This window comes from Bradyrhizobium sp. CCBAU 25338, from assembly GCF_028128965.1.
In the GTDB taxonomy this organism is placed as follows: Bacteria; Pseudomonadota; Alphaproteobacteria; order Rhizobiales; family Xanthobacteraceae; genus Bradyrhizobium; species Bradyrhizobium liaoningense.
Genome location: NZ_LFKY01000042.1, coordinates 56,760 through 113,520, shown reverse-complemented (window position 1 = coordinate 113,520; position 56,761 = coordinate 56,760). Strand labels below are relative to the sequence as shown.

At 64.7% G+C, this 56,761-nt stretch carries 51 protein-coding genes (1 of these 51 running past the window's edge); 22 read left to right on the top strand and 29 right to left on the bottom strand.

The annotated features are described in order from the left end of the window. The 3 genes from ACM42_RS30245 to ACM42_RS30235 form a co-directional block, all read right to left on the bottom strand. On the bottom strand, window positions 1–605 hold the 5' portion of the coding sequence (locus tag ACM42_RS30245; RefSeq protein WP_271531266.1) for a hypothetical protein. It extends 148 nt beyond the left edge of the window; 605 of the gene's 753 nt are visible here — the first part of the coding sequence; the start codon lies at window positions 603–605; its stop codon lies off the left edge, out of view. Window positions 606–607: 2 nt separating this feature from the next. Beyond that, a complete protein-coding gene (locus tag ACM42_RS30240) occupies window positions 608–1,399 on the bottom strand; it encodes an enoyl-CoA hydratase (RefSeq protein ID WP_271531265.1) in 792 nt (263 codons plus the stop codon). A gap of 137 nt (window positions 1,400–1,536) precedes the next feature. Then, window positions 1,537–2,742: an ABC transporter substrate-binding protein gene (locus tag ACM42_RS30235; protein ID WP_035694624.1), complete on the bottom strand. Its 1,206-nt coding sequence runs from the start codon at window positions 2,740–2,742 to the stop codon at window positions 1,537–1,539. 279 nt (window positions 2,743–3,021) lie between these two features. Here ACM42_RS30235 and ACM42_RS30230 point away from each other — a divergent pair, with 279 nt between their 5' ends. Further along, a complete protein-coding gene (locus ACM42_RS30230) occupies window positions 3,022–3,792 on the top strand; it encodes a thermonuclease family protein (protein ID WP_442868956.1) in 771 nt (256 codons plus the stop codon). A 138-nt stretch (window positions 3,793–3,930) separates the two neighbouring features. Further along, window positions 3,931–5,322, top strand: coding sequence for a M48 family metalloprotease (locus tag ACM42_RS30225; RefSeq protein ID WP_271531264.1), 1,392 nt, complete (start codon window positions 3,931–3,933; stop codon window positions 5,320–5,322). 200 nt (window positions 5,323–5,522) lie between these two features. Here the strand turns inward: ACM42_RS30225 and ACM42_RS30220 are convergent, their stop codons facing one another. Further along, entirely contained in the window at window positions 5,523–6,851 is a 1,329-nt protein-coding gene (locus tag ACM42_RS30220) for an MFS transporter (RefSeq protein WP_271532238.1), read from the bottom strand. 181 nt (window positions 6,852–7,032) lie between these two features. Between ACM42_RS30220 and cyoA the strand changes: the two genes are divergently transcribed. From cyoA to ACM42_RS30185, 7 genes are read left to right on the top strand one after another with little or no spacing between them, the layout of a single operon-like run. After that, window positions 7,033–8,193, top strand: a complete 1,161-nt coding sequence (gene cyoA / locus ACM42_RS30215; RefSeq protein WP_271531263.1) for a ubiquinol oxidase subunit II — start codon at window positions 7,033–7,035, stop codon at window positions 8,191–8,193. 12 nt (window positions 8,194–8,205) lie between these two features. Beyond that, window positions 8,206–10,203 (top strand): cytochrome o ubiquinol oxidase subunit I, encoded by a 1,998-nt coding sequence (gene cyoB / locus ACM42_RS30210; RefSeq protein WP_271531262.1) that lies wholly within the window; start codon window positions 8,206–8,208, stop codon window positions 10,201–10,203. Next, the gene (gene cyoC, locus ACM42_RS30205; protein ID WP_271531261.1) at window positions 10,204–10,833 is read left to right on the top strand and encodes a cytochrome o ubiquinol oxidase subunit III; all 630 of its coding nucleotides are present in this window, start codon (window positions 10,204–10,206) and stop codon (window positions 10,831–10,833) included. After that, on the top strand, window positions 10,830–11,210 hold the full coding sequence (gene cyoD / locus ACM42_RS30200; RefSeq protein WP_271531260.1) for a cytochrome o ubiquinol oxidase subunit IV: 381 nt from the start codon (window positions 10,830–10,832) through the stop codon (window positions 11,208–11,210). The genes cyoC and cyoD overlap by 4 nt, the downstream gene beginning before the upstream one ends. A 13-nt stretch (window positions 11,211–11,223) precedes the next feature. Next, window positions 11,224–12,075: an SURF1 family protein gene (locus ACM42_RS30195; RefSeq protein WP_271531259.1), complete on the top strand. Its 852-nt coding sequence runs from the start codon at window positions 11,224–11,226 to the stop codon at window positions 12,073–12,075. Then, window positions 12,047–13,450: an ATP-binding protein gene (locus ACM42_RS30190; RefSeq protein WP_271531258.1), complete on the top strand. Its 1,404-nt coding sequence runs from the start codon at window positions 12,047–12,049 to the stop codon at window positions 13,448–13,450. Before ACM42_RS30195 ends, ACM42_RS30190 begins: the two co-directional genes overlap by 29 nt. Beyond that, a complete protein-coding gene (locus ACM42_RS30185) occupies window positions 13,440–13,973 on the top strand; it encodes a response regulator transcription factor (RefSeq protein ID WP_271531257.1) in 534 nt (177 codons plus the stop codon). The genes ACM42_RS30190 and ACM42_RS30185 overlap by 11 nt, the downstream gene beginning before the upstream one ends. 39 nt (window positions 13,974–14,012) lie before the next feature. Here ACM42_RS30185 and ACM42_RS30180 read toward each other — a convergent pair whose 3' ends face one another. From ACM42_RS30180 to ACM42_RS30160, 5 genes are all read right to left on the bottom strand, one after another. Next, window positions 14,013–14,252, bottom strand: a complete 240-nt coding sequence (locus tag ACM42_RS30180) for a hypothetical protein (RefSeq protein ID WP_271531256.1) — start codon at window positions 14,250–14,252, stop codon at window positions 14,013–14,015. 233 nt (window positions 14,253–14,485) lie between these two features. Next, a complete protein-coding gene (locus tag ACM42_RS30175; protein WP_271531255.1) occupies window positions 14,486–15,310 on the bottom strand; it encodes a CarD family transcriptional regulator in 825 nt (274 codons plus the stop codon). 344 nt (window positions 15,311–15,654) lie between these two features. Beyond that, complete coding sequence (gene fdxA, locus ACM42_RS30170; protein ID WP_018643465.1) at window positions 15,655–15,993, bottom strand: ferredoxin FdxA; 339 nt, start codon at window positions 15,991–15,993, stop codon at window positions 15,655–15,657. Between the two features lie 131 nt (window positions 15,994–16,124). Further along, window positions 16,125–16,376, bottom strand: coding sequence for an RNA-binding S4 domain-containing protein (locus tag ACM42_RS30165; RefSeq protein WP_271532236.1), 252 nt, complete (start codon window positions 16,374–16,376; stop codon window positions 16,125–16,127). Between the two features lie 22 nt (window positions 16,377–16,398). Beyond that, on the bottom strand, window positions 16,399–19,827 hold the full coding sequence (locus tag ACM42_RS30160; protein WP_271531254.1) for a helicase-related protein: 3,429 nt from the start codon (window positions 19,825–19,827) through the stop codon (window positions 16,399–16,401). Window positions 19,828–19,860: 33 nt separating this feature from the next. Between ACM42_RS30160 and ACM42_RS30155 the strand changes: the two genes are divergently transcribed. After that, window positions 19,861–20,172 (top strand): hypothetical protein, encoded by a 312-nt coding sequence (locus ACM42_RS30155; protein ID WP_271531253.1) that lies wholly within the window; start codon window positions 19,861–19,863, stop codon window positions 20,170–20,172. Between the two features lie 525 nt (window positions 20,173–20,697). Here the strand turns inward: ACM42_RS30155 and ACM42_RS30150 are convergent. After that, complete coding sequence (locus ACM42_RS30150) at window positions 20,698–21,507, bottom strand: DUF3108 domain-containing protein (protein ID WP_442868963.1); 810 nt, start codon at window positions 21,505–21,507, stop codon at window positions 20,698–20,700. A gap of 615 nt (window positions 21,508–22,122) precedes the next feature. Here ACM42_RS30150 and rpmB point away from each other — a divergent pair. Next, complete coding sequence (gene rpmB, locus ACM42_RS30145) at window positions 22,123–22,434, top strand: 50S ribosomal protein L28 (protein WP_271531252.1); 312 nt, start codon at window positions 22,123–22,125, stop codon at window positions 22,432–22,434. Window positions 22,435–22,580: 146 nt separating this feature from the next. Here rpmB and ACM42_RS38770 read toward each other — a convergent pair whose 3' ends face one another. Both ACM42_RS38770 and ACM42_RS30140 read right to left on the bottom strand, forming a co-directional pair. After that, window positions 22,581–23,012: an ASCH domain-containing protein gene (locus ACM42_RS38770; protein ID WP_442868955.1), complete on the bottom strand. Its 432-nt coding sequence runs from the start codon at window positions 23,010–23,012 to the stop codon at window positions 22,581–22,583. Next, window positions 23,005–25,155 (bottom strand): GNAT family N-acetyltransferase, encoded by a 2,151-nt coding sequence (locus tag ACM42_RS30140; protein WP_271531251.1) that lies wholly within the window; start codon window positions 25,153–25,155, stop codon window positions 23,005–23,007. The genes ACM42_RS38770 and ACM42_RS30140 overlap by 8 nt, the downstream gene beginning before the upstream one ends. A gap of 167 nt (window positions 25,156–25,322) precedes the next feature. Here ACM42_RS30140 and ACM42_RS30135 point away from each other — a divergent pair, with 167 nt between their 5' ends. The 3 genes from ACM42_RS30135 to ACM42_RS30125 all read left to right on the top strand — a co-directional run bounded on the left by ACM42_RS30135 (window position 25,323) and on the right by ACM42_RS30125 (window position 29,357). Next, window positions 25,323–26,690, top strand: coding sequence for a DUF2235 domain-containing protein (locus tag ACM42_RS30135; protein ID WP_271531250.1), 1,368 nt, complete (start codon window positions 25,323–25,325; stop codon window positions 26,688–26,690). 370 nt (window positions 26,691–27,060) lie between these two features. Next, a complete protein-coding gene (locus ACM42_RS30130) occupies window positions 27,061–28,674 on the top strand; it encodes a DUF1254 domain-containing protein (protein ID WP_271531249.1) in 1,614 nt (537 codons plus the stop codon). 437 nt (window positions 28,675–29,111) lie between these two features. Further along, window positions 29,112–29,357: a PilZ domain-containing protein gene (locus tag ACM42_RS30125; RefSeq protein WP_271531248.1), complete on the top strand. Its 246-nt coding sequence runs from the start codon at window positions 29,112–29,114 to the stop codon at window positions 29,355–29,357. 246 nt (window positions 29,358–29,603) lie between these two features. Here the strand turns inward: ACM42_RS30125 and ACM42_RS30120 are convergent, their stop codons facing one another. The 5 genes from ACM42_RS30120 to cobS form a co-directional block, all read right to left on the bottom strand. Continuing rightward, entirely contained in the window at window positions 29,604–30,011 is a 408-nt protein-coding gene (locus ACM42_RS30120; RefSeq protein ID WP_271531247.1) for a hypothetical protein, read from the bottom strand. A gap of 260 nt (window positions 30,012–30,271) precedes the next feature. Further along, window positions 30,272–31,384: an NADH:flavin oxidoreductase/NADH oxidase gene (locus ACM42_RS30115; protein WP_271531246.1), complete on the bottom strand. Its 1,113-nt coding sequence runs from the start codon at window positions 31,382–31,384 to the stop codon at window positions 30,272–30,274. Window positions 31,385–31,681: 297 nt separating this feature from the next. Further along, window positions 31,682–32,767 carry an esterase-like activity of phytase family protein gene (locus tag ACM42_RS30110; protein ID WP_271531245.1) on the bottom strand — a complete coding sequence of 362 codons (1,086 nt, stop codon included), beginning with the start codon at window positions 32,765–32,767 and terminating at the stop codon, window positions 31,682–31,684. Beyond that, on the bottom strand, window positions 32,764–34,668 hold the full coding sequence (gene cobT, locus ACM42_RS30105; RefSeq protein WP_271531244.1) for a cobaltochelatase subunit CobT: 1,905 nt from the start codon (window positions 34,666–34,668) through the stop codon (window positions 32,764–32,766). The genes ACM42_RS30110 and cobT overlap by 4 nt, the downstream gene beginning before the upstream one ends. A gap of 138 nt (window positions 34,669–34,806) precedes the next feature. Next, complete coding sequence (cobS, locus tag ACM42_RS30100) at window positions 34,807–35,805, bottom strand: cobaltochelatase subunit CobS (protein ID WP_028177486.1); 999 nt, start codon at window positions 35,803–35,805, stop codon at window positions 34,807–34,809. A 297-nt stretch (window positions 35,806–36,102) separates the two neighbouring features. Here cobS and ACM42_RS30095 point away from each other — a divergent pair, with 297 nt between their 5' ends. Continuing rightward, on the top strand, window positions 36,103–36,765 hold the full coding sequence (locus tag ACM42_RS30095; protein ID WP_271531243.1) for a DedA family protein: 663 nt from the start codon (window positions 36,103–36,105) through the stop codon (window positions 36,763–36,765). A gap of 171 nt (window positions 36,766–36,936) precedes the next feature. On the opposite strand, the gene ACM42_RS30090 is transcribed toward ACM42_RS30095, so the two are convergent. Continuing rightward, window positions 36,937–38,151, bottom strand: coding sequence for a citrate synthase family protein (locus ACM42_RS30090; protein WP_271531242.1), 1,215 nt, complete (start codon window positions 38,149–38,151; stop codon window positions 36,937–36,939). A gap of 73 nt (window positions 38,152–38,224) precedes the next feature. On the opposite strand from ACM42_RS30090, the gene ACM42_RS30085 reads away from it, so the two are divergent. Both ACM42_RS30085 and ACM42_RS30080 read left to right on the top strand, forming a co-directional pair. After that, a complete protein-coding gene (locus tag ACM42_RS30085) occupies window positions 38,225–39,319 on the top strand; it encodes a citrate synthase/methylcitrate synthase (protein ID WP_271531241.1) in 1,095 nt (364 codons plus the stop codon). 161 nt (window positions 39,320–39,480) lie between these two features. Then, a complete protein-coding gene (locus tag ACM42_RS30080) occupies window positions 39,481–39,717 on the top strand; it encodes a hypothetical protein (protein ID WP_035669511.1) in 237 nt (78 codons plus the stop codon). Between the two features lie 56 nt (window positions 39,718–39,773). Here ACM42_RS30080 and ACM42_RS30075 read toward each other — a convergent pair whose 3' ends face one another. Continuing rightward, the gene (locus ACM42_RS30075) at window positions 39,774–40,409 is read right to left on the bottom strand and encodes a J domain-containing protein (RefSeq protein WP_028177479.1); all 636 of its coding nucleotides are present in this window, start codon (window positions 40,407–40,409) and stop codon (window positions 39,774–39,776) included. Between the two features lie 104 nt (window positions 40,410–40,513). Here ACM42_RS30075 and ACM42_RS30070 point away from each other — a divergent pair, with 104 nt between their 5' ends. Next, window positions 40,514–40,783: a BolA family protein gene (locus ACM42_RS30070; protein WP_442868962.1), complete on the top strand. Its 270-nt coding sequence runs from the start codon at window positions 40,514–40,516 to the stop codon at window positions 40,781–40,783. 187 nt (window positions 40,784–40,970) lie between these two features. Here ACM42_RS30070 and ACM42_RS30065 read toward each other — a convergent pair whose 3' ends face one another. The 3 genes from ACM42_RS30065 to ACM42_RS30055 form a co-directional block, all read right to left on the bottom strand. Continuing rightward, a complete protein-coding gene (locus ACM42_RS30065; protein WP_028177477.1) occupies window positions 40,971–42,323 on the bottom strand; it encodes a hemolysin family protein in 1,353 nt (450 codons plus the stop codon). A gap of 67 nt (window positions 42,324–42,390) precedes the next feature. Continuing rightward, the gene (gene aroB / locus ACM42_RS30060) at window positions 42,391–43,533 is read right to left on the bottom strand and encodes a 3-dehydroquinate synthase (protein WP_271531239.1); all 1,143 of its coding nucleotides are present in this window, start codon (window positions 43,531–43,533) and stop codon (window positions 42,391–42,393) included. After that, window positions 43,530–44,156 carry a shikimate kinase gene (locus tag ACM42_RS30055; protein ID WP_271531238.1) on the bottom strand — a complete coding sequence of 209 codons (627 nt, stop codon included), beginning with the start codon at window positions 44,154–44,156 and terminating at the stop codon, window positions 43,530–43,532. Before ACM42_RS30055 ends, aroB begins: the two co-directional genes overlap by 4 nt. Before the next feature lie 147 nt (window positions 44,157–44,303). Between ACM42_RS30055 and ACM42_RS30050 the strand changes: the two genes are divergently transcribed. The 4 genes from ACM42_RS30050 (at window position 44,304) to ACM42_RS30035 (ending at window position 48,760) form a co-directional block, all read left to right on the top strand. Then, a complete protein-coding gene (locus ACM42_RS30050; RefSeq protein ID WP_035669499.1) occupies window positions 44,304–44,450 on the top strand; it encodes a hypothetical protein in 147 nt (48 codons plus the stop codon). 17 nt (window positions 44,451–44,467) lie between these two features. Then, window positions 44,468–45,430 (top strand): site-specific tyrosine recombinase XerD, encoded by a 963-nt coding sequence (gene xerD, locus ACM42_RS30045; RefSeq protein ID WP_271531237.1) that lies wholly within the window; start codon window positions 44,468–44,470, stop codon window positions 45,428–45,430. A 325-nt stretch (window positions 45,431–45,755) separates the two neighbouring features. After that, entirely contained in the window at window positions 45,756–46,718 is a 963-nt protein-coding gene (locus ACM42_RS30040; RefSeq protein ID WP_124162736.1) for an acetyl-CoA carboxylase carboxyltransferase subunit alpha, read from the top strand. Between the two features lie 509 nt (window positions 46,719–47,227). Beyond that, a complete protein-coding gene (locus ACM42_RS30035) occupies window positions 47,228–48,760 on the top strand; it encodes a L,D-transpeptidase family protein (RefSeq protein WP_271531236.1) in 1,533 nt (510 codons plus the stop codon). A gap of 115 nt (window positions 48,761–48,875) precedes the next feature. Here ACM42_RS30035 and ACM42_RS30030 read toward each other — a convergent pair whose 3' ends face one another. From ACM42_RS30030 to ACM42_RS30000, 7 genes are all read right to left on the bottom strand, one after another. Then, window positions 48,876–49,571, bottom strand: coding sequence for a branched-chain amino acid ABC transporter ATP-binding protein (locus ACM42_RS30030; protein WP_028177471.1), 696 nt, complete (start codon window positions 49,569–49,571; stop codon window positions 48,876–48,878). Beyond that, window positions 49,564–50,298, bottom strand: coding sequence for an ABC transporter ATP-binding protein (locus ACM42_RS30025; RefSeq protein WP_271531235.1), 735 nt, complete (start codon window positions 50,296–50,298; stop codon window positions 49,564–49,566). The genes ACM42_RS30030 and ACM42_RS30025 overlap by 8 nt, the downstream gene beginning before the upstream one ends. Beyond that, window positions 50,285–51,361, bottom strand: coding sequence for a branched-chain amino acid ABC transporter permease (locus ACM42_RS30020; protein ID WP_271531234.1), 1,077 nt, complete (start codon window positions 51,359–51,361; stop codon window positions 50,285–50,287). Before ACM42_RS30020 ends, ACM42_RS30025 begins: the two co-directional genes overlap by 14 nt. A gap of 260 nt (window positions 51,362–51,621) precedes the next feature. After that, complete coding sequence (locus ACM42_RS30015; RefSeq protein ID WP_271531233.1) at window positions 51,622–52,839, bottom strand: substrate-binding protein; 1,218 nt, start codon at window positions 52,837–52,839, stop codon at window positions 51,622–51,624. A 4-nt stretch (window positions 52,840–52,843) separates the two neighbouring features. Then, window positions 52,844–53,701 carry a branched-chain amino acid ABC transporter permease gene (locus ACM42_RS30010; RefSeq protein ID WP_271531232.1) on the bottom strand — a complete coding sequence of 286 codons (858 nt, stop codon included), beginning with the start codon at window positions 53,699–53,701 and terminating at the stop codon, window positions 52,844–52,846. A 138-nt stretch (window positions 53,702–53,839) separates the two neighbouring features. After that, window positions 53,840–55,354 (bottom strand): amidase, encoded by a 1,515-nt coding sequence (locus ACM42_RS30005; protein ID WP_271531231.1) that lies wholly within the window; start codon window positions 55,352–55,354, stop codon window positions 53,840–53,842. 165 nt (window positions 55,355–55,519) lie between these two features. Continuing rightward, window positions 55,520–56,704: a substrate-binding domain-containing protein gene (locus ACM42_RS30000; protein ID WP_271531230.1), complete on the bottom strand. Its 1,185-nt coding sequence runs from the start codon at window positions 56,702–56,704 to the stop codon at window positions 55,520–55,522. Window positions 56,705–56,761 lie beyond the last annotated feature (57 nt).

The following is a 56,761-nucleotide window of genomic DNA, read 5'->3' as shown; positions in this document are numbered from 1 at the left end:
AAGCGGAAGGTTGCGTTCGGCAACTTCAGTTCGGCATCGCCGCTCGGCGCAATACCGATGATCTTTCCCCAATGCTGCGCCAGCCCCACCGGGTCCGGGCTCTGCATCTCCACGATTGTGAGCGCCTGCGTCACATCCTTGCGGATGAATTTTTGCCAGTCGGGTCCCGCCGGCGGATAGGGGCCCAGAATGTCGTCGCTGCCTTCAGTGTGGTTGAACTCGATGAAGGCGGCGCGGCAGTCGCGCGGGTGGAGCTGCACGCCGTGATAGGGCGCATGGTCGATGACGTTGGCGGTGCGCACGCCGAGCGCGTTGGCGTTGCGGCCGCGCTCGTCCGGATCGTTGCAGCAGAAGATCGCCATGTAGCCGCCGCGGCCGCCGGTCTTCGCGATGAAGCGGCCGGCCGTGGTGCCCTCCTTGAACGGCGCAACCACCTCCAGCAGAATCGTATCGACCGGGAGCAGCGCGTTCTCCAGGCCATATTTGGCGACATTGCCGTCGCGATAGCAGACGGAAAGGCCCATGATCTCCGCGATGTCCGAGATCACGGGCGCGAGCTGCGGCGCGACCAGACAGATCTGCCGCAGCCGCATATAGGGCGCCATCGTCATGCGCCCCTGAAGGTCGGCTTGCGCTTCTCGACGAAGGCCTTGGCGGCCTCCTTGTGATCCTCGGTGTCGCCGCAGCGGGTGTGATGGATTGCCTCGCCGTCAAAGCAGTCTTCCAACGGCAAGTGCTCGGCATTGTTGATGTTGCGCTTGATGAAGCCGAGCGCGATCGACGGGCCCTGCGCCAGCGACAGCGCGAGCTCGTGGGCGGCGGCATCGATCTCGGCGTCCGGCACGACCCTGGTCACCATGCCGATCGCATGCGCTTCCCTGGCCGTGAGCACCGGAGACATCAGATAGAGCTCCCGCGCCCGCGCGCTGCCGAGCAGTTGGGTCAGGAAATAGGTCCCGCCGTAATCGCCGGAGAATCCGACCTTGGCGAAGGCGGTGGTGATCTTGCAGGATTCGGAGGCGATGCGCAGGTCGCAGGACAGCGCCATCGACAGGCCCGCGCCGGCCGCGGCGCCATCGAGCTGCGCCACCACGGGCTTCGGCATCTGATGCAGGATGCGCGAGACCTCCATGCCGCGGCGCAGATTCGCAAGCTTCTGCTCGAACGGCAGCGGTGCGCGGCCTGCCGCCATCGACTTGACGTCGCCGCCGACGCAGAAGGAGCCGCCGGCCCCCTTGAACAGCACCGCCCGCACCTCGGGATCGTCAGCCGCGCGCCGCGCCGCTTCGACCAGCCCGGCGACCATGTCAGGGTTGAGCGCGTTCTTCCGCTCCGGGCGGTTCATCGTGATGGTGAGCAGCCCGCCTTCGAGCTTTTGCAGGACCATGTCGTTGCTCACAGGGCGTCTCCCTTGTTGTTTGTTGTGTCGTTCCGGGGCGCGATGAAGTCGCGAGCCCGGAATCCATTCTTCGATCGTCGCTGCCGCCCGATGGATCCCGGGTTCTCGCTACGCGAGCCCCGGGATGACGCTTCGCGTCACTTCTTCACCAGCGGGCAGCGCGACTGCTCGAGCGGCTGGAACGCCTCCGCACCGGGCACTGTGGCGAGCAGCTTGTAGTCGTCCCAGCGGCCCTTGGACTCCGACGGCTTCTTCACCTCGAACAGATACATGTCGTGGATCATGCGGCCGTCCTCGCGGATCTTGCCATTCTTGGCGAAGAAGTCGTTGATCGGCGTCTCCTTCATCACCTTGATCACCGCCGCGGCGTCGGTCGTGCCGGCCGCCTTCACGGCCTTCAGGTAGTGTGTGACGGAGGAATAGACACCGGCCTGCGCCGAGGTCGGCACCCGCTTGGTGCGCTCCATGAAGCGCTTCGAGAAGGCGCGCGTGTCGTCGTTGAGGTCCCAGTAGAACGCCTCGGCCAGCAACAGGCCCTGCGCGGTCTCGAGCCCGATCGAATCGATATCGGAGACGAAGGCGAGCAGCGGCGAGACCTTCTGCCCGCCCTTGGTGATGCCGAACTCGGCCGCCTGCTTGATCGCGTTGACGGTGTCGCCGCCGGCATTGGCGAGCCCGATGACCTTGGCTTTGGAAGCCTGGGCCTGCAGCAGGAACGAGGAGAAATCCGACGTGTTGAGCGGATGGCGCACGCTGCCGAGCACCTTTCCGCCGGTCTTCGTCACGACGCTGCCGGTGTCCTTCTCCAGGTCCTGGCCGAAGGCGTAGTCGGCGGTGAGGAAGAACCAGGTGTCGAGACCGGACTTCACAGCCGCAAGGCCGGTCACGTTGGCCTGGCCGTAGGTGTCGAACACGTAGTGCACGGTGTAGGGACCGCAGGCCTCGTTGGTGAGACGGATCGAGCCCGGGCCGTTGAACATGATAATCTTGTTGCGCGCTTTCGCGATCTCACCGGCGGCTAGCGCGGTCGCGGAGGCCGCGACGTCGTAGATCATCTCGACGCCCTGGTTGTCGAGCATGTCGCGGGCGATGTTGGCGGAGAGATCTGCCTTGTTGAGATGGTCGGCCGCCAGCACCTGGATCTTGCGCCCCAGCACCTCGCCACCGAAATCCTCGACGGCCATTTTGGCCGCAGTCTCGCTGCCGGGACCGGTGATGTCGGCATACAGGCTCGACATGTCGAGGATGCCGCCGATCTTCAGCGGCGGCTTGTCCTGGGCCTGCGCCGCGCTTGCACTCAATGCAAAAGCGGCAGCAAAAATGCTAGGCAAAAGTCTCTTCATCGAAAACGATCTCCCTTTATCGCGCCGTACTCTGATGGCGGCTTGGTTATTGCTCTTGGCTATAGCTGTTCGCTATCGCTATTGCCGCAATCCTGCCGCATGCGCAACAGCGCAGCACGCACGCGGGTGTTGAGAGCACACGATTGCCGCGCGCGTTTTCCGCAAAGCGGAATGGTGAGATGCGGAAATGCGCCTCCGCGCCGTCCTTGCGAGGAAGACTCTTCGCGGCTCACGACGCTTGAGTTATGATCCGCCCGCAACGCAACCTCTCCGGGTCACGTGACGCGACTGCTTCATCTCATCGTCGCATGTCTTCTCGTCGCGAGAAGCACCGCGCTCGCCAATCCGTGCCAGTTCGAATCCCAGGACGAAGGCCGCGTTGCCGCGATCGTCGATGCGCGCAGCGTGCGTCTCGACGACGGCCGCGAAATTCGCCTTAGCGGGATCGAGCCGACAGCGGCGACGAAGCAGGCGCTGGCATCGCTGCTCTCCGGCCGCGACGTGACGCTGCGAAGCGCTGACGACACGCCCGATCGCTACGGCCGCCAGGGCGCGCTGGTCTTCGTCGGCGGAAGCGACACCCCGGTGCAGGCGACGCTGCTCGCCCGGGGCGACGCCATGGTCTCCGCCGAAATCGCGGACAAGGACTGCGCGGCCTCCCTGATGGCGTCAGAAGCCGCGGCACGGCGCCAAAAAATGGGCAGCTGGGCTGACCCGTCGGCCATAAAAAACGCGGAAAGTCCGGACGATATTTTGGCCGAGATCGGGCGTTTTACGGTGGTCGAGGGTAAAGTCCTGTCGGTCCGGCAAGCTGGGGCAACGACCTACCTCAACTTCGGACGGAACTGGACACGTGGCTTTGCCGTGACTATTTCAAAGCGCACGCTGCCGGCGTTCGAAGGCGCCGGTATCAGCCTTAAGTCCTTGGAGAATCGGCGTATTCGAGTTCGGGGCTGGGTTGAGGGGAGTACGGGGCCGCGCATCGAGGTGCGCCTCGTGGGGCAGGTCGAGTTGCTGGGCGCAAACGAGCCGACAGGGGTAAGGCCTTAAGATCAGGCCAGGCACGGGTTAAGCGACGTGGATGGGGTGCTAGAACGGCACGTACGGAGTGAACGCCGCCGCCTGCGGGCGGCGCCGGCCGCGCTGTGCCTTGTTCTGGGCACGGCTGCTCTCGCCGGTTGTGGCGATATGGGCCGGTTCCAGACCGCGGCGGCCCCGGCGACCGTCGTGCTGCCGAAGCCGAAGCCCGCCGTGGCACAAACCCCCGCCACCGAGAAGGAGCACGAGCGCATCCTGGCGAGCTATGGCGGCACCTATGACGATCCCAGGCTCGAGGCGCTGGTCAGCAAGACCGTCGACCGGCTGGTGGCGGCCTCCGACCGTCCCGACCAGGGCTACAAGGTCACCATCCTCAATTCCGGCGCGGTGAACGCGTTCGCGCTGCCGAACGGCCAGCTCTACGTCACGCGCGGCCTGCTCGCGCTCGCCAGCGACACCTCCGAATTGTCTTCCGTGCTCAGCCACGAGATGGCGCATGTGCTGTCCAAGCACGCCGCGATGCGCGAGGACCAGGCCCGCCAGGCCGCGATCGTCACCCGCGTCGTCACCGACATGAGCAACGATCCCGATCTCACCGCGCTCGCGCTGGCCAAGACCAAGCTCACCATGGCGAGTTTCTCGCGCAAGCAGGAGATCGAGGCCGACGGCATCGGGGTCGGCATTTCCGCCAAGGCACATTTCGATCCCTATGGCGCGGCGCGCTTCCTCTCGGCGATGGAGCGCAATGCCGAGTTGAAGGCCGGCAAGAGCTCGCTCGATCCGCGCGCGCAGGATTTCACCTCGTCACACCCGGCAACCCCGGAGCGCGTGCAGAACGCGCAGAATATCGCGCGGCAATACACGGCGCCGGAGGGCGCCGAGCGCGACCGCGAAAGCTATCTCTCCGCGATCGACAACCTCGTCTATGGCGAAGATCCCAGCGAAGGTTTCGTCCGCGGCCGACGTTTCCTGCATCCGAAGCTCGGCTTCACCTTCCAGGCGCCGGACAATTTCACGCTCGACAACACCGCGCAGGCCGTGATCGGCGTGCGCGAGGGCGGCGCGCAGGCGATGCGCTTCGACGTGGTGCGCGTGCCGGCCGAACAGTCGCTCGGCGACTATCTGAATTCGGGCTGGATGGAGGGCGTCGAGAAGGCGTCGACCGAGGATATCACGATCAACGGTTTTCCGGCGGCGTCCGCCACCGCCAAGGGCGATCAGTGGCAGTTCAAGGTCTATGCGCTGCGCTTCGGCAGCGACGTCTATCGCTTCATCTTCGCGACACGGCAGAAATCGACCGAGAGTGAGCGCAACGCGCGCGAGACCGTCAACTCGTTCCGCCGCCTCACACTCGACGAGATCCAGGCCGCGCGGCCGCTGCGCATCAAGGTCATCACCGTGCAGCCCGGCGACACCGTGGAATCGCTCTCCCACCGCATGGCCGGCGTCGATCATCCCGCCGAGCGCTTCCGCGTGCTGAACGGCCTCGATCGCACCGCGCAGGTGAAGGTGCGCGATCGCGTGAAGATCGTGGCGGATTGACGTGCGCCAAGCGTACGTCATCCCGCGGCGCGCTTGAGCAGCGAACCCGCGATCTGGAGCCACAAGCTTCGCTGCCGTAGGGTGGGCAAAGCGTCAGCGTGCCCACCAGCTCTCTATCGCAATCGCTGAAAGATGGTGGGCACGGCGCGATGCGCCTTTGCCCACCCTAAGACACCTATGATGCGGCGACCGCTTGGACCTTAACGCCCGGCGTCCATGTCGCCCGCCTCGCGCTGGCCGCTGAGCCAGAGCGCGAGCAGCGTCCAGAACGCGCCCGAGAGCAGATACGCACCCGAAGCGATGACGCCGAGATTGGTGGCGAGCAGCAGCGCCACCAGCGGGGCAAAGCCGGCGCCGAACAGCCAGGCCATGTCCGAGGTCAATGCCGAAGCCGTGTAACGGTACGTCTGCCGGAAGTTCGAGGCGATCGCGCCGGAGGACTGGCCGAAGGAGAGGCCGAGCAGGATGAAGCCGATCACCATGTAGATAGTTTCGCCGAACGCGCCGGCATCGAGCAATTGCGGCGCGAAGCCGCTGTAGATCGCGATCGCGATCGCCGATCCCATCAGCAGCGATTTGCGGCCGACGCGGTCGGCGATGATGCCGGAGATCACGATCGCGGCAACGCCGAACACGGCGGCGACGATCTCGATGATCAGGAAGCGCACCGGGCTCTCGCGGGTGAACAGGAACACCCAGGACAACGGAAACACCGTGACCATGTGGAACAGCGCGAAACTCGCCAGCGGCGCGAACGCACCGAGCATGATGTTCTGGCCTTCGCGCGCGACAGTCTCGGAGATGCGCGAGGGCTGCAATTCGCGGGTCTCGAACAGCGTGGCGTATTCTTCCGTCGTCACCATGCGCAGGCGCGCGAACAGCGCCACGACGTTGATGGCGAAGGCGACGAAGAACGGATAGCGCCAGCCCCAGTCGAAGAAATCATCCGCGGAAAGATTGCCGGCGAAATAGGCGAACAGCGCGCTCGCCACGATCAGCCCGAGCGGGGCGCCGAGCTGCGGCACCATCGCGTACCAGCCGCGCTGGGAGGGCGGGGCGTTCAGCGCCAGCAGCGAAGCCATGCCGTCCCAGGCGCCGCCCCAGGCCAGACCCTGCGCGATGCGCGCCAGCGCCAGCAGCCAGATCGCGGCGACGCCGATCTCCTGATAGCCGGGCAGGAACGCTAGCGCGACGGTGGCGGTGCCGAGCAGGAACAGCGCCGAGATCAGCTTCGCCGTCTTGCCGTACGCCCGGTCAATCGTCATGAAAATGACGGTGCCGATGGGCCGGGCCATGAAGGCCAGCGCGAAGATCATGAAGGAATAAAGGGTGCCGGTCAGTTCGCTCGCGAACGGAAACACCAGGCGCGGGAACACGATCACCGAGGCGATCGCGAAGACGAAGAAGTCGAAGAATTCCGAGGTGCGGCCGATGATGACGCCGATGGCGATCTCGCCGGGACTGGCCTGGTCGTGGCCGTGCTCGCCCGTGTGGAGGTCTGCCATTGCGGGGGTCTGTGCCGTCGCCATTCGTGCGCCCTTAACGTCCTGAAAACCAAAGCCGACCGCCCGGCTGAAGGCCAGGCAATCCGGCTCTGTCTGTCCCAACATTCCGCACTGCAACATTGGACAAATTGTCCAATGTCCGGATTGTTGCGTCGCAGCTACCCGTTGCCCCCGCAAAGGAAACTCATTCTCAAAGGCTCGGCCCGTGTCTCGTCTCAAGATCCTGGCGCTACTACCCCTGGCAGTTGCGCTCAGCGGCTGCAACTACGTCGTGCTGGCGCCAGCCGGCGACATCGCTGCCCAGCAGCGCGACCTCGTCATCATCTCCACCGTCCTGATGCTCCTGATCGTCCTGCCCGTGATGGCGCTGACGGCGCTGTTCGCCTGGCGCTACCGCCAGTCCAACACGGCCGCCCGCTACGAGCCGGAATGGGACCACTCGACCAAGCTCGAGCTGGTGATCTGGTCGGCGCCGCTGCTGATCATCGTCTGCCTGGGCGCGCTGACCTGGATGGGCACGCACCTGCTCGATCCGTACCGCACACTGGGCCGCATTCATGCCGACCGCGCCGTGGACCAGTCCAAGGCCCCGCTCGAGGTCGATGTCGTCGCGCTCGACTGGAAGTGGCTCTTCATCTATCCGGGCTACGGCGTTGCGACCGTCAACGAGTTGGCCGCGCCCGTCGATCGTCCGATCAACTTCCGCATCACCGCCTCCTCGGTGATGAACTCGTTCTACATCCCCGCGCTCGCCGGCCAGATCTACGCAATGCCCGGCATGGAGACCAAGCTCCACGCCGTCGTCAACCACCCCGGCACCTACAAGGGGTTCTCGGCGAATTACAGCGGCGCCGGCTTCTCCGGCATGCACTTCAACTTCAAGGGCCTCGACGACAAGGGCTTCGACGCCTGGATCGCCAGCGCCAAGTCGGCCGGCGGCTCGCTCGGCCGCGCCGAATATCTCCAGCTCGAAAAGCCCAGCCAGAACGAGCCGGTGCGCCGTTGGGGCACCGTCGATGCCGATCTCTACCGCCTGATCCTCAACATGTGCGTCGAGACCGGCAAGATGTGCCAGAGCGAGATGATGGCGATCGACGCCAAGGGCGGCGCCGGCCATCAGGGCCTGAACAACACGCTGCCGCTGGCCTACGACAAATACGCCCGCCGCGGCACCGCGTTTGGTCCGGAGCCGAGCTTCGTCGCCGGCACCTGCACGCCGGATGCGCCGCAGGGCAAGACCACCGCCTCGATCACGGCCCCGACCGACACCATGCCGCTCATCGGCGCCGGCCTGAAGCGGCCGTCGTTCACGCCGCTCAAGTCCTCGTCCTTCTTCCTCGGACAGCGTCCGAAGTCAGACTCCTAGTAGAGATCCAGCATGTCTCCTGATTTTCTCAAGCTCATCTTCGGCCGGCTCACCTTCGAGTCACTGCCGCTGCACGAGCCGATCGTCGTCGGCACTTTCGTGGTGGTCGCGCTCGGCGGCGCCGCGCTGCTCGGCGGCCTCACCTATTTCCGTCTCTGGGGCTATCTCTGGCGCGAGTGGTTCACCACGGTGGACCACAAGCGCATCGGCATCATGTACATGATCCTCGGCATCGTGATGCTGCTGCGCGGCTTCGCCGACGCGCTGATGATGCGCGGCCAGCAGATGCTCGCCTTTGGCGGCTCCGAAGGCTATCTCAACGCCCATCACTACGACCAGGTCTTCACCGCCCACGGCGTGATCATGATCTTCTTCGTTGCGATGCCGCTGGTCACGGGCCTGATGAACTATGTCGTGCCGCTCCAGATCGGCGCCCGCGACGTGTCGTTCCCGTTCCTGAACAATTTCAGCTTCTGGATGACGGTCGGCGGCGCGGTGCTGGTGATGGCCTCGCTGTTCATCGGCGAATTCGCCCGCACCGGCTGGCTGGCTTATCCGCCGCTCTCGAACATCGGCTACAGTCCCGATGTCGGCGTGGACTATTACATCTGGGCGCTACAGGTCGCCGGCGTCGGAACGACGCTATCCGGCATCAATCTGATCTGTACCATCGTCAAGCTGCGGTGCCCCGGCATGACGATGATGAAGATGCCGGTGTTCACCTGGACCTCGCTCTGCACCAACGTCCTGATCGTCGCCTCCTTCCCCGTCCTGACCGTCGTGCTCGCGCTGCTCTCGCTCGACCGCTACGTCGGAACCAACTTCTTCACGAACGATTTCGGCGGCAGCCCGATGATGTACGTGAACCTGATCTGGATCTGGGGCCACCCCGAGGTCTACATCCTGGTTCTCCCCGCCTTCGGCATCTTCTCCGAGGTCACCTCGACCTTCTCGGGCAAGCGGCTGTTCGGCTACACCTCGATGGTCTACGCCACGGTCGTCATCACCATCCTGTCGTACCTGGTGTGGTTGCACCATTTCTTCACGATGGGTTCGGGCGCCAGCGTCAACTCGTTCTTCGGCATCACCACGATGATCATCTCGATCCCGACGGGCGCGAAGATGTTCAACTGGCTGTTCACGATGTATCGCGGCCGTATCCGCTACGAGCTGCCGATGATGTGGACCATCGCCTTCATGCTGACCTTCGTGATCGGCGGCATGACCGGCGTTCTGCTCGCGGTGCCGCCGGCCGACTTCGTCCTGCACAACAGCCTGTTCCTGATCGCGCACTTCCACAACGTGATCATCGGCGGCGTGGTGTTCGGCGCGTTCGCCGGTATCAACTACTGGTTCCCGAAGGCGTTCGGCTTCAAGCTCGATCCGTTCTGGGGCAAGATGTCGTTCTGGTTCTGGGTCACCGGCTTCTACCTCGCCTTCATGCCGCTCTACGTGCTGGGCCTGATGGGCGTGACCCGCCGCCTGCGCGTGTTCGAAGATCCCTCGCTTCAGATCTGGTTCGTCATCGCCGCGATCGGTGCCCTCTTCATCTTCATCGGCATCCTCTCCATGCTGATGCAATTCGCGGTCAGCCTGCTCAAGCGTGAGCAGCTCAAGGACGTCACCGGCGATCCCTGGGACGCGCGTACGCTGGAATGGGCGACCTCCTCGCCCCCGCCGGACTACAACTTCGCCTTCACCCCCGTCGTTCACGACAACGACGCGTGGTGGGACATGAAGAAGCGCGGCTATCAGCGTCCGCTCACCGGGTTCAGGCCGATCCACATGCCGAGCAGCACCGGCACCGGCATCATCCTCGCCGGCTTGGCCACCGCGATGGGTTTCGGCCTGATCTGGTACATGTGGTGGCTGGCGGCTGCGAGCTTCATCGCGATGCTCGCCGTCGGGATCGGCCATACCTTCAACTATCACCGCGACTTCGATATTCCGGCTGAGGACATCATCCGGACGGAGGACGCGCGCACCAAACTGCTCGCCGGAGCCAAGTAAATGACTGTCGCTGTCAATCCCTCGCAAACCGGCGAGCCGGTCTTCTATCTCGCCGACGAACATCCGCATCCGGAAGGCTGGAGCACCGCGCTCGGCTTCTGGATCTACCTGATGAGCGACTGTCTCATCTTCGCGATCCTGTTCGCCACCTACGGCGTGCTCGGCGGCAATTACGCCGCCGGGCCCGCGCCGAAGGACCTGTTCGACCTGAAACTGGTCGCGGTGAACACGTCGATGCTGCTGCTGTCGTCGATCACCTATGGCTTTGCCATGCTGACGATGCAGCAGAACAAGATCGGCCAGACCCAGATGTGGCTGGCGATCACCGGCCTGTTCGGCGCCGCGTTCATCGGCATCGAGCTCACCGAGTTCGCCCACATGATCCACGAGGGCGCCACACCGCAGCGCAGCGCCTTCCTGTCGGCCTTCTTCACCCTGGTCGGCACCCACGGCCTGCACGTCTCGTGCGGCCTGATCTGGCTGGTGACGCTGATGGTGCAGGTCCAAAGATTCGGTCTGATCGAGGCCAACCGCCGCCGCCTGATGTGCCTGTCGATGTTCTGGCATTTCCTCGACGTGGTCTGGATCGGCGTCTTCACCTTCGTCTATCTCCTGGGAGTTCTGCGATGAACACCGATACCCACGCCGCCCATGCGGACCATCATCACCACGGCGACGGCCACGCCCACGGCACGTTCTCGACCTATCTGCTCGGCTTCGTGCTCTCGGTGGTGCTCACCGCGATCCCGTTCTGGCTGGTGATGAGCGGGGCGCTTCCGAGCAAGCAGATCACCGCGCTCGTCATCATGGCGTTCGCGGTCGTTCAGATCGTCGTGCACATGATCTATTTCCTGCACATGAACACGACTTCCGAGAACGGCTGGAGCATGATGGCGCTGATCTTCACCATCGTGATGGTGGTGATCGCGCTGTCCGGTTCGCTGTGGGTGATGAGCCACCTGAACAGCAACATGATGCCGGTGCACCAGATGACGGGAATGAACTGAGCGAGGCTCTGAAGTGAGCAAGACCCGGACCGGGACGAGCAAGCCAGGGGGGACGCGCAGCGAGGCTGTGCGCGCCCCTTCCTTGTGGCTCACGGCCCTCTTGCTCATCGCCTTTGCGATTCTCGTCGCGCTCGGAGTTTGGCAGATCGAACGCCGGGCCTGGAAGCTGGCGCTGATCGACCGCGTCGAGCAGCGCGTTCATGCCCCGGCGCAGCCGGTTCCCTCGCCGGCGTCATGGCCCACCATCAACGCCGCGAACGACGAATACAGGCACATCAGCGTCAGCGGCCGCTTCCTGCACGACCGCGAGACTCTGGTTCAGGCCGTCACGGAGGAAGGCCCGGGCTATTGGGTGCTGACGCCGCTGAAGCGCAGCGACGGCACGCTGGTGCTGATCAATCGAGGCTTCGTGCCGTCCGAGCGGCGCGACGCGTCGACGCGCACGGGCGGCAATCCCGACGGTCAGGTCGAGATCACCGGCCTGCTCCGCATGACGGAACCGAAGGGCGGATTTCTCCGGGACAACGCGCCCCAGCACAACCGCTGGTATTCACGGGACGTCGCCGCGATTGCGGCGGCACGGGGCCTTCACGACGTCGCGCCCTTCTTCGTCGATGCCGACGCCGGATCACAAATCGCCGGCGGTCCGATCGGCGGATTGACCGTGATCCGCTTTCCCAATAACCACCTGGTCTACGCGCTGACGTGGTTTGCCCTGGCTTTCATGCTGGCCGGTAAACTCTTCGTCACATTCGGCGGCGGGCTGTTCCGCCGCAAGCGCTTCGTCCACGAAAGGGCCGGCGGCTCGGATGCCGTCGCCCGCAGGACGGGATCAGATGCTGGAACGATCGTCGAGCCGACCTGACGACGGGAAAACGCTTTCCCAGACGCTTGCGCGTGACGGGCTCGCCGTCACGCTGCAGTCGCAGGCCGATGCGCGCAGCGAGCTGATCGGCACCGCTCCGACCGACGACGAGACCAACCGCAAGAACATGGCGCTGTTGATCCAGCTGCGCTGGACCGCGGTGGTCGGCCAGATCGTGACCATCGGCGCCGTGCATTTTGGTCTCGGCATCCCGCTGCCATTGGAGCGGATGGGCGCGGTCATCGGCGCGCTGGTGCTGCTCAACGTGTCCAGCCTGGTCTGGGTGCACCATCGCGCCGCGATCACCAATAACGAGCTCCTGGTCGCCTTGATGCTGGACGTCGCCGCGCTGACCGCGCAGCTCTATCTCTCGGGCGGCGCCACCAATCCCTTCACCTCGCTGTTCCTGCTCCAGGTGACGCTGGGCGCGGTGCTGCTCGATGCCCGCTCGACCTGGTCGCTGGTCGCACTGAGCTGCGCGAGCTTTGTCTGGCTGACATTGGCCCACCGGCCGCTCGACCTGCCGCCCAATCCGCTGAGCGAGACCTACACCCTCACCGTAACAGGCATGCTGCTCGGCTTCGTGCTCAACGCCGTGCTGCTGGTGGTGTTCGTCACCCGCATCAACAGGAATTTGCGCGAGCGCGATGCGCATCTGGCGGCGCTGCGTCAGCATGCCGCCGAGCAGGACCACATCGTGCGCATGGGCCTGCTCGCCTCCGGCGCGGCACATGAGCTCGGCACGCCGCTGGCCTCGCTCTCGGTGATCCTCAGCGACTGGCGTCGCATGCCGGATCTCGCCGCCGATCCGGAGCTCGCCGAGGATCTTGCGGAGATGGAGACCTCGCTGCAACGCTGCAAATCAATCGTGACGGGTATCCTGGTGTCGGCCGGCGAAGCGCGCGGCGAAGGCTCCTCGCCGACGACGGTGACGGCCTTCGTCACGGCACTGGTCGAAGAGTGGCGCAACGCGCGCTCGGCCCGCACGCTGTACTTTGTCAACACGTTCGGCGAGGACGTCGCGATCGTCTCCGACGTGGCGTTGAAGCAGGTGATCTTCAACGTGCTCGACAATGCCTATGAGGTCTCGCGCGACTGGGTCGAGCTCGTGGCCGAGCGCGAGGGCGACAATCTCGTGCTGTCGATCAGCGACCGCGGCCCGGGCTTTGCGCCGGAGATGCTGGCGCAGCTCGGAAAGCCCTACCAGACGAGCAAGGGGCGCGCCGGCGGCGGGCTCGGCCTGTTCCTGGTGGTGAACGTCGTGCGCAAACTAGGAGGCACCGTGACCGCCGAGAACCACAGGAAGCGCGGCGCCACGGTGCGCCTGACGTTGCCGCTGGCAACGCTCGCGATCGGAGGGAATTTTGACGCCTGACCGCTCGCTCATCATCGTCGAGGACGATGCCGGCTTCGCGCGCACGCTGAAGCGCTCGTTCGAGCGCCGCGGCTACGAGGTCGTGCTCGCCGCCTCGATCGAGGAGGTGCGCCAGGTGCTGGAGCAGCGCTCCTTCGGCCACGCCGTGGTCGACCTCAAGCTCGGCGGCGCCTCGGGCCTCGCCTGCGTCGAGCTCTTGCACACGCACGATCCGGACATGCTGATCGTGGTGTTGACCGGCTTTGCCAGCATCTCCACCGCCGTCGAGGCGATCAAGCTGGGCGCATGCCACTATCTGGCAAAGCCGTCGAACACCGACGACATCGAGGCCGCCTTCAACAAGGCCGAGGGCAACGCCGAGGTCGCGCTCGACGCCCGGCCCACCTCGATCAAGACGCTGGAATGGGAGCGCATCCACCAGACCCTGATCGAGACGGAGTTCAACATCTCGGAAGCGGCACGACGGCTGGGCATGCACCGGCGGACGCTGGCAAGGAAGCTCGAGAAGCGGCCGGTGAGGTAGGCGTCGAGCGACGCTGCCGGGGCGGCAACGCGATCACGATCAGCGACCTCCGGGAAGATACTCTCTCTTGCAGATCGCGATGTTCTTGTCGCGGCCCGGATAGTTGGATCCGAACGCACCCACATATTTGAGGCAGTCCATGTACTTTCGATTGCCCATCCAGCTGTAGTCCGGGCCAAACGCTCCTGCGGCGGCGGGCGAGTATGAGGCCGAGCCGGCCAGCAAGCCGATTCCGACGATGGCTGCGAAAGCGGACATAGCGAAACGAGGAAACTTCATCACCCTTCTCCCTTGGCATCTGCAGCCGGGACATCCGGCGCGTGGGCCACACTCTGGCGGAGAGCGGGACGAGGGTCAGTGTCTGGCGTCACACACCGCGACGGGACGACGACGGTGCAGCTCGGGTTGAGGAAAGGAGCTGCGGCGCAGCCGGTCGCCCGACGGAGCTCCGTGACAAGCAAAAAGCCCGGCCGAACGGCCGGGCTTTTGATCTCTTGCGTTCGACGCGGGGCTTACGCCGCCTCGTCGGCGACGGTGGTGTCGTCGCCATCGGTGTCGTCGGTCTCGCCCTCGGCATCCGTGTCGGCTTCGCCGTCGGCGGCTTCTGCCTTGGCACTGGTGCGGCGCGGGCTCTTGGCGAGCTGGGCTTCGATCTCCTTGACCGCTTCGGTCTCGGTCGAGTGCTGCACCACCGCGATCTCGCGGGAGAGCCGGTCGAGCGCCGCTTCATAGAGCTGGCGTTCGCTGTAGGACTGCTCCGGCTGCGACTCCGAGCGATAGAGGTCGCGCACGACTTCCGCGATCGCAACGATGTCGCCCGAATTGATCTTCGCTTCGTATTCCTGGGCGCGGCGCGACCACATGGTGCGCTTGACGCGGGCGCGGCCCTTGAGCGTCTCCAGCGCCTTCTTGACCAGCGCCGGATCGGACAGCTTGCGCATGCCGACATTGGCGACCTTGGCGGTCGGCACGCGCAGCGTCATCTTGTCCTTGATGAAGTTGATGACGAACAGCTCGAGCTTCGCACCGGCGATCTCCTGCTCCTCGATCGCCAGGATCTGGCCGACGCCGTGAGCGGGATAGACGACGAACTCGTTGGCCTTGAAGCCCTGACGCTGGGTCACGACCTTCTTTTCCTCGACCTTCGGCGCAGCAGCGGGCTTGGCAGCCGGCTTCGCCGCCGCGGGAGCCTTGGCAGGCGCAGCAGCAACAGGGGCCTTCGTCGCGGGCTTGGCAGCGGGAGCCTTGGCAGTTACCGGCTTTGCAGTCACAGGCTTGGCAGCAGCAGGCTTGGCGGCGGTCGCTTTCGCGGCCGGTTTGGCAGTCTTGTTAGGCATTGCGCTTCTTTTGTTCTTCGAGGACTTTGCAGCCGGCGCCTTCGTCGCGGTCCGACCCTTGGATGCGCTACGGCTGGCCGCGGCGACTTTTTTGGCCTCCTTATTGGAAGCCCTCGCTGAAGTACTCTTTTTACGCGTTTTCTGTGACACAGCCTGCGCGCGGAAACTGCCACGCCCCTGTTCGACATTTGGTTTCACGGGAACCCAGAGGGGCCAAACGGGCTGACGGGGTTCGGCTTAATGTGCCCAATATAGCACATTTCCCGCAAAAATCAATGATTTAGGGGTCTTCAGGGCTGGTTTTCGGCGGCAACGCCGCTATTAGGGTTAAGTTTGGGCCCGAATTAGTCGCCCGAGCCCGGGTTTGGAGAAAAATATTTCTCGAACTTGCCTTCCATGCCGTCGAATTCCTTGGCGTCGGCGGGCGATTCTTTCTTCTGGGTGATGTTGGGCCAGCTCTTGGCGTAGTCGGCATTGACCTGGAGCCACTTTTCCAGGCCCGGTTCCGTGTCCGGCTTGATGGCGTCGGCGGGGCATTCCGGCTCGCACACGCCGCAATCGATGCACTCGTCGGGGTGGATGACGAGCATGTTGTCACCCTCGTAGAAGCAGTCGACCGGGCAGACCTCGACGCAGTCGGTGTACTTGCACTTAATGCAGTTTTCAGTGACGACGTAAGTCATCCAACGCTCCGAAAAGCTCTTTTAAAAGTCGCGGCTTGCGTAGCGCGGATGGCCCGGCGCCGCAAGATCGGGAAGGCCAATCATGACGGCTTTGCGCGTTTGATCGACCAAGAAGTGAGTACAAGGCGCAATTAATTGCGTGTCCCGAGTTCCTCATAGAGCACCCGTGCCGAGGCAGCATCGCCGCGGCGTTCGTTGAAGCCCGTCACCTTCAGGACGCGCACCGTGCGATCGAGTGCGATGGTGAGCACGTCGCCGGCCTTGATCGCATGCCCCGGCGATGTCTCGCGTATGCCGTTGACGCGGACGTGGCCGGTGACGACGAGCTCAGCCGCGGAGGTGCGCGCCTTCACCACCCGCGCGTGCCACAGCCATTTGTCGATGCGCTGCCGTTCAGTCGTAGGGTCACTCCTTCCGACCGGACAGCTGCTCCTTCAGCGCGGCAAGCTTGGCGAAGGGCGAATTCGGATCGGCCGGACGATCGCGCTCACGCGGGCTTGCGCTCGAGGCGTAGGGACGCAGCGACGGCCCACCCTGGCGGTCGCGGCCCTTGTCGCGGTCGCGGCCACGGTTGTCGCGGCCCTTGTCGCGGTCGCCGCCGAACTTGCCCTTGTTGTCGCGGTTGCGATCCTTGTCGCGATCCTTGCCCTCGAAACGGCGATTCCTGTCGTCGCGCCCATCGGGACGCGGCGCGCCCTCTCCGCCACCTTCTCGGCCCTTGCGGAAATCCTTGGCCCCATCGCGGCGATGACCGCCATGACGATGGCGCTCGCCCGGCTTTGCGCCTTCGGCCGCTTCGCCTGGCGCAGCCGCGGCGCCTTCGGCACCGGCCTGCGGACGCGGCTGGTGATGACGCTGGTGGCGATGGCGCTCGTGGCGCGGCTTGCGGTCCTCGTGACGGCCAGCCGGGCGCCAGACCTCGACCAGCTCGGGCTCTGCCGGCGCGACTGCCGCTTCAGGCGCGGCGGGCGCGGCAGCGTCGGGCGATGCCGCGGCTTCGGTCGCGGCCGTCTCGGCGGCAGCGGCTTCGAGGCCGGCAGCCTCGGGGGACGTCGCAGCCTCTTCTGCTGGCGGCGCAATGCCGGGGGCATCTTCGGGCGTGACGGGGGTCTCGGGAGACGCTTCGAGCACCGGCTCCTCACGGGCGGGCTCGTCGTGCGGCTCCATGCCGGGCGCGTCTTCGACCGTGACGGTCTGGTCAGCGGCTTCGGTGGAGGCGGTCGACTCCGCCGGCAGGCCGGCAACGGCCTCCGCCGCGGTCTCGATCGAGGTCTCCGCGCTGCCCTCAGCGGGCGGCGTCTCGGCCGCAACCGTTTCGGCCGCAACCGTCTCGGCAACGACAGGCTTTGGCGGCAGCGGCGGACGCTTCTCCATGCGATAGCCGAGCGCGCGCAGCACGGAGGCGAAGTCTTCGCCGGCCGAACCCGTGAGCGAGGTCATCGCCTGCGTGACCACGAAGCTGCGGCCGTCGAACGCGCCGGCGGGCTTTTCGCCGGGCGAGTTCTCGCGCCACGCCAGCGCCGGGCGGATCAGATCGGCCAGCCGCTCCAGGATGTCGACGCGCACGGCGCGTTCGCCAGCCTGCTTGTAGCCGAGCACGCGATAGGCATCGCGCGGCAGCTGCTTGTCGACCGGGAACGAGGTGCGGCCCGACGAGGCCAGATGCTGCGCGCCCGAGAGCGCGGAGAGATCGACATTGTCCTGCTTCAGGGCCCAGAGCAGCGCAGCGAGCGCGCGCGCGGCGGGCTTGAGCAGGCCCGGGAAATAGATGTGGTAGGCGCCGAAGCGGACGCCGTATTTCCGCAGCACGGCGCGCGAGGACTGGTCGAGATCCTTCAGCTCGTTCGCGATCCTGGGACGCTCGAGCACGCCGAGCGCCTCGACCAGCTGATAGGCGATGCCGCGGGCAATGCCGGTGACGTCCTCGGCCTTCGACAGCTCGAACATCGGCCCGAGCAGTTTTTCGATGTGCGTCTTGACCCAGAGCTCGAGCCGCGCCTGCACCTTGTCGCGGGGGCCGCCGGTCAGGCGCTCGTCGGAGATGATGCGGATGCGCGGATGCAGTGCGTCGTCTGCGGCAGACAGCCGCGCCACGGCATCGCCGGTCCAGCGGATGATGCCTTCCGAGGTCAGCACGAACTGCTCGTCCGGCGCGTTGCCGAGCTTCTCGGCGCGCGCGTTGATCTCGCCGGCGAGCACCGCTTGCGCTGCGGCCTGCAAGGCTTTCGCATCGGAGCCTGCTTCCGCCGCATCCGGTGCAAAGGTGAAGCCGTCGAGGCGGCCGATGACATGGCCTTCGACGATGACTTCGCCGGTCTTGCCGATTTCAGTATTCAAGCTCGTGTTCTCCCGCAGGCGGCGCATCAATACACTGGTCCGGCGATCAACGAAACGCTCAGTCAAGCGTTCATGGAGCGCATCCGATAATTTATTTTCCACCTCCCGCGCGATCCCCTGCCAGCGTTCGGGGTCTCTCAGCCAGTCCGGGCGGTTGGCGACGAAGGTCCAGGTGCGGATCTGGGCGATTCGGGCCGACAACGTGTCGATGTCGCCGTCGGTGCGGTCGGCCTGGGTGACCTGGGACTCGAACCAGGAATCGGGAATGCAGCCCTTCCGCATCAGGAAGCCGTACAGCGTCGTCACCAGCTCGGCATGGGCGGCCGGCGACAGTTTTCTGTAGTCCGGGACCTGGCAGGCTTCCCAGAGCCGTTCCACGGCGGCCTTGCCATGCGCGATATCGCGCACCTCGCCGTCGCGGGCGGCGTGGTCGAGCACGCGCATGTCCTCGGCGATCGGCGCGCGCGTCAGCGCCTCGTGGCCGGGGGCGAGGTTCAGCGACACCTGGAGTGCGCCGAGCGAGGAGAAGTCCAGCTTGGAATTGCGCCATTGCAGCACCTTCACGGCATCGAAGGTGTGGTTCTGCAGCGCGTTGACGAGCTCGGGCTCGAACGGCGCGCAGCGGCCCGTGGTGCCGAAGGTGCCGTTGCGGGTGGCGCGGCCGGCGCGGCCGGCGATCTGCGCGAATTCGGACGGCGTCAGGCGGCGGAACTGGTAGCCGTCGAACTTGCGGTCGGAGGCGAAAGCGACGTGGTCGACGTCGAGATTGAGGCCCATGCCGACGGCGTCGGTGGCGACGAGATAGTCGACGTCGCCGTTCTGGAACATCGCCACCTGCGCGTTGCGGGTGCGGGGCGACAGCGATCCCAGCACCACCGCGGCGCCACCGTGCTGGCGGCGGATCAGCTCGGCGATGGCGTAGACTTCATCCGCCGAGAACGCGACGATGGCGGTGCGGCGCGGCTGGCGGGTGATCTTGCGGTCGCCGGCGAATTCGAGCTGCGACAGGCGCGGACGCGTGATCATGGACACGCCGGGCAGCAGCCGCTCGATGATCGGGCGCATGGTGGCGGCGCCGAGCAGCAGCGTCTCGTCGCGGCCGCGGCGGTTGAGCAGCCGATCGGTGAAGACGTGGCCGCGTTCGAGATCGGCGGCGATCTGGACCTCGTCGACGGCGAGGAAGGAGACGTCGAGGTCGCGCGGCATCGCCTCGACGGTGGACACCCAATAGCGCGGGTTCTTCGGCTTGATCTTCTCCTCGCCTGTGACCAGCGCGACGCTGGCTTCACCGGCCCTGTCGGCGATCTTGTTGTAGACCTCGCGCGCGAGCAGGCGCAGCGGCAGGCCGATCATGCCCGAGGGATGCGCGAGCATCCGCTCGATGGCGAGATGGGTCTTGCCGGTGTTGGTCGGCCCGAGCACCGCGGTGACGCCCGCGCCGGGCACGCGATCGGAAGGTGCGCGCTCGGAGGCGAAGGGGGAGGAGGAAAAAGCCATGTCTGGGGGATTAGGTAATGGCGATTTGGGCGAATGTCAGTGCTGCATGAGGCGGGCCGGGGGCCGGGTGTCGGCCATGTCTGCGAACGCTGCGCTGGCGCCCAGCACTCCGCCGTCATGCCCCGGCTCGACCGGGGCATCCAGCACGCCGCGGCCTCTCCGCTCAACCACAGCCGCCTCGGCGTACTGGATCGCCCGGTCAAGCCGGGGCATGACACCGAGCGTGTGAAAGCGCCCTCCCCAATTCCCGCGCAACTGTTTCACTTTGCGACGCTTTTCCCGTTCGCCTTAAGCTTCGGAACGACTCTAGAACGAATCGCGGCCGAATCGCTGACTCCCCGTTGAGTCCCGTTCCGTTCTCGCAACATGTCGCGGGACTCGTGCTGGTTGTGCACTAGATGGAGGTTCGGGCCGCCGCACAAGCGGCGTTCGGCGGGCGGATTCGTTAAAGCTGGGGACGGCGCGGAGTCGAATCAGAATCGGGGAGGAGTCAAATGGATTCCCGTTGTCTCGCTCTGCCGTCATGCCCGGGCTCGTCCCGGGCATCCACGTTCTCGGCCCGGCGCAGCAAGGACGTGGATGGCCGGGACAAGCCCGGCCATGACGCAGGTGCTGGGGGGCCGGACGCTTTTTTTCGCGAAAACAACCCCATGCACAGTAGGGAAGTCATTGATTTTACGAAGATTCTCTTACCCTCCCCTGGAGGGGGAGGGTCGATCGCGCGCAGCGCGAGCGGGGTGGGGTGATCTCTCCACACGAACAGTGCCCGTGGGGAGAGATCACCCCACCCCGTCGCACATGTCGCTGCGCTCCCTGTGCGCCGACCCTCCCCCTCCAGGGGAGGGTAAACGCGGACCGCCGCTACGGCATTTACTGCGTCTTGGCCACGCGCGGCGGCTGGGCGGAGGTGATGAAGCTGGTGGCTTCCAGCATGGCCGGCCCCAGCGGTGTCGGCACTTTCAGCCAGAACGGGACCAGGATGCGCGTGCCGGCGACGGGGGCGAAGGCGATCTCGATGTTGCGCTGGGCGGCGAGGTATTTGATCACGGGACGATCGGGGATGTAGCCGGCGACAGGCACGAAATAGAGCGAGCACACGACGACCGGGCCCTTGTACCCCTTCTCCGCCTTCACGGTCTCCATGCGCTTGAAATCGAGCTTGAGGTCGTAGCGCATGCGGCCGTCGAACACCGGCGCGCCGTTGTGGCAGGCCTCCGGCGAAACCGGATCGCCGCTGCCGGGCACGCGCAACAGCGAGGCCGTCATGGGGTCCCAGACGCCGCGGCGATGCGCCTCGGTGACGACGATGCGGTCGGGATCGACCGGCGGCTCGGGGAGGATCGCAAAATCCTTCACATTGCCCTTGTCGAGGGTGATGCGGATCTCTTCGGTCTTCTTCTGGGTGGTGGTGGAAGCCTGGTAGCCGGTCGCCACCAGCGCGCCGTTGACGACGCGGCCCTGTGAGGCGCCGGTGCCCGAGCCGCCCGTGAAGGACTTCAGCAGCCCCGTGGTGCCGCCCGCGGCCGCCGCCGAAAACACGTCGTCCTGGATATCGATGTTCCAGGCGCCCTTGCCGACGGGAATGCCCGCCAGCGAGGCCTCATATTGCGCCTCGAGCTTGCCTTGCGCCGCGGCCGGCACCGCGCCCCACGCCAGGGCCAGCGCGCAAAGCGCCATCAGCCAGCCGGCCAGGCGCGGACGGGCTGAGCGCAGCTTTTGCGCAAAAGGAGGCGTTGCAAGCACGAAACAATCCGATCGGGGGCGCGATGCGCTGTTACTTAAACCAAAAACCGCGGCAAACAATGTGTCCGGACGTATCCGCCCCGGAACTCCCCTTGATATTTCGGCGGCGAATACGCCCTTTATGTGATGGTAAGACGCGCTAAACACTGCCGTTTTGGTGATCGGGAGGTAACCCTCTCTCCCCATATTCCACTGTCATGCCCCGGCTCGCCGTCTTCGCTAAAGCTTCGCCGGCCGAGCACCGCTGTGGGCCCGGCGGAGCCTTGCGGAGACGGGACCGGGGCATCCAGTACGCCGCGGCCCCTCGCCTCCAGCCGCGCCGCCTCGGCGTACTGGATCGCCCGCCCCCGTGCGCAATTGCGCACTAGGGCGGGCGATGACACCTCGCGTGGGGCAAAGCGCGGGGCCACGAATCGGCGCCCAAAAACTTGACGTCCCGCCCCTTCCCCCCTATACGTCCGCCCGCTCCCTGCAAGGACAAGAGAATTTGCCCCCGTGGCGCCCCGAATGGCGGCCGCAGATCGTTGGGGGTTCAGGATAAGGATTTTTGCCATGTCTCGCCGCTGCGAACTGACGGCCAAGGGCCCCCTCGTCGGCCACAAGGTCAGCCACTCCAACATCAAGACCAAGCGCCGCTTCCTGCCGAACCTCGTCAACGTGACGTTCATCTCGGAAGCGCTCGGCCGCAACGTGCGCCTGCGCGTCTCCACCAACGCCGTCAAGAGCGTCGACCACAATGGCGGCCTCGACCCCTTCCTGCTCAAGGCCAACGCCGACAATCTGTCACCGCGCGCCCTCGAGCTGAAGCGCGCCATCCAGAAGAAGGTCGGCCCGACGCCGGCGCCGGAGAAGAAGGCGAGCTGAGATTTTAGAGTTAGGCTGGGGGCTAGGTTGCGTCGCGTGGCGTAGGCTTAGCCAAGTAGAGTTTGCGTTGCGGCCGGATCGGAAGATCCGGCCGTTTTTGTTTGCGGGGGACTGAGTATATGAAACCGCAACCCAAGTTCGCATATTCAGGATTTCGCGAGTTTCTCTAAGACCTCTGCCTCCTTGGCAGTCAGACGGACAAGAACTTGCGGTGGGTGAAAGCCCGCGCGAACTCTTCTCAGTTCCCCGAGAGCTATAGGCTGAACTTGCTTTACTGCCGCCAGCAGAATCGCAACTCCTTCCGTTGCTCCGGCGAAATACTCCGTGAAAGCGGCATAATCTACGCCGGTTTGGGTTCGATGCTTTTGCCAAATCGTCCGCGGATGAGCACGGCTAACACCTGCGATGGTTGCCATGCCAACAACCGCAGCTGTTGGACGGGTTGCGTAAATCCACAAACGAGTGCCCTGGCCTAGCGACGGTATGCGGCGCCTTAACTCGATAGTTTTCGACCCGTCGAGGATCGCAGTCGCATACTCGGGATGGATCGAAATGATTGCGTCACTTGCATCAGTCACTTGACCATCCAAGATCCAAAATCTTTCCTAGCAACATGCTCGGCAAGGCAGTCGAGGTCTGCAGATTGGACGCGCCCTCAGCTCCGACGGTCCGGAGCGCTTCGAGTGTTACAAGATTCGGGAATCTTATCAAATTGTCGAAGGAGGTCGCCAAAACCTCAGACGACGTGGTTAGAGCATCCAAATCTTCTATCACTGCTCGTCGAAAGAGTTCGCCTGAAACTTGTTCTTTAGGCAAGATCGTAGTGTCCACGATGCGAGCAGCCGCAACTATTGCTGCACGCCCGCCGGTGCGCTTGGACTCGTAGAAAAGAATCGGCATTCCTGGGCGCATGAGGTGCGACGTTCTCGGACTATTGAAGTATATGCGGAGCCCGAGAAATGCTGCCGATGGCCTGCCGAACAAAGCAAGCTGTTCAGCCGTACCCAATAGATCATCGGCGAACGATTTTGCGATCGGCACAATCACCCCGTCACGACCCGGCCAAGCAATTACTGTAGGACTCAGGGCGGATTCGAGCGCAGGCAGCTTCACCGTCAGGAAGGCGCCATCTGGGGCTTGAATCTCAACAGCTGTTGTCTCGTGCGGGAGATTGTCTGGGAGCGAAAGCCCAGTTCTGCGCCTCATCTGACGCGCAAGTGGCGCCCACGTGTTAGCCGTAAGCGGGCGACCTAGCGCCACCTTGATCAGAGCACCTGGATCGGAGACCGGCAGAAATCCCCTTAGCTTAGCGGCCTGATTTACTGCCGTTTGTCCGGCAATCCTCCGGAGCTCTATCGTTACTGGTCCCGCCTGGGTCGCTTCTCGTATCGACTCATCTAGCAAGTGTTCAGCAAAGGTCTCGGACGAAATATGATCCGTCCGGACATGGACAAGCATCTTGGCGGCGGCGTCGATGGTCGCCGGAGCCAAATAGAGACTGACTCCCACGATCTCCTCGCCCTCAAGCACCGCACGAACTCCAATTCTCCGAGCAGTCGACCTCGTTGGCAGAAATTGCTCAATAACATTCGTGCTCAAAGATTGAGAGACTAGATACGCTCGAGCGTCAGAAGCTGTTGCAGACTTTGTTTCACATTGCGTCCCCCGAAGAACACCTCTCTCAAGCTTAATATCCTCTACCGGCAGCAACTCGACGAACTCGTCCAAGCTAGCAACGTCGAGACCAGCAAGTTCAAGCAGAGTCTCTCGTGCGTTGAGAAGATGGGTATCGCTTGTAATGTAGCCCGATGCTCGCGCTATCGCGGCCTCCGCCAAATGACGAGCATCACTCAATGCCTGCTTGGAGTTCGCTTGCGACAGGCCTGCTTCTTCGAAAACAGCCTTGTGAACGATTGCAGCAAGTCGATCTACTTCTAGCTTCGGCGCGGACGGGATTCGAGGCAACTGCCGAGCAAGCTGGAGAGTACTATCTACGGACTCTCCATGAGATGTCCGCTCTAACTCCACAATAAATTCCGGAGCCACAGCAAGCCGCACGCGATGAGCCAAAGCAGCACCAAACAGGCGATTGGCGACAGCAGAGCGAGTGCGTTGCTTTATGAGATCGAATAGAACATTGAGGTCAATCGCGTACAACGGGGCTTCAAAAGCGCCGGGAGACCGAAGTTTTAGGTTCGCGGCTAGTTCGTCTCCGTTCGCCGGAGGAGCCATCAACGAGAATAAGCTCGCGGTATCCAACTCTTTCGACCGCAGCACTATAGTACGCTGCCGTGCGGCACCTCCATCTCGAACTCGTCTGGCGACAAAACCCTTCCTCTCGTAGAACGCTTGCGCTACGTCTAAGTCAGAAGCAACTGCAGCGGTAACGTTTAAGTAGCCGCGGTTCTCAAGATGAGACACGAGCGCGTTTACAAGCGCCGATGCGATGCCATTGCGCCTATGAGACGGCGCAACTGCAACCTGCTGCACTCGCGCATTAGGAAACACTCCACTGAACAAAATAAAGCCAGCGACCTCGATTGAATCCGCACACCTCGCGAACATTGCGAACAGCCGTCGCTGCGCAATCGCATCCCGGTAGGCGGCCTCTGGCAAAAATCCTAGCGCCTCCTTCTCCCGATCAGCCAGAGAACGGATGCTAGAAACATGCTCCAATAAGAGCCGCGGATCAGTTTCTATTCGAAGTGAGGTGCCACTCATCAAGGAACGCGCTGAATAAGATAAGGTCTTGAACAACAAATGATTTGGCTAGCTTGCCCACCTTACGAAACTAAATCGTCCGCCAACATTACACGTTCGTCTAACGCGTGCTTTATAATATAACTGCAACTAGACTGTACCGGTAGCATCACCCGGAGGCGCGTTCAATGGAGCCGGCGCACGACACCGACCGCAAACCCGAGCCAAAGCACCTCGTCATCTGCTGTGACGGCACCGGCAACGAGATCAGCGAGAACATCTCCAACGTCCTGAAGCTCTATCGCTGCCTGCGCAAGACCGACAAAACGTCGCCGCGGCAGATGGTTTACTACGATCCCGGGGTCGGCACGGTGACGGAGCCTTCGACGTGGCATCGCTTCAAGGCCAACGTCAACATGGTGCTGGGGCTCGCCACCGGCTACGGGCTCGATGACAACGTGCTCAGCGCCTATTGCTTCCTGGTTCAGCATTATGCACGCGGCGACAGGATCTACCTGTTCGGCTTCTCGCGCGGGGCTTACACGGTTCGGGTGCTGGCGGGGCTCATTCATAAGATCGGCCTGATCTCGCCGGAGCAGGCGAACCTCGGCGGCAGCGGCCTCGTCGCCTACAAGCAATATTCCGGCACGGGGCGCGGCAACGCGATCGAAGACGTCGAGGGCATCGCGACCGACGAGAGCGGGCCGCTGCCGAAGGACACATTCGACCTCGCCGCGCAGTTCGCGCGCATCACCTCGACGCGCTGGCCGACCATCCACTTCATCGGCGTCTGGGACACGGTGGCGAGCGTGATCGTGCCGCGGCGCGACAATTTCTTCTTCCTGTTCAGCCTGGAGGAGCTCGCCTTCACGCTGCGCAACCCCAGCGTCAGGATCTTCCGGCAGGCGATCGCGATCGACGAGCGGCGCTGCATGTTCCGCCTGAAGCAATACCGGCAGCCGCAGGACTATTGGAGCAACCGCTACGTTCCCGACGAGAAGAAGGTGCCGCAGGACATTCTGCAGGTGTGGTTCGCCGGCGTGCATTGCGACGTCGGCGGCGGCTATCCGGAAGTCGAGAGCGGCGAGTCGAAATACCCGCTGATCTGGATGATCGAGGAAGCCGCGAAGGCCGGGCTGAACTTCAACCCGCGCACGGTGAACCAGCTCGCCTGGGGCGTCCAGCGCAAGAACTCGCCGTTCCACTATGTCGCGCCGGCCTACACCGGCAAGACGGGCGAGTTGCACGATTCGATGACGCCGGCCTGGCGGGTGCTGGAGTATTTGCCGAAGAGCGCGACGTACAAGGAATGGCCGGAGCGGAAGGCCTATTTCGGCTTCTACATCCCCGATTGCGAGCCGCGCGTCATTCCCGAAGGCGCGCATGTGCATGAGAGCGTGCTGAAGCGGATGGCGGTGGAGCCGGACTACCGGCCGGTGAACATGCCGAAGGATTACGTGACGGTGCCGATGCCGGTGGGGCCGGGGCATGCGGAGGCCGCGGCGGAGATGGAGGGCGCGGCTTCGCCGCCGCCCGGAGAGCCGAAGACGAGCTAGGGCGCGGACTCATCAACGTCAGCTTACCGAGGCACTGCGGAAGTTTTGCACCTTGGATGTGACGGCGACTTGTGACCCATTCCGGACATTGAGCTTTGACCTGTTGATCTGGGTCAACGCGAAGATCGATTTTAATGTAATCAGTCGCTCTAAACGGAGGAGGCGAAAATGAAGCTCTCATTCGCAATAGCGACTACGCTGCTGATAACCGGGGTTCGTAGCCGCGAGCACTGAGAAAGCCAGCGCTGTGGTGTACTGCACATACGTTGGCTATCCCGCCAATTGGGCGTAGTGCTGAGGCCGCGCCTCGTTGCGCGCCAAGCGGTGGTGGGTGCTGGAACTGTAAATCGCGGTGGCCCGGTCAATCGCGGTGGCAGACGTTGATTGGTCGTTTTGCGAGATTTGTAGCCCTGCCCGAAATCCCAACCATCAAGGGATTTCCGCAGATCTGTTTTATGAATTCGACATCCGACAGAAGGGCCGCATCATGAAATTGGTGGCATCAGTGATTTCTGCGCTGTCTTTCGTGGCGCTCTCGGCGATTCCGCTCAATGCTCAGCAATACAAGATGCAAACGCCAATACCGCCGGGCGTTGCAATCCCGGACAAGGTGGAGACCCGCCTCGGACCGCTGCACTTCTTCGACGGCTTTCCCGACGATGCGACCGTGGAAAAGCTCTACGACAATCTGGACTTCCAACACGCGGTCCAAGCCTACCTTTTAGCCTTGGCTCCAGTGAACCAATTGGCAAATCGAAAGGGAATCGCGGAACTGGGTCCGTTCAATCTGACGGTGCCGATCTTCGAGGACAGGATGGACTCGAAGTCGCTTTTTCTCACCCCGAACAACAACACACCGTACACTTGGTTTTGGCTGGACCTGCGCGACGGGCCGCTGGTGCTCGAAGTGCCACCCAATGTGCTCGGCCTCATCAACGACATGTGGTATAATTTTGTTACTGATGTTGGACTCGTCGGCCCGGACAAGGGTCAGGGCGGCAAGTACCTAATCTTGCCGCCCGGTTACAACGGCGAGGTGCCGAGCGGATACTTTGTCGTGAAGCCTGCGACGTTCAGCATCTGGGTTCCGTGGCGCTCGTTCTTGGTGAACGGAGATCCGAAGCCGGGCGTGGCCTCGGTCGAAAAGCACACACGAATCTATCGCCTGAAAGATGCTGCCAATCCCCCGAAACTCAATTTCGTCCATGTTTCCGGTAGAGCATTTAGCACGCTGGCGCCGGGAGACTATCCGTTTTGGGACTATCTGAATCAGGTTGTGCAGGAGGAGCCGACCGATACAGTTGACCCGGTCACGCTCGGCCTCTACGCATCTGTCGGCATCCAGAAGGGTAAGCCCTTCGCGCCCGATGCACGGATGAAAAAAATCCTGACCGAAGCCGCCTTGGTAGGTGACGCCACCGCGCGTACAATCAATAGCCGGTTGCGGATCAAGGAAAGCTACTATTATCCCAACAGCGCCTGGCGAACGGGCTTCTTCGGCGGCTATAAGTTCGAGGAAAACGGCGCGCGTATTCTCGATGCCTACTCGGCATTCTTCTTCTACGCGACCGGCGTGACGCCGGCGATGGATTCGAAGTCAGTTGGCGAGGGATCGCAGTACATGGCTGCGTTCGTTGATAGCCAAAACAAGCCACTCGACGGCGGAAAAAACTACAAGCTGCACTTGCCGCCCAGTATCCCAGTCAAGCAATTCTGGTCGGTCATCCTCTACGACAATCAGACCCGTTCCATGCTGCAGACCGACCAGCGTTGGCCAGCCGCAACCAGCCAGAACCCGAAACTCTTGCCGAACGCGGACGGGTCAGTGGACATCTATTTCGGGCCGAAGGCGCCGGCTGGCAAGGAGGACAATTGGGTGCAGACCATCCCCGGCAAAGGATGGAACACGCTTCTGCGCCTCTACGGCCCGCTCCAGCCGTGGTTCGACAAAACTTGGCGGCCCGGCGAGATTGAGCAGCTGTAGCAAACGAGGAGGTTGCAGCATCGGCGCGCGCCTCCTCATTTCCGGTGTTGGGCCCATTGCGGACCTGGGGTGAGGTGCGCGACGCGACGCTATCAGCGGCAAAGCAGACCTCATGAAAATGCCGCGCAAGTGATGAGACCGCGCGCCCCAGCTCGCTCGTGGCGCAATGCGACATGGAATGGATGACGTCTCTCGCGTTGAGCACTGCCCCTGCCGAGACATCCCCCACCCCACTCGCGCTGCGCGCGATCCACCCACGAGCGAGCTTCGCTCGTCTCGAACCCCTCCAGAGCAGAGTGGCCCGCTACCGCCGCTTGCTGCCTTCGCCGGCACTTTTCGTTAAAATTCTCCTGCCGGCCTTAGCTGCTTCGCATCAACTCCCCGGCATCATCGTCGCCCGAACCCGCCGCTAGATGCGGAATTGGAGGAGAGTGCCAATGCATCCGCGCCGCCATGTCCGCGTCAAGCCAGCAGGGCTGGTGTCGCGCCAGGCCAAGATCATCACCGACCCGCGCGCGCCGGTGATCCACTGCACGCTGATCGACTATTCGCCCGGCGGGGCCTGCGTCGATCTCGGCGGCCAGGTGAAGATCCCCGATCGCTTCGAGCTCCTGCACGTCAACACCAAAAAGCGCTGCCGCATCGCCTGGAAGCGCGGCACGCGCGTGGGCGTGGTGTTCTAGAATACGCTCGCCTTGGCTGAATGGTCTTCGCCGAGCATTCCGCTCTGCTCCCTCCCCCCTTGTGGGGGAGGGTTGGGGAGGGGGGTGACCCAGCAAAAGGTGTTTGTCGCGTAAGAGCAGCGGCAACAGAGTCTCGCTCAACCCGATAGAGCTTGCCGTGTGGCTCCCCCCTCCCTAGCCCTCCCCCACAAGGGGGGAGGGAACGCAGTGTGCTCGCGGCGAGATCTCTCGAACGGCAAACAAGTCCTACTTCCGCATCCTCGCCTTGGCGCCCGCGACGATCTGCATGACGACGCCGGCGACCCAGCCGGCGAAGACGAGCCATGTCCAGAGCATGTGCGGATCGATCCGCAGCACGATGACGACGACGGAGACGAAGGAGGTGAGCGTGGCGAACAGCGTGCCGGCGGCGCTCATGAATTCGGCGGCGTCGATGCGGCTGTGCGCATCGTCGAACGGCATCTGCGGCGTGTCGATGCCGAGATAGAAACCGATGCCGCCGAGCAGCATCATCAGCAGCAAGAAGCCCTGCGTGGTGAGCACGGGAATGGCCGATCCGACATAGGCGCCGACGAACAATCCGCACGCCGCGCCGGCCATCGCAAGGCCCACGCGCTCGAAGATGTGAGCCGCTTTGCGGACAGGATAACGCATGGGCAGCCCCTCCATTGCCTCGCCTGCGCGGAAGGTTAGGCCAGTTTCGGGGGGCGTGGAAGCTCAGGGGAGTTACGGAGGGATTTGAGGGGTGGCCCAGGGAGAGGTTTGGCGAAGACTCCAAGTTGTTTGATCGACCTACACCGCGCGCCATCGAGGGATCACGCGGTATGGGTCCCGGATCTGCGCTGGCGCTTGTCCGGGACGACACCGTTGATCTGGCACGGTCGCCGCGCCTCACATGCAGCAGGCGCTCGCCGTCACCGCGCGCCGAACGTGGTCTTGCCGAACAGCGCCTTCTGCGTCGAGGGCTGCGAGCGCCAATATTGCGGGGGCGCTTCGACCTCGCCGCCGAGCTCGGCGGCGGCGTGCCAGGGCCAGCGCGGGTCGTAGAGCATGCCGCGGGCGAGCGCGACCATGTCGGCCTTGCCGGACGCCACGATCTCCTCGGCCTGCTTCGCTTCCGTGATCAGGCCGACCGCGATGGTGGGCAGGCCGGTCTCGCGCTTGATGGCGTCCGCAAACTGCACCTGATAGCCGGGGCCGAGCGCGATCTTCTGCAGCGGCGAGACGCCGCCGGAGGAGGCATCGATCCAGTCGACGCCGCGCGCCTTCAGCGCGCGCGCAAATTCGATCGTCTGCGCCAGGTCCCAGCCGCCCTCGACCCAGTCGGTCGACGACACCCGCATGCCGACCGGCTTGTCCGAGGGGAATGCGGCACGGACCGCGTCGAACACTTCGAGCGGATAGCGCATGCGGTTCTCGAGGCTGCCGCCATATTCGTCGGTGCGCCTGTTGGAGATCGGCGACAGGAACTGATGCAGGAGATAGCCGTGCGCGCCGTGCACCTCGATGGCGTCGATGCCGAGCCGCGCGGCGCGCTTTGCGCTGTCGACGAAGGCCTCGCGAATGCGCTTGAGGCCCGAAGCATCCAGCGCCAACGGCGCGGCCTCGCCCTCCTTGTGCGGCACCGCGCTCGGGCCCACGGTCTGCCAGCCGCCCTGCTCCACCGGAATCAGCTGGCCGCCGTCCCAGGGCCGCGCGCTACTGGCCTTGCGGCCGGCATGGGCGAGCTGCATCGCGATCGCGGTGGAGGAATGCTTGCGCACCGAATGGAGGATCGGCTTCAGCGCGGCCTCGCAGGCATCGCTGTAGAGCCCGAGGCAGCCCGGCGTGATGCGGCCGATCGCCTCCACATGCGTCGCCTCGATGCAGAACATCGCCGCGCCCGACAGGCTGAGATTGTTGATGTGGGTGAAGTGCCAGTCGCTGGCGACGCCGTCGTCGGCCGAATACTGGCACATCGGCGACACCACGATGCGGTTCTTCAACGTCAGGCCGCGCAGCTTGATCGGGGAAAACAGGGCGCTCATGCGGGGGAGTTCCGAAGGATGGAGGGCGATGCGGAGGAGTGTAGTGGGAGACGCGCGGATTGCTAGGCGCACGGGGGAATGGCGGGTCGCCCCGGCGTGCATTTCCGCAATCATTGGGCCGCGAGGTCGCGCACCGCCCCTGCCGTCATCCCGGGGCGCGCGCAGCGCGAGCCCGGGATCCATAGCCACAGGATGGAATCGTGGAGCGAGCTCCCATTCCGAGTCCTCGCAAGACTCCGCCCTGTGGGTATGGGTCCCGGGCTCGCGCTGCGCGCGCCCCGGGACGACAGCTGCGTCCTATTCCGCCAGCGTGAATTGCAGCAGCAAGGTCCGCTGCAGCATCGAGAAATTGTCGTCGGAGATGAGGGTCAGCACGGTCTCGCCTTCGCTCGTGACATGGGCGTCGATGGCTTCCATGTTGTCGATCTCGTGGCCGAGATCGGCGGCGAACAGCGCGGGGCCATCGACCAGCGCACTTGGTACGATCGACTTCAGGGGGATCGAGCGGATGCGGATGTTGACGCCGGTGAACCAGGAGAATTTGCGTTCGAGGATGAGCAGCTCGCCCGAGGGCAGCAGCACGGCATCGCTGATGTCGTAGGTCTCGGTGCGCCGCACGCTGAACTGGCCGGGCGTGGGGCCGCCGATCAGGAAGGCGACGAGGTTGCCGTCGGCGTCGAGCCCGCGCTCGGAGAAGGCGATCAGGGTGCCCGCGAGCGGCATGTTCTGGTCTTTGCCTTTGGGCACGACGACCATCGCCTCCAGCCCCTTGTTGTAGGGCAGCTTGCGCAAGGCCGGCGGCACGCTGATCACCTCGCCGCGGGCGCGCGTGCCGCCCTTGGCAAAATCGTAGCGCAGGATCTGGTTGACGCGCTCGAGCCCGACATAGACGAGGTTGCCGTCGCGCGCGAGCGATTCCGAATCCCACCAGAGGCGTTTCTCGGTGATCGGCCGCCCGTCCGCGCCGAGCAGCGGCGCGGCCTCGACATCGGCAAGGCCGGTCATCTCGCGGCCGGCATAGCGGATGGTGCCGGTGAACCAGCCGCCCTGGTCGGAGATTGCGAGGAAGCGCTCGCCCTTGCCGTCGAGGAAGCGGAGGCCGGACAAGCCGCCGAAGCCGCGATAGGGCGAGGTCAGCACCAGGCCGCTGCGATATTCCAGCGAGCCGAAGCGCGTGCGCGAGCGGTCGCGCGGCTCGAAATTGGGAATGCTGCGCGCGTTCACCTCGACGCTGACAGGCGCGGCGACGGCGTGCTCGACCTGGAGCGGGCGCGGTGGCGGCTCGGACGTGGCTTGCGCCAGCGCGAGGCGGGAGACTGCGAGAGTGGAAAATCCCGCCGCTGCGTGCCCGAGAAAGCTGCGGCGGGATGGACGCGTGCTCACGAATGCAATTTGCGTCGCGGGCGACCGGGTGCTTGCGTCGGCGCCGTGTTGGTCTCGCTGAAGAGCTCGGCGAGCTTCTCGGTGATGGCGCCGCCGAGCTCCTCGGCGTCCACGATCGTCACCGCGCGGCGATAGTAGCGCGTCACGTCATGACCGATGCCGATCGCGATCAGCTCGACCGGCGAGCGGGTCTCGATCTCCTCGATGATGTGGCGCAGATGCCGTTCGAGATAATTGCCGGGATTGACCGACAGCGTGGAATCGTCGACCGGCGCGCCGTCCGAGATCATCATCAGGATCTTGCGCTGCTCGGACCGGCCGAGCAGGCGCTTGTGCGCCCAGTCCAGCGCCTCGCCGTCGATGTTCTCCTTCAAGAGCCCCTCGCGCATCATCAGGCCGAGATTCTTGCGCGCACGGCGCCAGGGGGCGTCGGCGGACTTGTAGATGATGTGGCGGAGATCGTTGAGGCGGCCGGGATTGGCCGGCTTGCCGGCGGCAAGCCAGGCCTCGCGCGATTGCCCGCCCTTCCAGGCGCGCGTGGTGAAGCCGAGGATCTCGACCTTGACGCCGCAACGCTCCAGCGTGCGCGCGAGAATGTCGGCGCAGGTCGCCGCGACCGTGATCGGCCGTCCGCGCATCGAGCCGGAATTGTCGAGCAGCAGCGTCACCACGGTGTCGCGGAACGTCGCCTCCTTCTCGTGCATGAAGGACAGCGGGTGATAGGGATCGGTTACGACACGCGACAGCCGCGCGGGATCGAGGATGCCCTCTTCGAGGTCGAACTCCCAGGCGCGGTTCTGCTGCGCCATCAGCTTGCGCTGCAGCCGGTTGGCGAGGCGGGCGACGATGCCTTGCAGATGCGCGAGCTGCTTGTCGAGATAGGCGCGCAGCCGCTCCAGCTCGTCGTGGTCGCAGAGGTCCTCGGCCGCGATCACCTCGTCGAACTTGGGCGCGAAGGCGTGATATTCCGGCCCGCGCGGCTCGTTCTTGCCGTGCGCGTTCGGACGCGTCGCCTCGCCGGGCGTCTCGTCGTCGCCGAGCTCGCCGTCGTCGAACGTATCCGAGGTCGAGGCCTGCGCGCTTTCCATCGCGCTCTCGCTCATCTCCTCCGAGCTCGCCTGCGCCTGGTCGGCGCTCATCTCCTGCGCGGCGTCGGAATCGGGAGAGCCTTCGGCGCCGGACTGGTCGTTGTCGCCGTCCCGGTTCTCGTCGTTCTCGTCATTGTCTTCGCTGTCGGCGTTGCGCTCGTCGCCGAGCTCGAGCGCCGACAACAGATCGTGCACGGCGTCGCCGAACCTGGTCTGGTCCTCGACCACGCCGTCGAGTCGGTCCAGCCGCTTGCCGATCTTGTCTTCGAGGATCGGCCGCCAGAGGTCGACCATCTTCTTCGCCGCCGTGGGCGGCGCGAGGCCGGTCAGGCGCTCGCGCACCAGCATCGCCAGCGCGTCGGCGAGCGGCGCATCGGCGCGATCGGTGATCTCGTCGAACTTGCCGCGATGGAAGTGGTCGTCGAGCATCGCGGTGAGGTTCTTGGCAACACCGGCCATGCGGCGCGCGCCGATCGCCTCGACGCGAGCCTGCTCAACCGCCTCGAACACGCCGCGCGCCTGCGGATTGCCGGGCATCAGCTTGCGATGAACCTTGGGATCGTGACAGGCGAGCTTGAGCGCGATGGAATCGGCATGGCCGCGCACGATCGCGGCATCGCGCTTGGTCATTTTCCGCGCGGGCTCGGGCAGCCGCGCCTTGCCCGGCGCAAGCCCGGGCCGCTCGGCCGCGAAGCTGACGTCGAGCTCCGGCGTCTTGGCGATCGCCTTGAGGCAGGAGGCGACCGAGCGCTTGAACGGCTCGGTCGGCGCTTCCTTGTTGGTGCGGAATTTGGAGTTGGAGGTGGTGCTCATCTCGATCTCACCGTCGTCCCCGCGAAAGCGGGGACCCATAGCCACCGGCGGTAGTCAGGGAATTTATCAGCGTCGCTTCAATCGAGATATCACGCGGTATGGGTCCCGGCGTTCGCCGGGACGACATCTCGCGAGAGATCAGCTCAGCGCCACGTTCACCGCCGATTCCGGCAGCTCCGCGTTGAAGCAGCGCTGGTAGAACTCGGCGACCAGGGGGCGCTCGAGCTCGTCGCACTTGTTGAGGAAGGTGACGCGGAAGGAGAAGCCGATGTCGCCGAAGATGTCGGCGTTCTCGGCCCAAGTGATCACCGTGCGCGGGCTCATCACCGTCGACAGATCGCCGTTGGCGAAGGCGTTGCGCGTGAGGTCGGCGAGGCGCACCATCTTGTTGACGATGTCGCGGCCTTCCTGGGTGCGATAGTGCTTGGCCTTGGCCAGCACGATCTCCACTTCCTCGTCATGGCTGAGATAGTTCAGCGTGGTGACGATCGACCAGCGGTCCATCTGGCCCTGGTTGATCTGCTGGGTGCCGTGATAGAGGCCCGAGGTGTCGCCGAGGCCGACGGTGTTGGCGGTGGCGAACAGGCGGAACGCCGGATGCGGCTTGATCACCTTGTTCTGGTCCAGCAGCGTCAGGCGTCCGGAGACTTCCAGCACGCGCTGGATCACGAACATCACGTCCGGGCGGCCGGCGTCGTATTCGTCGAACACCAGCGCGACGTTGTGCTGCAGCGCCCAGGGCAGGATGCCGTCGCGGAATTCGGTGACCTGCTTGCCGTCGCGGACCACGATCGAGTCCTTGCCGACGAGGTCGATGCGGCTGATGTGGCTGTCGAGGTTGACGCGCACGCAGGGCCAGTTCAGCCGGGCGGCGACCTGCTCGATATGGGTGGATTTGCCGGTGCCGTGATAGCCGGTCACCATGACGCGGCGGTTGCGCGCAAAGCCCGCGAGAATGGCGAGCGTGGTGGCACGGTCGAAGCGGTAATCGGCGTCGACTTCGGGCACGTGAGGATCGACTGCGGAATAGGCCGGCACTTCGAGATCGCTATCGATCCCGAACACCTGGCGAACCGACACTTTCATGTCGGGCAGACCGGAAACTTCCTCAACTTTGGACAGGGCGGCGGTCGTCATCAATCCTCCGAGGTCCCGGGCGGTCCCGAAACCGGTTATTCGCACGTTGGCTGCGGCTGGGTGCTGAAAAGCAACCTATCAGAGACGCGGGGCCGGCAGAAGCCCGCCCTCCAATCAAAGTTCCATTGTCTTTTCATTTAGATAGGCAAGGAACGCAGTTTTTGGAGGGCTGCCTTGCGAATCCCGCTCGAATTTCGGGCGAGGGAACGTCTCTGCCTTCCCAAATGGCAGGTTTGCCGCTCGTGCTTACTTAGGTAGGGTCTGAACTCCGATGCTCCAGCCCGCCACAGAGACGACGTGACGTCCTTCCTCGATCCGCTCATCTCCTTCGTCTCGGCCCATCCATGGCTGGGCTATCTGACCCTGTTCCTGGCGGCGCTGCTCGAAGCCGTTCCGGTGGTGGGATCGGTGATCCCCGGCTCGACCATCATCCTGGCGTTGAGCGCCCTGGTCCCGGGCGGCGAACTGCAGCTGCCATGGGTGTTGGCGGCGGCCGCGCTCGGCGCCGTGCTCGGCGACGGTTCGGCCTACTGGATCGGGCACCGGCAGCAGCGCGAGATCCTCAACACCTGGCCCCTGACCAACTATCCGCGCGTGGTCGCCGAGAGCGAGAGCTTCTTCAACCGCTTCGGCACCTGGGCCGTGTTCTTCGCCCGCTTCGTGCCGCCGGTCCGGGCCTTCGTCCCCGTGACCGCCGGCGCACTCGGCATGGCGCCGGCGAAATTCTACGCGGTGAACATCCCGGCCATCCTGGCCTGGGCGCCCGCGCATGTGCTGCCGGGCGTGCTGGCGGTCTCGGCCCTGCACGAATATGCCGGGCTGCATCATCATGAGCATGTCGGCAAGCACATCTGGATCTTGACCGTGGTCGGGGTCGCGATCGTGGGGGGCGCGGCGGTGTGGCTCATCCGCCGCCGGAATGGTAGCGGCAGCGCGGGAGCAAAGCCGCGAGCGCAGTAAGCGCCACATCACAGGTGTCGTCCCTGCGAACGCAGGGATCCGTAACCCCAGGGAGCGGTTTGGCGAAGACTTGTCGTTCGGTGCTCCTGCCGATCGCAATCGATAGATCACGCGGTATGGGTCCCTGCGTTCGCAGGGACGACAGCGGAGGACGACGCGCTCGCAGTAGCTCTAACTGGCCACCCTCCGCCCCGGCGCCGGCCCGACATACCTGGCCCGCGGGCGGATCAACTTGCCGAACTGCAATTGCTCGCTGGCGTGCGCGACCCAGCCGACGCTGCGCGCCATGGCGAACAAGGCGAGCTCGCTGCCCGCTGGCAGGCGCAGCGCGTGCACGAGGACTGCGAGCGCATAGTCGATGTTGACAAATTCGCCGGTTGCTTCCGCGATGCGCTCCGGCACCTCGCGGGTGAATTTACGCGGCGCGCCGGCGCGCGACAATGCGTTCAGCAGCGATTGCGCACGGGGATCGCCGCGCTTGTAGACGCCATGGCCGAAGCCGGCAAAACGCTCGCCGAGCGCGACGCGCTCGCGCACCACAGGCTCGACGTCGCGGTCGACCAGCGTCCTGACGAGCTGCGAGGCCAGCACGCCGGCCCCGCCATGCTTCGGCCCTTTCAACGCGGCGAGGCCGGCGATGACGGAATCGTAGAGGTTGAGGCCGGTCGAAGCCGCGCAACGCGCGGTGAAGGTCGAGGCGTTCAGTTCGTGATCGGCGAGCAGAACCAGCGCGCGGCGGATCAGATCCGGCGCATGCTTGTTGTCGGGCGCCCAGGCGTTGGCGATCTGCCGATGCAGCGGCTCGGCCGACGGCTCGGCGTTGAGCATGGTCGCGACCAGCAGACGGACGATGCGCGCGCCGACCATGGCGCGGCCATCGGGCGCACGGGTGAAGGCGCGGGGATCGGCACTGGCTGCCAGCGCCAGCACGGCGATGGCCCGGTCGATCGGCGCCGCACGGCGCGCGGCCGCGGCGATCGCGCGCATCTCCTCGGATATCTCCGGCTGATTGTCCGGATCGAACGGATCGACGCCGGAGACATCCCAGAGCAGCGTCGCCGTGTGCTCCAGCGTGTCGCTCTCGGAAAGATCGACGCAATTGACGCCGCGATAGATTGCGCCCTCCTCGGTGATGGTCGAGATCTCCGTGTCCATCACCGGCAGGTCGGCATCGAAGCTGCGCAGCCCGCGCGGCTCCGGCGACGGTACGCGGCGCTCCTTCAGTGCCCGGACATCCTCCGCGCGGTAGCGGTTCTTGCGCGAATCCGGCGTCGGCTCGGAGCGGATCAGGCCGCGGCTGACATAGGCGTAGAGAGTGGCCGGGGAGACCGCGAGCTCGGCGGCGGCCTCCCTGGCAGAGAGGTACAGCCCATCGGAATTTTTCATATTGATTTACGTAATCAAGATTGATCAATCTGTCGAGAGGCCCGACCTTGTCTGCCGTGAAAGGAGACAGGCCATGAATATTCACCTGACCAAGAGCCAGATCGGGCTGGACGGCGTCCCCGCGGCTGAAACCGTGCTGAGCCATGTCGATGGCGAGCGTGGCGAGTTGATCATCGCCGGCGAGCATGTCGGCACCCTGGCCGCCAAATCGAGCTTCGAAGGCGTCACCGCCCGCCTCTGGAACGGCGCGAGCAAGACCAGCCTGAGCGAAACCAATGTGCAGGCGAGCCTGGGCGCGGCGCGCGAGCGCGCCTTCGCGCGGCTGCCCGACCTGCTGCCGGCGACGCGCGGCATGGGCATCGTCGACGGGTTTCGCGCAGCTGTCGCCGCGCTTCGCGCCGAGCACGGGCTCGAACATGAAGCGACCATCGTCGGCGCATTCCCGGTGATCGCAGGCGCACTGGTCCGCCGCGCCAAGGGACTGGAGCCGGTCGCGCCCGATCCCGGCGTGAGCCACGCTGCCGACACGCTGCGCATGCTGCACGGGCGCGCGCCTGCAACGCGCGAGGTCACCGCGCTCGATGCGTATCTCGTCACCGTTTGCGACCACGGCATGAATGCCTCGACCTTCACGACGCGTGTGGTGGCCTCGACGCAAGCCGATCTGTTCGCCGCCGTGACCGCGGGCTATTGCGCACTCACCGGTCCCCTGCACGGCGGCGCACCCGAGCCGGTGCTGGAAATGCTGGATGCGATCGGCTCGCGTGAACGGATCAAGCCGTGGGTCGACGCGGCGCTGGCGCGCGGCGAGCGGATGATGGGCTTCGGTCACCGCGTCTATCGCGTGCGCGACCCGCGCGCCGACGTCTTGAAGACCGCGATCGAGGCGCTGGCTTCCAACGGCGCCGACCTGCCCTTCGCCGGCGAAGTCGAAGCCTATATCCGCGCGGCGCTGCGCAAGAAGAATCCGGAGCGGCCGCTGGAGACGAATGTGGAGTTCTTCACTGCGATCCTGCTCGACGCGCTTGCGATTCCAAGGCAGGCCTTCACACCGATCTTCGCGGTGGCACGCGCCGCGGGATGGACTGCACACGCGCGCGAGCAGCAGCGGACGGGACGGTTGATCCGGCCGAGTTCGTCCTACGTGGGGGCGATGCCTGCAGATTAGACGCAAGCAGGATATCCGGGCTCGTCAGAGCTGATTTTTCTCGAGCCCTTTTCGAGCACGCGACGGAAGGACTCAGCGGCCAGCCGGAACAAAAACGCTGGCCGCGCATTCCTGCTCGCCCCTACGAAGGTCTTCAGGGGCAGTCACGAAAAGGAATGGTAATGAAGAAGCTCTCCTACGCCCTCGCTGCCGGAACGCTGTTCGCTCTGTCGTCACTCGCGGTGCCAGCCCATGCGCTGCCGGCGCATCCCATCCCAAATGCTTCAGTGTCGGGGGACGTCGTGAACGCACGCTATCATTACGTTCCGCGAAGGGTCTGCACCGTACGCACCGTGGTCACGCGCGGCTATCATGGACGCCGCGTCGTCAAGCGCGTCCGTGTCTGTCGGGTGAGGTGACGTTGATGGTGCCGTCCGCTTCCGGGCGGACGGCATTCAATACAGGCGCGGTGGCCTTACGCCTCCCGCACGACCGTCTTCAGATAATTATACGCCTTGATGATCTCGATCAGGCGATCTTCGGTGGAGCGGTCGCCGCCATTGGCATCGGGGTGGTGCTGCTTCACCAGCGCCTTGTACTTCGTCTTCACGTCGGCGAGCGTCGCACCGGGGCCGAGGCCCATGACCTGGAGCGCCTTGCGCTCGGCGTTCATCACCTTGCGCGTTTCGGCCTTGGGCGGCGCCTCCGGCCCCTTCCGCCAGCCCGTGCGGCCATTGAGCTCCTGAAACATGCTGAACGGATCGAACGCGCCGTCGATCTCGGCTTCTGAGCCCTTCTTGACGCCGCCATTGGCGCCCATCTTCCAGGTCGGACGGTGACCGGTCAGCGCATCCTTCTGGTAGCGCGCGACGGCGTCGGCGTTCATGCCGGAGAAGAAATTGTAGTTCTGGTTGTACTCGCGCACGTGGTCCAGGCAGAAGTGCCAGTATTCGCGCTGGTTCTCGCGGCCCTTGGGCGCGCGGTGACTGCCCTTGTTCTGGCAGCCGGTCCATTCGCAGGCGACCACGGTATCGCGCGGCTTCGCTTCCGCCTGCTTGCCGCGCGGCTTGACGCGGATGGAGTCGAAGAACTTTGATGAATCGATCGGCATGGCTGACTTTGACTACGCAATGCAAAAACCTTCAAGTCTTGACATTGCAATTAGCGTGAGGCCCGGGAGTTGACGGGCCGCGATCGCGTCCCTTAATGGCACTCATGGTCATGAAAGACACTATCAGCAACAAGTTGCAGGAAGCTTTCACGCCGGAAAGCCTGCGGGTCGTCGACGAGTCACATTTGCATGAAGGCCACGCCGGCCATCAGCCCGGCGGCGAGACGCACTTTCGGGTCTATATCGTGTCTGCCGCCTTCAAAGGGAAGAGCCGGGTCGACCGCCATCGCATGATAAATTCGGCGCTCGCCGCGGAACTCTCCGGGAGCGTGCACGCGCTCGCGATCCAGGCGCAGGCGCCTGGGGAAGAGTGATTTGCTCACCCTCCCCTGGAGGGCAGGGCTATCGCAGATGAGGAAACGCGGCGGGAAACTCGCCTGCGGCCATCCTTCGAGACGCCCGCCTCCGGCGGGCCCTCAGGACGAGGGCGGAGTGTGCAGCAGCAGTTTCAAAGGACACCGCTTTGGCGAAGCCTCATCCTGACGAGACCGCAAAGCGAGATCAGAACGACGTTCCGGCCCGTCTCGGCTTGGTCTCCTCCAGCTCACCCTCGCGTGCCACCGGTGAAATACGGAGCGCGGTGATGCGGTTGCGCTCGCGGCGGAGGACGCGGAAACGGAAGCCGTGGAAGGTGAAACTCTGGCCGCGGTCGGGGATCGAGCGCGCTTCGTGAATGACGAGGCCGGCGACCGTCGTTGCCTCTTCATCGGGCAGGTGCCAGTCCAGCGCGCGGTTGAGATCGCGGATCGGCACGGAGCCGTCGACCACGACGGAGCCGTCGGGCTGACGGCGTACGCCGGTGACCACCACGTCGTGCTCGTCGGAGATATCGCCGACGATCTCCTCCAGAATGTCTTCCAGCGTCACGAGGCCTTCGACCTCGCCATACTCGTCGACGACGAGCGCGAAATGGGTCTTGCGACGGCGGAACGCCTTGAGCTGTTGGGATATCGGCCGCATTTCCGGCACGAACCAGGGCGGCAGCATGATGCTCGTGACGTCGATGCGCGAGGTATCGCCCTCCGACGCGCGGATGGCCCGCAACAGATCCTTGGCGTGCAGGATGCCGATGATGTTCTCCGACTTGTCGCGCCACAGTGGAATGCGGGTGTACTCGGTGGCCAGCACCTCACGCACCAGCTCCTCCGGCGGCAGGTCGGCATTGATCATCACCATGGCGGTGCGATGAACCATCACGTCGGACACGGTCAGCTCGCCAAGGCGGAAGACATTGTGAATGTATTCGGCCTCGCCGCTCTCGATCTTGCCGTGCACGGCCGATTCCTCGACCAGGCCCTCGATCTCGGAATCCGTCAGGATCTCGTGCTGCGAAAACTCCTGGACCCCGATCAGGCGCAGGATCGCGCTCGAAGCCGCGTTGAGACACCAGCTCAGCGGATAGAACAGCAGGTAGGAGACATGCAGCGGATAGGCGATCCACTGCGACACCGGCATCGGCTCCCTGATCGCAAGCGTTTTCGGCACCTGCTCGCCGATGATGATATGCAGCGAGGAGAAGACCAGGAAGCCCGCCACGAACGAGACGAAGTGCAGCGTGGCCTCCGACAAACCGAGCGGCTGGAGGACCGGACTCAGCAGCGCCGACACGGTTGGCTCACCGATCCAACCAAGACCGAGGGAAGCCATGGTGATGCCGAGCTGGCAGCAGGCGAGATAGGATTCGATATTCCCCATCATCGTCTGCAGCAGGCGGGCGCCGAAGCGATTCTGCTCGACCATGGCCTTGACACGAAAGCCGCGGCTCTTCACGAGCGCAAATTCCGCAGCCACGTAAAACGCGTTGGCGGCGAGCAGGAGGACCGCCAGCAGAAGATTGATCGAGATCGAACTCATGTTTGCCTCGCGACCGCCTCGGCAGTCCCCGCCGTTTCGCGGGCGGCCGGCCTGAACGGTCCCACCATCACTGCGACAGTTTCGACTGCAGGAAATCGCGCACCAGCGTCGGCTCGACGTCCTTGGCGATCACCGCGCGTCCCACGGCCTCCAGCAGGATGAAAGTGAGCTTGCCGCGCTTGACCTTCTTGTCCTGGGCCATCAGCGCCATCAGCGCATCGGCATCGGCGAGTCCTTCCTGCGCGAAACCGGCGATGTCCTGCAGGCGCGTCGGCAGGCCGGCTTCGATCAGATGCCGTTCGACGCGCGCCGCGTCCAGCTCGCCGATCATGCCGAGCCTGGCCGAGAACTGCGCCGCCAGCGTCATGCCGATCGCGACGCCCTCGCCGTGGAACAGGCGGTCGGAGAAGCCGGTCGCCGCTTCCAGCGCATGACCGAAGGTGTGGCCGAGATTGAGCAGCGCGCGCTCGCCGGTCTCGCGCTCGTCGCGCGAGACGACGCCCGCCTTGGCGCGGCAGGAGGTCGCGATCGCGTGCTCGCGGGCCGAGCCGCCCTTGAAGATGTCGGAATGGTTCTTCTCCAGCCAGGTGAAGAAGGCCTCGTCGCCGAGCACGCCGTATTTGGCGACCTCGGCATAGCCGGCGCGGAACTGGCGCGGCGACAGCGTGTCGAGCACGGCGGTGTCGGCGATGACGAGCACCGGCTGGTGGAAGGCGCCGAGCAGATTCTTGCCCTGCGGCGAGTTGATGCCGGTCTTGCCGCCGACGGATGAATCGACCTGCGCGAGAAGCGAGGTCGGCACCTGCACGAAATCGACGCCGCGGCGCAGGATCGCTGCGGCAAAGCCGGCGAGATCGCCGACGACGCCACCACCGAGTGCGATGACGAGATCGTTGCGCTCGATCTTCGCGGCGATCAGGGCTTCGCTGACTTTTTCGAGGCCGGCATAGGTCTTGGAGATCTCGCCTTCCTCGACGACGATGCGCGAGGTCGGAATGCCGCTTGCTGCGAGCGACGCTTCGGCCGCCTCGAGCCAGTACTTTGCAACGGTGCGGTCGGTGACAACAGCCGTACGTACGCCCGGCCGCAAGGCTGCGACCCGTTCTCCAAGCGAAGATAGCACGCCGCGGCCGATGACGATGTCATAGGCGCGGTCGCCGAGCGCGACGTCGACCTTGACGGGTTCGGAATGTTTCAACGGCGCAGTCATCGTACGGCACTCGCAACGTCGGCAGGTGGTTGGGCGGCCTGCCCGCCGCAGAGATGGGCGTGCAGCGCCTCGATGCATTCCTCGACGATCCGGTCGTGCGGCACGTCGCGCGAGGCGATGGTGAGGTCGGCATTGGCATAGACCGGCTCACGCTGGGCGAGAAGGCGCGTCACGGTTCCTTCGGGATCGGCGGTCTGAAGCAGCGGACGGTCGGCACGGCGCCGCACGCGGCGCATGATGACGTCATGGTCCGCCCTCAGCCAGATCGAGATGGCCTTCGCCGCGATGCGCGCGCGTGTCTCCTCGCGCATGAAAGCGCCGCCGCCGGTCGCCAGCACCACGGGACCTCCCTCGAGCAGGCGCGCGATCACGCGGGCCTCGCCATCGCGGAAATAGGGCTCGCCATGGGTCGCAAAGATTTCCGGAATGCTCATGCCGGCGTGGGCCACCTCGATTTCGACATCGGCATCGAGAAATCGCAGGCCAAGCCGCGCCGCCAACCGCCGGCCGATGGTGGACTTGCCCACCCCCATCATGCCGACCAGCACGATCGAGCGCGCGCCGAGCGCCGACAGGATGTCGGCCTCAGGGGTCGCTTGTGCTGGCACCGCGGCGTCGGACATGGACCTCGCTCGAACTGCCGCCGGGGGCGGCATGCTTTGGCCACCTATACGATCCCATGGGGGCCCTCGCCAGAGGACTCTTGCCACGAAACGGCGAACATGTTGGATGATTTCATTGGTTAATTTGCCCGCCCGGACCCCAGAACGATGCCCAGCCTGTTCCGCTTCCTGACGGTCGTCGCCGTGATCGCCGGCATCGTCTATGGCGTGGTGTTCGCGCTGGCGAACTTCGTCAATCCCAAGCCGCGGGAAATGACGGTGACGATCCCGCCGGATAAATTTCTCAAGAAATAGGCGCTAGCCTCCGAGGCATGCCCACCAAGCCCTCAGACGCCAAGCTCATCGGCCTGTTCCTCGACATGCTCGCGGCGGAACAGGGCGCGGGGCCCAATACGCTCGACGCCTATCGCCGCGACCTCAGCGACTTCTCGGAATTTCTGGGCCGCGTTGGCCACTATTTCGTGGACGCGGAAACGCAGACGCTGCGCGACTATCTCGCCGATCTCGACACCCGCGGCTTCAAATCCACCAGCGTCGCCCGCCGCCTGTCGGCGATGCGGCATCTCTACCGCTTCCTCCTGAACGAGCGCATCCGCGGCGACGATCCCGCGGCGATCCTGTCCGGTCCCAAGCGCGGCCGCGGCCTGCCGAAGGTGCTGTCGATCACGGATGTCGATCGCATGCTCCGCCGCGCCAAGGAGTTGAGCGAGACGGAAGAGGCCTCGCCGGCGAAGCGGCTGCGCGCTCTCAGGCTCTATTGCCTGCTCGAGGTGCTCTATGCCACGGGCCTGCGCGTCTCCGAGCTGGTGGCGCTGCCGCGCTCGGCGGCCAAGCGCGATGCGCGCATGATCGTGGTGCGCGGCAAGGGCAACAAGGAACGGCTGGTGCCGCTCAACGAGGCCTCGCGGCAGGCGATGGCGGATTACCTTGCCGCGACGGAGGCCGCAAAGACCGAGAAGAAGAAGAAAGACAGCCTCGCCGCCTCGAAATGGCTGTTCCCCTCCTTTGGCGAGAGCGGACATCTGACGCGGCAGCATTTCGCCCGCGATTTGAAAGAGCTCGCGGTTGCCTCCGGCCTGCAGGCCCGGCTGGTCTCCCCGCACGTGCTGCGCCACGCCTTTGCCAGCCACCTGCTGCACAACGGCGCCGATCTGCGCATCGTGCAGACGCTGCTCGGCCACACCGATATCTCCACGACGCAGATCTACACCCACGTAGTGGAGGAGCGGCTGAAGAGTCTGGTGCGCGACCTGCACCCGCTGGCGGAGAAGTGACTGTCGTCCCTGCGAACGCAGGGACCCATACCGCGTGATCTATCCGTGACGGGTCGTGTTAGTATCTTGGGAAGACCGCTTCACTGCCAGTCTTCGCCAAACGTCTCCCTGTGGTTATGGGGTCCCTGCGTTCGCAGGGACGACAGCGGGGGGAAACGAAACCGCCTTGACTTCGGCCGCATCTCCGCAGAAAGAGCCGGGGCCTCACCGACTGATTTGGCTGGAGCCACACGAGCACACAAGCCAAGCCATTGAAGACGCTACACTTCTTTCCGCGACCCTAACCTCGCTTCGCTCCAAGGCCCCGTCCCCCTATATTGAGTTGATGCAAGACCAGATGCGCAGCTATCTCGACTTCGAAAAGCCCGTCGCCGAGCTCGACTCCAAGGTCGATGAATTGCGGGCGCTCGCGGCGTCCGGCACCGACATCAGCGACGAGATCGGGCGGATCGAGGACAAGGCGGCGCAGGCGCTGGCCGACCTCTATCAGAACCTGACGCCGTGGCAGAAGACGCTGGTCGCGCGGCATCCGCAGCGGCCGCATTTCAACGACTTCATCAAGGGCCTGATCACCGAATTCACCCCGCTCGCCGGCGACCGCAAGTTCGGCGAGGACGAGGCGCTGGTCGCCGGCTTCGGCCGCTTCCGCGGCGAGCCGATCTGCGTGATGGGCCAGGAGAAGGGCGATTCAACCGAGAGCCGGATCCGGCACAATTTCGGCATGGCGCGGCCGGAGGGCTATCGCAAATGCGTGCGGCTGATGGAGATGGCCGAGCGGTTCGGCCTGCCGGTGCTGTCGCTCGCCGATTCCGCGGGCGCCTATCCCGGCATCGGCGCAGAGGAGCGCGGCCAGGCCGAGGCAATCGCGCGCTCGACCGACGCCTGCCTGGCGCTGACCGTGCCGAACGTCGCCATCATCACCGGCGAGGGCATGTCGGGCGGCGCCATCGCCATCACCACCGCCAACAAGGTCCTGATGCTGGAGCACGCGATCTACAGCGTGATCTCGCCGGAGGCGGCGTCCTCCATCCTCTGGCGCGACGGCACCAAGGCGCAGGAAGCCGCCAACAACATGAAGATCACCGCCCAGGACATGCTCCGCTTCGGCGTGATCGACCAGATCCTGAAGGAGCCGGTCGGCGGCGCCCATCGCGACCCCGCGGCCATGATCGCAACGACGGGTGAGGCCATCGCCAAGGCCTTCGACGAGCTCCGGGACCTCGACGCCGAGGCCATCCGTAAGCAGCGGCGGCAGAAATTCCTCGATATCGGCCGGAAACTGGGCTGATTCGCCCGTTTTAGCGCCGCAACGGCGGTGCGCTCCCTCCCCCGCCTGCGGGGGAGGGTTGGGGAGAGGGTGTCTCCCCTCGCGGCATTCCCATTGTGGCGCGAGCCCCCTCCCGGCCTCCCCCGCAAGCGGGGGAGGTGAAGAGCGAGACGGTAACCCCGCATTAACCCTTTTTTTGCCCAAATCGGCGATCTCAGTGGCGGTTCGGCCGCGAGGCCCCAGTTCCGGCCCAGTTTAAGTCTCTGTTGACCACACCTTTGGGCCAACGGGCTCGTGATCCCCGCTCGGGTTGCGACCACATGACCCAGAGGTTAGAATTTTAATCAATGGCTTCAGGGCATAAGCGCTGGAGTGTGAGCTGAAAAAGCCCGTTGCGACAGGCCCCGGGGGGTACCCGGTCGGATCATGCTCCAGAAGAATTGGGGTTCGCGCTCGCTGCCCGGCACGGTGTGGGGTCCATCTTGATTTCTCGTTCGCTTGCTCGCGCGCTCTTGGCTTCGGTTGCGCTGATGACGGCCGGCGTTCTGCTGACCGGCTGCAACACCGACCAGATCTCGCTCGCGACCAACGCCAAGGCCAACCAGCCGGTGCCGCCGAAGCTGATCGCTGCGATGGCCGAGAAGGACATGGACCTGCAATCGCCGATCCTGGTCCGCCTGTTCAAGCAGGAGGCCGAGCTCGAGGTCTGGAAGCAGACCCGGTCAGGCAAGTTCGCGCTGCTCAAGACCTATCCGATCTGCCGCTGGTCCGGCGACCTCGGCCCCAAGGTGCGCGAAGGCGACCGCCAGGCGCCGGAGGGATTCTACTCGATCAATCCGAGCCAGATGAATCCGCAGTCGGCCTATTACCTGTCCTTCAACACGGGCTATCCGAACGCATTCGACAAGGCTTTGGGGCGCACCGGCTCGCAGCTGATGGTGCATGGCGATTGCTCCTCGCGCGGCTGCTACGCGATGACGGACGAGCAGATCGCGGAGATCTATTCGCTCGGGCGCGAATCCTTCTTCGGCGGCCAGAAGGCGTTCCAGCTCCAGGCCTATCCGTTCAAGATGACGCCGGTGAACATGGCCAGGCACCGGAACAATCCGAACATGCCGTTCTGGAAGATGATCAAGGAAGGCTATGATCATTTCGAGGTGACGCGGCAGGAGCCGAAGGTCGATTTCTGCGAGAAGAAATACGTGTTCGACGCCGCGAAGCCGGCGGATGCCAAGCGCGACCCGGTGTTCGACGCCTCGGCGAAATGCCCGGCCTATGTGATCCCCGAGGAGATCGCCGAGGCCGTGCGCGGGAAGCAGGCCAAGGACGAAACGGAATACGCCAGGCTCGTCGCCAAGGGCACGCCGGTGGCGCGCATGAACACCGGCATCGACGGCGGCATGAACAAGGTGTTCGCCGCGAAGATTCCGGAAGGCTCGACCGGCCTCTCCGAGGGCGCCGAAGGCACCACGCTGCAGATGCTGGCGATGGCGAAGGCGCCCGGCACGATCCCCGGACACGTCAATCCGCCCAAGCCGAATCTCGATGCGGTGGCATCCGCGCCTGCACCGCAGGAAGAGCCGGTCGTTGCCGTCAGCGCGCCCGCGACCACGCGCGTCGCCGCAGCCGCGCCGGCGGAGAGAGCTCAAGAGAAATCCCAGGAGAAATCCTCGGGCGGCGGCTTCTTCTCGAACCTTGGCCGCAAGATGGGCCTCGGCACCGCCGATACCACGGCGACCACGCCTCCGCCGCAAGCCACGGCGTCCGTGGCGCCGGCCCAGACGTCCGTGACGCCGCCCACGGCAGCGTCGAGGCTCAAGGCCGCAGTGACCCGCTTCGTGCCGGGGCATGACAAGTCCAAGGATACTGCGAAGGAAGCGCCGAAGCCTGCCGTCGTCGCCAAGCCCGCCGAACCGGCAAAGCCGGATACGCGCCTTGCCGCGACGCGTCCGGCGCTGAAGCCGTCGGTCTCGGACGGCGCGGGTGAAGCGACGCAGATCATGGGCGCCGCACCGGTGGTGCAGTCGAACTCGTTCGACAGCCGGTTTGGGGCGGTGAAGTAGGGGCGACGTTCTCCGCGCTATCCCAGCCTGATGCCGTCATTCCCCGCGAAGGCGCGAACGACGGTTGAGAGCGGGTGACAGTGTCGCGCCTCATCCGCAGGCGCGCAGCGCGATCCTACGGCGCCAGATACCGCATCAGCTCCGGATTGTCCCTGACCTCGCCCGCCTCGCCTTGCAGCGCGACCCTGCCGCGGTCGAGGACGTAGGCGTAGTCCGCGACGCGGAGCGCCAGGTCGAGGTGCTGCTCGACGATGATGACGGCGATCTCCTTGGCGAGATCGATCAGGCGTTCGGTGATCTCCTCGATCACGCCGATCCAGACGCCCTCGGTCGGCTCGTCCAGCAGCAGCAATTTCGGATCGCCCAGCATGGCGCGGCCGATGGCGAGCATCTTGCGCTCGCCGCCGGAGAGCGTGCCGGCAGGCTGGTCGAGGCGCTGGCCGAGCTTGGGGAAGATGGTCAGCACGTGATCCACTGCGTCGGCCTTCTTACTCGCGAGCGAGCCGACCGCGAGATTGTCGCGCACCGACAGGCGCGCGAACACCGAATGCTCCTGCGGCACGTAGCCGATGCCGGCACGGACGCGCTCCTGGGTGGCGCGGCGGCTGATGTCGCGGCCGTCGAAGCCGATCTCGCCCTTCCATGCCGGCAGCTCGCCGACGATGGTCTTCATCAGCGTGGTCTTGCCGGCACCGTTGCGGCCGAGCACGGCGACGCCGCCGCGCCAGGGAATGCCGAGGCTGACGTCGAACAGGACCTGGCTGCGGCCATAGCCGGCGTCGAGATGCTTGATGTCCAAAAATTCAGGCACGGCGCAGATAGATCTCCTGGACGGACTTGTTGGCCTGGATCTCGGACACCGTGCCCGACGCCAGCACCTTGCCCTGATCGAGCACGGTGAGGCGATCGCAGATGTCGCGGATGAAATCGAGGTCGTGCTCGACGATGACGAGCGAGCAATGCTGCTTGATCGGCTGCAGCAATTGGCCGGTGACGCGACGCTCCTCCAGGCTCATGCCGCCGGTGGGCTCGTCGAGCAGCAGCAGCTTCGGCTTGCCGGCGAGCGCCATCGCGATCTCCAGCCATTGCTGCTGGCCGTGCGACAGCGCCGCCGCCGCATCGAAGGCGCGGTCGGCGAGGCGGAACTGCGTCAGCATGGTCATGACCTGGTCGTGCAGGAGCCCGCGCGTGCGCGAAAACACGAGGTCGAGCAGCGAGCACTGCGCCTGCAGGGCGAGCAGGATGTTGTCGTAGAGCGTCAACGTCGGCAGCACGCTGGTGATCTGGAATTTCAGGCTCATGCCGGCCCGCGCCCGCTCGGTCGGCGTGAAGGCGGTGATATCGGTGTTGACGAAGCTCACCTTCCCCTGCGTCGGCACCTCGGCGCCGGCGATACACTTCATCAGCGTGCTCTTGCCGGAGCCGTTCGGACCGATCAGGCCGTGAAACTCGTTCTCGCCGACGGTGAGCGCGGCGCCATCGAGCGCCGTGAGCTTGCCGAAGACCTTCTTGATGCCGGCGGCCTCAAGGAGCGGCATTGCGCTTCTCCTTTGGCTTCGCACCGAAGCTGCCGACCCGCTCGCGCTCGCCGAGCACGAAGCTGATCAGGCCGAGCGGCCGGAACAGGATCACGAGCAGCAGCAAGAGGCCCAGGATGATCGGCCAGACGTCACGATAATTGTCCGACAGCCAGAAGCTGACGCCCTCGACGATGACGGTGCCGATGACGGCGCCGATCAGCGTGCCGGAGCCGCCGAACAGCACATAGAGCACGACCTGGGTCGAGACCACGACGCCGACCATGTTGGGCCAGACGAAGCCTTCGTGGAAGGCGTAGAGGCTGCCGGCAAGACCCGCAATGGCGCCGCCGATGGTGAAGATGATGGCTTTCAGATGCTGCGCCTTGTAGCCGAAGAAGGCGATGCGCTGCTCATTCTCGCGCAGGCCGGCGAGCGCGAGGCCGAACTGCGAACGCACCAGGAAGCGGCAGAGCAGATAGACGACGACGAGGATGCCGAGCACGAGATAGTAGAAGGCCGGACCTTCCGTGAACTCGTAGCCGCCGAGCGACATCGGCGCGATCGAGGGAATGCCGTTCTGGCCGCCGAGATAATACCAGCCGCGCGCGAGGCGGTCGGCAGCATAGGAGCCGGTGAGCGTACCCAGCGACACGAAGATCACGCTCGAGGGATGCCGTCCGAGCAGCAGGAAGCCGCCGAGCAAGAGCGCCGAGGCGAGTCCGATGATGGTCCCCGCCGGCAGCACCAGGAGGATGTTGGTGATGTCGAGGTCGCGCGCGAGCAGCGCGACGCCGTAGCCGGCCGAGCCGAAGAACAGGGCCTGGCCGAAGCTCATGATGCCGGCATAGCCCCAGACCAGATCGAACGACAGCGCGAACAGCGCCAGGATGATCACGCGCGTCGCGAACACCGTGAGATAATCCTGCAGCACCAGCGGCGCGAGCAGCGCCGCGACGAGCACGACACCCTCCACGATCGGCAGGATCTTTCGCCCCGCCGCGCTCTTAGTCACCGGAAGGTCCGCTTCGCTGCCAACGTTGGCGTGGACAGCCTGCTTAGCTGCACCCATGGACTTCAGCATTTCGAATTCGACATCGTGGGATCAGTCCGCCTGGTCGTGATTCACCTCTCCCCAACGGGGAGAGGTCGGATTGCATCTGGCGATGCGAAGCGTCGTCCAGTGCAATCCGGGTGAGGGGCCGCAACGCGCAGTGGGACCGGATCCCTCACCCGGATCGCATCTTGCGATGCGATCCGACCTCTCCCTACGGGAGAGGTGAAGAGAGAGCCTCTCGGCTGGCACGGATGCAAGCCAAACTGACGATGACCCAGCATGTGTCGTCAGCATTCCTTGGGATCGACGAGGCCGTTGCTGCGGGCGACGATCTCGTAGTTCCCGCCCTTCGCGACGGCGGTGTACATCTTCATCTTGCAGTGCCGCTTTCCGGGCACCATCTCGGCCGGCCCGCCCGGACCTTCCGCGATCTTGGCGTGGTCGAGCGCGGCGGCGACCGACTCGCGATCGATCTTGCCCGCTTCCTTGACGGCGGCTTCCCACAGCTTGAGGCCGCGATAGGTGCCGGTGGCGGCGCTGCCGGCGGCGAACAGGAAGTTGCCCGGGAAATCCTTCTCGTACGCGGCCTGGATTTTCGCGTCGAACGGGTTCTCCTTGGTCAGCACCTTGAAATAGTCGAGGCAGCTCGCGAGGCCCTCGATCTCCGCGGCCTGGTTGATGTTGAGCGTGTTCTCGTCATAGTAGACGCAGGCGAGCCGCCCACCGTTCTTGAGGAAGCCCGCTTCATAGAGCTGCTTGAAGAACGGACCGACGCCCGGCGGGATGACGGTGTTGAAGACGACGTCGACCTTGTTGGAGATGATGCGGTTGACCGTCGAAGAGAAGTCGACCTGGTCGAGCGGGTAATATTCCTCGAACACGACCTCGCCGCCGTTAGCTTCGATCACCTTGCGGGCGTAGACGTTGAGTGTGTGCGGCCAGACGTAGTTGGCGCTGGGCAGCGCGAACTTCTTGCCGCCGTTCTTGATCAGCCAGGGGATGAACTCGTCGCACTGCTGCGCCGGCGTCGGGCCGGTGCAGAACAGGTAGGGCGTGCACTCCTTGCCTTCGTAGAGCTGCGGATAGATGTAGAGCGTCTTGCCGCGGGCGACGATCGGATCCTTGATCGCGTTGCGCATCGACGAGGTGATGCCGCCGAGCACCATGTCGACCTTGTCGCGCTGGATCAGCTTTCGCACGTTGCCGACGGCGACGGATTCGTTGGACGCGGTGTCCTCGATGTAGAGCTCGAGCGGCCGGCCGAGCAGGCCGCCGGCCGCGTTGATCTCCTTGATCACCATCTTGGCGACGTTGGCGTCGGCGTTGCCGGCATAGGCGATGGGGCCGGTGAGGTCGGTGGCGATGCCGACCTTGATCGGGCCCTCGGCCGCATTGGCCCAGGGCGCCGGGATCACCCAGCTGCCGACACCGGTTGCAACCGCGCCGGACGCAAAGGCGAAATTGGAGAGGAAACGACGTCGCGTGAGCTGAGTACGATCGAGCATGTGATTAAACCCCTTTTCCAGCGATGAGGCCCTGCGGGCGGAATTTGATGAAGACAATGGCGAGCACGAAGACGAGGACGTCGGCGACGACGGGCGCCATCACCCAGGGCAAAGCGGCGCTGAGCGTGCCGATGACGCCGGCGCCGGCGACCGGGCCGATGAAGGAGCCGACGCCGCCGACCATGACCGCGACGAAGCCCTGGATCAGGAAGCGCAGCCCGAGATCGGCATAGAGGCTGAACACCGGCACGATCAGCGCGCCGGCAAGCCCGGCGAGCGCGGAGCCGAACGCGAAGGTGGCGCCGTACATCAAGGGCGTGGAGATGCCGGAGGCGCGCGCCAGCGACGGGTTCTCCAGCGTGGCGCGCATGCGCAGGCCGAAGCTGGTGCGCGAGAGCAGCAGGTAACAGCCGGCCATCACCAGGAGCGTGACGACGATGATGGTAAAGCGCCAGGCCGAGATGTGGATGGAGCCGATGTCGATCGAGCCGCCGATCGGCTCCGGCACGGTGAGATAGAAGCCGCCGATCAGCCCGCGCACGGATTCGCGGATGATCAGGCCGAGCGCATAGGTGCCGAGCATGGCGACGATGGGGGCGGCGTAGAAGCGGCGGATGATCAGCGCTTCCAGCACGAAGCCGAGCGCGCCGACGACGAAGGGCGCCGCGACCATGCCGGCCCAGATCGGCAGGCCCCTGGCATAGGCGAGATAGGTGACGTAGGCGCCGAGCAGGACGAACTCGCCTTGCGCGAAGTTGAAGATGCCCATCATGCTGGCGATGATCCCGAGCCCCAGCACGATCAAAACGATGATCGCCCCGAAGCTCAGGATCTCGAACGTCGCGACGAACGCATTAGCCATGCGCCGGAGCCTTTCCCGTTCCGATGGAATCGGAACGGGCCTCTAGAATGCAGTTTTGACGCGTTTTCCTGACGCGAACCGGGGTCCAGTTCGCGCGAAAACGCCCTGGTGCTCTACCCACCTGCATCGACACCTCGTTCACATCTTCTTCCAGTCGCCGACCTGCTCGAAGGCATGAGCGGCGCGATAGATCGTGGATTCCTCGAACATGCGGCCGACCAGCATCAGGCCGACGGGCAAGCCATCGACCATGCCGCAGGGCAGCGACATCGCGGGGTGATGGGTGATGTCGAACGGCGCGGTGTTGGAGATCATCTCGAGCGCGCGGGCGACGTACTCCTCGCGGCTGGCATTGGGCTCCGGCAGCCTGGTCGCCTTCATCGGCGTGGTCGGCATCAGCAGGAGATCGTAATCCCTGAACGCCTTGTCGTAGGCCGCGGTCAGGCGGCGCGAGATGTTGAGCGCCTTGCCGTAGAAGCGTGGACCGAAATTGTTGTTGATGTAGGTGCCGAGCATCATGAACAGCTTCGTGGTCTCCGACAGCGAATCGGCCTGCCGGCGCCAGCCACGGTGGAAATCCATCAGCGAGGTCGAATAGAGGTCGCCGCGGCTGAGGCCGTAGCCGTCGCCGAACATCATGGTCTGCGTCAGGCCTTCGGTGCCGATCGGGGTCCAGATCGCGCCGCCCAGGAGGTGCATCGGGATCGAGACGGTCTCGACGGTGGCGCCGAGATCCTTGAAACGCTTTGCCGCCTCGCGCACGCTTTCATTCACCGCGGCCTCTGCGCCCGGCTGCTCAAAACCTTCCTTGAGGATGCCGATCTTCATGCCCTTGACGCCCTGACCGAGCGCCTTGGTGTATTCCTCGACCTTCGGAGCCTTGATGCGAGGATCGTAGCCGTCATCGCCGGCGAGCACTTCGAGCAGCAGCGCGTTGTCGGCGACCGTCGCGGTCATCGGGCCGGTATGGTCGACATAGATCTCGATCGGCATGATTCCGGTATAGGGCACGAGGCCCCAGGTCGGCTTCATCCCGTAGATGCCGCAGAACGAGGACGGCATGCGGATCGAGCCGCCCTGATCGCCGCCGATCGCCATGTCGACCTCGCCGAGCGCGACCACGACGCCCGAGCCCGACGACGAGCCGCCGGCCGAGTAACCCATCTTGTGCGGATTATGCACCGGTCCGTAGGATCCGGTGTGGCTGCCGCCGGACAGGCAGAAGTGCTCGCAATGCACCTTGCCCTTGATCTCTGCGCCGGCATCCAGCATGCGCGTGACGATAGTGGCGTCGAAATCGGGCACATAGCCTTCCAGCGTCGACGATCCGTTGGTCATGGGAACGCCGGCCAGCATGATGTTGTCCTTCAGCGCAACGGTCTTGCCCTTGAGCTTGCCGCTGGCGGCACCTTTCACGGTCGATTTGCGATACCAGGCATTGCGCGGGTTCTCTTCCGGCGAGGGGCGGTAGCCGGGCGTGCGCGGGTACTTCACCTCCGGCACCTCGTCCGGCATCGTGGCAACGAGATTGTAGGCCTCGATCGAGCCCTGCATCAGGCCGCGGAACGAGGTGACGTCGTCGTCGGACAGCGAAAGGCCGCACTGCTCGGCGACGCTGCGAAGTTGGGCGGGCGTGGGAAGGACAACTGTCACGGCGCTCTCCTTGAAGGTTTCTTGATCCCTGGCGTTGAACGGAAGCCTTCCGCCCGCGCCTGCACGGCGCGGGCCAATCTGGCTTCGCGGCGATACTACAGACGGAAATATTTTCCTTTTCAAGTATTATTTCGCTAGACGGCTGCGACGTATCGGCGGCCGCACTCAGAACGTCTTGATGATCCTGAAGTCGAGACCGTCGGCTTCAGCGAAGTACATCGGCATCTCGGCGCGGCCGTCGCGAACAGTCACGGGACCGCGGCCGGCCGAATAGACGGTGTTGCGCGCGGCCTTCAGGAGCGGACGAAACGCCAGCGAGCCGGCGCGGTTGGCCACGGACTCCAGGAAGCGCAACCCTTCATAATTCGACTGGCCGACGGAGCCGACCGGCGGCGCATTGGCGCCGAACATCGCTTCGTATCCGCTGAGGAACTCGTCGTTGGCACGTGAAGCCATGCAATTGAAATAGCCGGAGGCGCAGAACAGATTCTCGGTGTTGTCGGCGCCGATGCCGAGCAGCACGGTCTCGTCCATCGCGCCCCCGAGCCGCAGCGTCGAGGTGGCGAGGCCCGCTTCGGCGAAGGCGCGGTTGAAGGTGATGCTGTCGGTGCCGATCAGGGAGATCAGCACCACGTCCGGCCTGGCGGCGCGGATGCGCGCCAGATGCGGCTCGTGATTGTCCTCGCCGACCGGGACGAACTCCTCGCCGACGACCTGGCCGCCCGCTTCCTTGATGTAGCGCTTGACCGCGCGATGCGACTGCCACGGCCAGACGTAATCGCTGCCGATCAGGTACCAGCGCGCCGCCTTCTTGACCTCCGCGAGCCAATGAATCGACGGTCGGTTCTGCCAGCGCGGCGTCTCGCCGATCGCCATGACGCCCGGCGTGCGCTCGCCGCCTTCATAGACCGGGGTGTAGATATAGGGGATGCGGTTGCCGGTGACCTCGCGCAGCGCGACGCGGACAGCGCTGATATGCGAGCCCATGATGAGGTCGACCTCGTCGAAGGCGATCGCCTGCTCGGCGCGGCGCACCACGTCTTCGATCGGGCCGCCGGAATCGTAGATCGACAGCTCCAGCTCGCGACCCAGAATGCCGCCGCGTTTGTTGATCTCGGCGACCGCCAGCATCGCGCTGTTGGTGGAACTCGGGCCCCAGATTCCGGGCGAGCCGGTGAAGGTAAGGAAGTTGCCGATGCGCAGCTTGTTGCGCGCGCCGCGCCGCTTCATGAAATGCGCATCGACCGGGGACAGGTCAAAATCCGTCGCCGACGACGACAAATTCCTGAACAGCAGGGACGGCGGCAACGCCGGGCCGCCATGAGCCGGGAAGTTTACCGTCGCGCGCACGCCAACTCCTGTCCGGGACCAGACCTGAAAGCACATTCTTCGGGCGGCTGCGGCTTC

What these genes read in the sequence shown, in the direction of transcription:
- ACM42_RS30235 (WP_035694624.1), bottom strand. Translation starts at nt 2,742, where the DNA reads ATGAAGAGACTTTTGCCTAGCATTTTTGCTGCCGCTTTTGCATTGAGT.
- ACM42_RS30225 (WP_271531264.1), top strand. Translation starts at nt 3,931, where the DNA reads ATGGGCCGGTTCCAGACCGCGGCGGCCCCGGCGACCGTCGTGCTGCCG.
- ACM42_RS30220 (WP_271532238.1), bottom strand. Translation starts at nt 6,851, where the DNA reads ATGGCGACGGCACAGACCCCCGCAATGGCAGACCTCCACACGGGCGAG.
- cyoB (WP_271531262.1), top strand. Translation starts at nt 8,206, where the DNA reads ATGTCTCCTGATTTTCTCAAGCTCATCTTCGGCCGGCTCACCTTCGAG.
- cyoC (WP_271531261.1), top strand. Translation starts at nt 10,204, where the DNA reads ATGACTGTCGCTGTCAATCCCTCGCAAACCGGCGAGCCGGTCTTCTAT.
- cyoD (WP_271531260.1), top strand. Translation starts at nt 10,830, where the DNA reads ATGAACACCGATACCCACGCCGCCCATGCGGACCATCATCACCACGGC.
- ACM42_RS30190 (WP_271531258.1), top strand. Translation starts at nt 12,047, where the DNA reads ATGCTGGAACGATCGTCGAGCCGACCTGACGACGGGAAAACGCTTTCC.
- ACM42_RS30180 (WP_271531256.1), bottom strand. Translation starts at nt 14,252, where the DNA reads ATGAAGTTTCCTCGTTTCGCTATGTCCGCTTTCGCAGCCATCGTCGGA.
- ACM42_RS30175 (WP_271531255.1), bottom strand. Translation starts at nt 15,310, where the DNA reads ATGCCTAACAAGACTGCCAAACCGGCCGCGAAAGCGACCGCCGCCAAG.
- fdxA (WP_018643465.1), bottom strand. Translation starts at nt 15,993, where the DNA reads ATGACTTACGTCGTCACTGAAAACTGCATTAAGTGCAAGTACACCGAC.
- ACM42_RS30160 (WP_271531254.1), bottom strand. Translation starts at nt 19,827, where the DNA reads ATGGCTTTTTCCTCCTCCCCCTTCGCCTCCGAGCGCGCACCTTCCGAT.
- ACM42_RS30155 (WP_271531253.1), top strand. Translation starts at nt 19,861, where the DNA reads ATGTCAGTGCTGCATGAGGCGGGCCGGGGGCCGGGTGTCGGCCATGTC.
- rpmB (WP_271531252.1), top strand. Translation starts at nt 22,123, where the DNA reads ATGTCTCGCCGCTGCGAACTGACGGCCAAGGGCCCCCTCGTCGGCCAC.
- ACM42_RS30140 (WP_271531251.1), bottom strand. Translation starts at nt 25,155, where the DNA reads ATGAGTGGCACCTCACTTCGAATAGAAACTGATCCGCGGCTCTTATTG.
- ACM42_RS30135 (WP_271531250.1), top strand. Translation starts at nt 25,323, where the DNA reads ATGGAGCCGGCGCACGACACCGACCGCAAACCCGAGCCAAAGCACCTC.
- ACM42_RS30125 (WP_271531248.1), top strand. Translation starts at nt 29,112, where the DNA reads ATGCATCCGCGCCGCCATGTCCGCGTCAAGCCAGCAGGGCTGGTGTCG.
- ACM42_RS30120 (WP_271531247.1), bottom strand. Translation starts at nt 30,011, where the DNA reads ATGCGTTATCCTGTCCGCAAAGCGGCTCACATCTTCGAGCGCGTGGGC.
- ACM42_RS30115 (WP_271531246.1), bottom strand. Translation starts at nt 31,384, where the DNA reads ATGAGCGCCCTGTTTTCCCCGATCAAGCTGCGCGGCCTGACGTTGAAG.
- cobT (WP_271531244.1), bottom strand. Translation starts at nt 34,668, where the DNA reads ATGAGCACCACCTCCAACTCCAAATTCCGCACCAACAAGGAAGCGCCG.
- cobS (WP_028177486.1), bottom strand. Translation starts at nt 35,805, where the DNA reads ATGACGACCGCCGCCCTGTCCAAAGTTGAGGAAGTTTCCGGTCTGCCC.
- ACM42_RS30090 (WP_271531242.1), bottom strand. Translation starts at nt 38,151, where the DNA reads ATGAAAAATTCCGATGGGCTGTACCTCTCTGCCAGGGAGGCCGCCGCC.
- ACM42_RS30085 (WP_271531241.1), top strand. Translation starts at nt 38,225, where the DNA reads ATGAATATTCACCTGACCAAGAGCCAGATCGGGCTGGACGGCGTCCCC.
- ACM42_RS30080 (WP_035669511.1), top strand. Translation starts at nt 39,481, where the DNA reads ATGAAGAAGCTCTCCTACGCCCTCGCTGCCGGAACGCTGTTCGCTCTG.
- ACM42_RS30075 (WP_028177479.1), bottom strand. Translation starts at nt 40,409, where the DNA reads ATGCCGATCGATTCATCAAAGTTCTTCGACTCCATCCGCGTCAAGCCG.
- ACM42_RS30070 (WP_442868962.1), top strand. Translation starts at nt 40,514, where the DNA reads ATGGTCATGAAAGACACTATCAGCAACAAGTTGCAGGAAGCTTTCACG.
- ACM42_RS30065 (WP_028177477.1), bottom strand. Translation starts at nt 42,323, where the DNA reads ATGAGTTCGATCTCGATCAATCTTCTGCTGGCGGTCCTCCTGCTCGCC.
- aroB (WP_271531239.1), bottom strand. Translation starts at nt 43,533, where the DNA reads ATGACTGCGCCGTTGAAACATTCCGAACCCGTCAAGGTCGACGTCGCG.
- ACM42_RS30055 (WP_271531238.1), bottom strand. Translation starts at nt 44,156, where the DNA reads ATGTCCGACGCCGCGGTGCCAGCACAAGCGACCCCTGAGGCCGACATC.
- ACM42_RS30050 (WP_035669499.1), top strand. Translation starts at nt 44,304, where the DNA reads ATGCCCAGCCTGTTCCGCTTCCTGACGGTCGTCGCCGTGATCGCCGGC.
- xerD (WP_271531237.1), top strand. Translation starts at nt 44,468, where the DNA reads ATGCCCACCAAGCCCTCAGACGCCAAGCTCATCGGCCTGTTCCTCGAC.
- ACM42_RS30040 (WP_124162736.1), top strand. Translation starts at nt 45,756, where the DNA reads ATGCAAGACCAGATGCGCAGCTATCTCGACTTCGAAAAGCCCGTCGCC.
- ACM42_RS30035 (WP_271531236.1), top strand. Translation starts at nt 47,228, where the DNA reads ATGACGGCCGGCGTTCTGCTGACCGGCTGCAACACCGACCAGATCTCG.
- ACM42_RS30025 (WP_271531235.1), bottom strand. Translation starts at nt 50,298, where the DNA reads ATGCCGCTCCTTGAGGCCGCCGGCATCAAGAAGGTCTTCGGCAAGCTC.
- ACM42_RS30020 (WP_271531234.1), bottom strand. Translation starts at nt 51,361, where the DNA reads ATGCTGAAGTCCATGGGTGCAGCTAAGCAGGCTGTCCACGCCAACGTT.
- ACM42_RS30015 (WP_271531233.1), bottom strand. Translation starts at nt 52,839, where the DNA reads ATGCTCGATCGTACTCAGCTCACGCGACGTCGTTTCCTCTCCAATTTC.
- ACM42_RS30010 (WP_271531232.1), bottom strand. Translation starts at nt 53,701, where the DNA reads ATGGCTAATGCGTTCGTCGCGACGTTCGAGATCCTGAGCTTCGGGGCG.